This window comes from Stenotrophomonas sp. WZN-1 (assembly GCF_002192255.1).
Lineage (GTDB): Bacteria > Pseudomonadota > Gammaproteobacteria > Xanthomonadales > Xanthomonadaceae > Stenotrophomonas.
Window position 1 is genome coordinate 1287819 of sequence record NZ_CP021768.1, and the last position, 57671, is coordinate 1345489.

Annotated in this window: 42 protein-coding genes and 1 pseudogene (2 of these 43 cut by a window edge); 32 read left to right on the plus strand and 11 right to left on the minus strand. The window is 65.1% G+C overall.

Annotated features, from left to right (window positions below; genetic code table 11):
* Positions 1-549: the 5' portion of a GyrI-like domain-containing protein gene (locus tag CCR98_RS06045; protein ID WP_087921896.1), read on the minus strand. Its footprint begins 87 nt before the window's first position; the window shows 549 of its 636 coding nt (coding positions 1-549); it begins with the start codon at positions 547-549; its stop codon lies off the left edge, out of view.
* Positions 550-901: 352 nt separating this feature from the next.
* On the opposite strand from CCR98_RS06045, the gene cyoA reads away from it, so the two are divergent.
* From cyoA to cyoD, 4 genes are read left to right on the plus strand one after another with little or no spacing between them, the layout of a single operon-like run.
* Positions 902-1942, plus strand: coding sequence for a ubiquinol oxidase subunit II (gene cyoA / locus CCR98_RS06050; RefSeq protein WP_014036394.1), 1041 nt, complete (start codon positions 902-904; stop codon positions 1940-1942).
* Between the two features lie 2 nt (positions 1943-1944).
* The gene (gene cyoB, locus CCR98_RS06055) at positions 1945-3942 is read left to right on the plus strand and encodes a cytochrome o ubiquinol oxidase subunit I (RefSeq protein ID WP_087921897.1); all 1998 of its coding nucleotides are present in this window, start codon (positions 1945-1947) and stop codon (positions 3940-3942) included.
* On the plus strand, positions 3939-4577 hold the full coding sequence (gene cyoC / locus CCR98_RS06060; protein WP_005408583.1) for a cytochrome o ubiquinol oxidase subunit III: 639 nt from the start codon (positions 3939-3941) through the stop codon (positions 4575-4577). Before cyoB ends, cyoC begins: the two co-directional genes overlap by 4 nt.
* The gene (cyoD, locus tag CCR98_RS06065; RefSeq protein WP_065197973.1) at positions 4577-4918 is read left to right on the plus strand and encodes a cytochrome o ubiquinol oxidase subunit IV; all 342 of its coding nucleotides are present in this window, start codon (positions 4577-4579) and stop codon (positions 4916-4918) included. Before cyoC ends, cyoD begins: the two co-directional genes overlap by 1 nt.
* A gap of 144 nt (positions 4919-5062) precedes the next feature.
* On the opposite strand, the gene CCR98_RS06070 is transcribed toward cyoD, so the two are convergent.
* Complete coding sequence (locus CCR98_RS06070) at positions 5063-7120, minus strand: bifunctional diguanylate cyclase/phosphodiesterase (RefSeq protein ID WP_087921898.1); 2058 nt, start codon at positions 7118-7120, stop codon at positions 5063-5065.
* Between the two features lie 148 nt (positions 7121-7268).
* On the opposite strand from CCR98_RS06070, the gene radA reads away from it, so the two are divergent.
* The 4 genes from radA (at position 7269) to CCR98_RS06090 (ending at position 13573) form a co-directional block, all read left to right on the plus strand.
* Positions 7269-8645, plus strand: coding sequence for a DNA repair protein RadA (radA, locus tag CCR98_RS06075; RefSeq protein ID WP_046983278.1), 1377 nt, complete (start codon positions 7269-7271; stop codon positions 8643-8645).
* 144 nt (positions 8646-8789) lie between these two features.
* Positions 8790-10649, plus strand: coding sequence for an ATP-binding protein (locus CCR98_RS06080; RefSeq protein ID WP_087921899.1), 1860 nt, complete (start codon positions 8790-8792; stop codon positions 10647-10649).
* 48 nt (positions 10650-10697) lie between these two features.
* Positions 10698-13004, plus strand: a complete 2307-nt coding sequence (locus tag CCR98_RS06085; protein ID WP_087921900.1) for a tetratricopeptide repeat protein — start codon at positions 10698-10700, stop codon at positions 13002-13004.
* A 104-nt stretch (positions 13005-13108) separates the two neighbouring features.
* On the plus strand, positions 13109-13573 hold the full coding sequence (locus CCR98_RS06090; RefSeq protein ID WP_087921901.1) for a hypothetical protein: 465 nt from the start codon (positions 13109-13111) through the stop codon (positions 13571-13573).
* A gap of 91 nt (positions 13574-13664) precedes the next feature.
* Here CCR98_RS06090 and ccsA read toward each other — a convergent pair whose 3' ends face one another.
* Positions 13665-14459: a cytochrome c biogenesis protein CcsA gene (gene ccsA / locus CCR98_RS06095; RefSeq protein ID WP_087921902.1), complete on the minus strand. Its 795-nt coding sequence runs from the start codon at positions 14457-14459 to the stop codon at positions 13665-13667.
* Positions 14460-14581: 122 nt separating this feature from the next.
* Here ccsA and ffh point away from each other — a divergent pair, with 122 nt between their 5' ends.
* The 12 genes and pseudogenes from ffh (at position 14582) to CCR98_RS06150 (ending at position 22364) form a co-directional block, all read left to right on the plus strand.
* Positions 14582-15958 (plus strand): signal recognition particle protein, encoded by a 1377-nt coding sequence (ffh, locus tag CCR98_RS06100; RefSeq protein WP_005408591.1) that lies wholly within the window; start codon positions 14582-14584, stop codon positions 15956-15958.
* A gap of 91 nt (positions 15959-16049) precedes the next feature.
* The gene (locus CCR98_RS06105; protein ID WP_087921903.1) at positions 16050-17126 is read left to right on the plus strand and encodes a nitronate monooxygenase; all 1077 of its coding nucleotides are present in this window, start codon (positions 16050-16052) and stop codon (positions 17124-17126) included.
* A complete protein-coding gene (locus tag CCR98_RS06110) occupies positions 17123-17905 on the plus strand; it encodes an aminotransferase class IV family protein (RefSeq protein ID WP_087921904.1) in 783 nt (260 codons plus the stop codon). Before CCR98_RS06105 ends, CCR98_RS06110 begins: the two co-directional genes overlap by 4 nt.
* 181 nt (positions 17906-18086) lie before the next feature.
* Positions 18087-18299 (plus strand): annotated as a pseudogene (locus tag CCR98_RS21415) (suppressor of fused domain protein); the annotation flags it as partial.
* An 89-nt stretch (positions 18300-18388) separates the two neighbouring features.
* Positions 18389-18613: a suppressor of fused domain protein gene (locus CCR98_RS21270; protein WP_232463091.1), complete on the plus strand. Its 225-nt coding sequence runs from the start codon at positions 18389-18391 to the stop codon at positions 18611-18613.
* 187 nt (positions 18614-18800) lie between these two features.
* On the plus strand, positions 18801-19061 hold the full coding sequence (gene rpsP, locus CCR98_RS06120) for a 30S ribosomal protein S16 (RefSeq protein WP_005415733.1): 261 nt from the start codon (positions 18801-18803) through the stop codon (positions 19059-19061).
* 44 nt (positions 19062-19105) lie between these two features.
* A complete protein-coding gene (gene rimM / locus CCR98_RS06125) occupies positions 19106-19618 on the plus strand; it encodes a ribosome maturation factor RimM (protein WP_010483256.1) in 513 nt (170 codons plus the stop codon).
* Positions 19619-19626: 8 nt separating this feature from the next.
* Entirely contained in the window at positions 19627-20385 is a 759-nt protein-coding gene (gene trmD / locus CCR98_RS06130; RefSeq protein WP_087921905.1) for a tRNA (guanosine(37)-N1)-methyltransferase TrmD, read from the plus strand.
* Positions 20386-20538: 153 nt separating this feature from the next.
* Positions 20539-20940, plus strand: coding sequence for a 50S ribosomal protein L19 (gene rplS, locus CCR98_RS06135; RefSeq protein WP_005408597.1), 402 nt, complete (start codon positions 20539-20541; stop codon positions 20938-20940).
* A gap of 82 nt (positions 20941-21022) precedes the next feature.
* A complete protein-coding gene (locus tag CCR98_RS06140; protein ID WP_087921906.1) occupies positions 21023-21403 on the plus strand; it encodes a DUF6404 family protein in 381 nt (126 codons plus the stop codon).
* Positions 21404-21482: 79 nt separating this feature from the next.
* Complete coding sequence (locus CCR98_RS06145; protein WP_087921907.1) at positions 21483-21917, plus strand: DUF1801 domain-containing protein; 435 nt, start codon at positions 21483-21485, stop codon at positions 21915-21917.
* A gap of 39 nt (positions 21918-21956) precedes the next feature.
* Positions 21957-22364, plus strand: coding sequence for a DUF1801 domain-containing protein (locus tag CCR98_RS06150; protein WP_087924150.1), 408 nt, complete (start codon positions 21957-21959; stop codon positions 22362-22364).
* Positions 22365-22431: 67 nt separating this feature from the next.
* Here the strand turns inward: CCR98_RS06150 and CCR98_RS06155 are convergent, their stop codons facing one another.
* Positions 22432-23904 (minus strand): MATE family efflux transporter, encoded by a 1473-nt coding sequence (locus tag CCR98_RS06155; protein ID WP_087921908.1) that lies wholly within the window; start codon positions 23902-23904, stop codon positions 22432-22434.
* A gap of 62 nt (positions 23905-23966) precedes the next feature.
* Here CCR98_RS06155 and CCR98_RS06160 point away from each other — a divergent pair, with 62 nt between their 5' ends.
* Both CCR98_RS06160 and CCR98_RS06165 read left to right on the plus strand, forming a co-directional pair.
* Positions 23967-24206 (plus strand): hypothetical protein, encoded by a 240-nt coding sequence (locus CCR98_RS06160; RefSeq protein ID WP_087921909.1) that lies wholly within the window; start codon positions 23967-23969, stop codon positions 24204-24206.
* A 9-nt stretch (positions 24207-24215) separates the two neighbouring features.
* Entirely contained in the window at positions 24216-24623 is a 408-nt protein-coding gene (locus tag CCR98_RS06165) for an RNA-binding S4 domain-containing protein (protein WP_087921910.1), read from the plus strand.
* Positions 24624-24660: 37 nt separating this feature from the next.
* Here the strand turns inward: CCR98_RS06165 and CCR98_RS06170 are convergent, their stop codons facing one another.
* From CCR98_RS06170 to CCR98_RS06185, 4 genes are all read right to left on the minus strand, one after another.
* Positions 24661-25263 (minus strand): DUF937 domain-containing protein, encoded by a 603-nt coding sequence (locus tag CCR98_RS06170; RefSeq protein WP_005408604.1) that lies wholly within the window; start codon positions 25261-25263, stop codon positions 24661-24663.
* 108 nt (positions 25264-25371) lie between these two features.
* On the minus strand, positions 25372-26883 hold the full coding sequence (locus CCR98_RS06175) for a catalase (protein WP_198361079.1): 1512 nt from the start codon (positions 26881-26883) through the stop codon (positions 25372-25374).
* Between the two features lie 322 nt (positions 26884-27205).
* Positions 27206-29797, minus strand: a complete 2592-nt coding sequence (gene mutS, locus CCR98_RS06180) for a DNA mismatch repair protein MutS (protein ID WP_087921912.1) — start codon at positions 29795-29797, stop codon at positions 27206-27208.
* Between the two features lie 134 nt (positions 29798-29931).
* Positions 29932-30324 (minus strand): barstar family protein, encoded by a 393-nt coding sequence (locus tag CCR98_RS06185; protein WP_087921913.1) that lies wholly within the window; start codon positions 30322-30324, stop codon positions 29932-29934.
* 365 nt (positions 30325-30689) lie between these two features.
* On the opposite strand from CCR98_RS06185, the gene CCR98_RS06190 reads away from it, so the two are divergent.
* The 6 genes from CCR98_RS06190 (at position 30690) to CCR98_RS06215 (ending at position 50577) form a co-directional block, all read left to right on the plus strand.
* On the plus strand, positions 30690-32366 hold the full coding sequence (locus CCR98_RS06190) for a ShlB/FhaC/HecB family hemolysin secretion/activation protein (RefSeq protein ID WP_232463092.1): 1677 nt from the start codon (positions 30690-30692) through the stop codon (positions 32364-32366).
* Between the two features lie 21 nt (positions 32367-32387).
* Entirely contained in the window at positions 32388-43817 is an 11430-nt protein-coding gene (locus CCR98_RS06195) for a hemagglutinin repeat-containing protein (RefSeq protein ID WP_232463093.1), read from the plus strand.
* A 2-nt stretch (positions 43818-43819) separates the two neighbouring features.
* Positions 43820-44443 (plus strand): hypothetical protein, encoded by a 624-nt coding sequence (locus CCR98_RS06200; protein ID WP_157721502.1) that lies wholly within the window; start codon positions 43820-43822, stop codon positions 44441-44443.
* Between the two features lie 148 nt (positions 44444-44591).
* The gene (locus tag CCR98_RS06205) at positions 44592-48020 is read left to right on the plus strand and encodes a hemagglutinin repeat-containing protein (RefSeq protein ID WP_232463094.1); all 3429 of its coding nucleotides are present in this window, start codon (positions 44592-44594) and stop codon (positions 48018-48020) included.
* Complete coding sequence (locus CCR98_RS06210) at positions 48017-48301, plus strand: colicin immunity domain-containing protein (RefSeq protein ID WP_087921916.1); 285 nt, start codon at positions 48017-48019, stop codon at positions 48299-48301. Before CCR98_RS06205 ends, CCR98_RS06210 begins: the two co-directional genes overlap by 4 nt.
* Positions 48302-48441: 140 nt before the next feature.
* Positions 48442-50577 carry a toxin C-terminal domain-containing protein gene (locus tag CCR98_RS06215; RefSeq protein WP_087921917.1) on the plus strand — a complete coding sequence of 712 codons (2136 nt, stop codon included), beginning with the start codon at positions 48442-48444 and terminating at the stop codon, positions 50575-50577.
* A gap of 411 nt (positions 50578-50988) precedes the next feature.
* Here the strand turns inward: CCR98_RS06215 and CCR98_RS21020 are convergent, their stop codons facing one another.
* A complete protein-coding gene (locus tag CCR98_RS21020; protein ID WP_157721503.1) occupies positions 50989-51327 on the minus strand; it encodes a hypothetical protein in 339 nt (112 codons plus the stop codon).
* Between the two features lie 393 nt (positions 51328-51720).
* Here CCR98_RS21020 and CCR98_RS06230 point away from each other — a divergent pair, with 393 nt between their 5' ends.
* From CCR98_RS06230 to CCR98_RS06245, 4 genes are all read left to right on the plus strand, one after another.
* Positions 51721-52608 (plus strand): DUF2628 domain-containing protein, encoded by an 888-nt coding sequence (locus CCR98_RS06230; RefSeq protein ID WP_087921919.1) that lies wholly within the window; start codon positions 51721-51723, stop codon positions 52606-52608.
* Positions 52608-53000, plus strand: coding sequence for a hypothetical protein (locus CCR98_RS06235; protein WP_087921920.1), 393 nt, complete (start codon positions 52608-52610; stop codon positions 52998-53000). Before CCR98_RS06230 ends, CCR98_RS06235 begins: the two co-directional genes overlap by 1 nt.
* 210 nt (positions 53001-53210) lie before the next feature.
* The gene (locus CCR98_RS06240; protein WP_087921921.1) at positions 53211-55433 is read left to right on the plus strand and encodes a methyl-accepting chemotaxis protein; all 2223 of its coding nucleotides are present in this window, start codon (positions 53211-53213) and stop codon (positions 55431-55433) included.
* A 166-nt stretch (positions 55434-55599) separates the two neighbouring features.
* Positions 55600-55968, plus strand: a complete 369-nt coding sequence (locus tag CCR98_RS06245; RefSeq protein ID WP_005415760.1) for a glycine zipper 2TM domain-containing protein — start codon at positions 55600-55602, stop codon at positions 55966-55968.
* A 127-nt stretch (positions 55969-56095) separates the two neighbouring features.
* Here the strand turns inward: CCR98_RS06245 and CCR98_RS06250 are convergent, their stop codons facing one another.
* Together CCR98_RS06250 and CCR98_RS06255 are read right to left on the minus strand one after the other, a co-directional pair.
* Positions 56096-57223 carry an ABC transporter permease gene (locus CCR98_RS06250; protein WP_087921922.1) on the minus strand — a complete coding sequence of 376 codons (1128 nt, stop codon included), beginning with the start codon at positions 57221-57223 and terminating at the stop codon, positions 56096-56098.
* Positions 57220-57671, minus strand: partial view of an ABC transporter permease gene (locus CCR98_RS06255; RefSeq protein WP_087921923.1) — the 3' portion only. 736 nt of this gene lie beyond the right edge of the window; the window shows 452 of its 1188 coding nt (coding positions 737-1188); the start codon falls outside the window, past its right edge; the stop codon is at positions 57220-57222. The genes CCR98_RS06250 and CCR98_RS06255 overlap by 4 nt, the downstream gene beginning before the upstream one ends.

Genomic DNA, 57671 nt, shown 5'->3' on the forward strand with positions numbered 1-57671 from the left:
GTCACTCAGGTAGATCTCATGATGGGGGCCGGCAAAGGTGTATCCCAGTGCGGGCATCAGTTCGTCATGCAGATACGCCAGGATGGGGCCTTCGTCGTCGTAGGCGCCCACGTGCATGGTCTGCAGGCTGGGGCCCTCGGCAAGGAATTCATGACGAAGGCTGGGCGGAGCCTCTCCCAGCTTCGTACGCGCCTTGCTGATCGCGGCCTGCCACTGCGCAGGGCCAATGCCCTCAGGTGTGCGGATCATTACGGTCCAGGCCCACTCATCCTTCCGCCGCGCGACGAAGCTGGCCGGATCCTCGGCGCTCCACAATGCTTCCAGTGGCGGCACCACGTAGTCCTGGCCCATGGCCTTCAGCGCGAACTTCAATGCATAGCTCACCGAATACAGCCACTGCACGGCCTGCAGGTAGGCGGGGGCCGTGTTCGGGTCGCCGCGACCATCGACCATCACGTAGGGCAGGGGCGGCACATCGACCCGTACGAACCTGCCGGCGGGCGATTGATAGAGCGCCCGGTCGCGCTTCCTGAAGTCGATCTTGGCCACGGGCCTTCCTCCTGCGCCGAGCATCCCATGCCGGGCACCTGCCAGCACGCCTGAACAGGTTCAGATGACTTTGCCGAACGAGGGCGGACCGCCGGCCAGCACCGGATGCTAGGATGCCGCCCCCGGGCGTCCTGCCCGCCGCGCCTGCGCGGTGCGACAACGTGTCGCAGCCAGAATCGGGCCTTTCCTGCGCTCGATCATTGTCAATGCCTTTCTTAAATGGTGGGTGACGGCCTAAAATTGAAAGGCTGACTCGACCCCACCTCCCTGCCTGTCTTCCGGACCGGTGGGACCGGCTTTGGCCGGAACAGGCAGGACGGGGAACGGCATTCCCTCGCAATTGGATCGACCGATGATTCCGTTGAAAACCCTTGGGCGCTGGTTGCGCCCGGGCCTGCTGCTGTCGTTGCTGGTGATGCTCACCGGTTGCGATGCGGTGGCCATCCTCAGTCCGAAGGGCCAGATCGGCCAGGATGAGAAGACCCTGCTGATCACGGCCACCGTGCTCATGCTGCTGGTCGTCATCCCGGTCATCATCATGACCCTGACCTTCGCGTGGAAGTATCGCGCCTCCAACACCAAGGCCCGCTACGAGCCGAAGTGGTCCCACTCGACGGCGATCGAGGTGGTGGTGTGGTCCATTCCCTGCATGATCGTGCTGGTGCTGGCGGTCCTGACCTGGCGCTCGTCGCACGCACTGGACCCGTATCGTCCGCTGGATTCGGACGTCAAGCCGGTCACCATCGAGGCGATCTCGCTGGACTGGAAGTGGCTGTTCATCTATCCGGAAGAGAAGGTGGCGGTTGTCAACGAAATCAAGTTCCCGGTCAACACGCCGCTGAACTTCAAGATCACGTCCGATTCGGTGATGAATGCCTTCTTCATCCCGCACCTGGGCAGCATGATCTACTCGATGGCTGCGATGGAGACCAAGCTCCACCTGATCGCCAACGAGACCGGTGAATTCCCGGGCATGTCCTCGCACTACAGCGGCGCGGGCTTCGCCAAGATGCACTTCACCGCCTACTCGGTCACCGATGCCGAATACCGCCAGTGGCTGGACCAGGTCCGTGCCGGCGAGCAGACCCTGGACAAGGCTTCGTTCAAGGCGCTGGGTGAAGCACGCAACGCCGAGTGGTACCCGGTCACCTACTTCGGCAAGACCGAAGAAGGCCTGTTCGACTGGGTCCTCGCCAAGCACATGGGTGACAACAAGCATTACGGCATGAAGCACTCGCACGCTGGTGCCGCCGCTGCCGATGCCGCCAGCCATGAAGCGCACGAGGGCCATGCCCCCAGTGACGCGCATGATTCCAAGGAATCGGGTGAAAACCTGGATGCCAACGAACACGAACACGCGGGCCATGCCGGCCACGCAGGTTCGGGAGAATGAACATGTTGGGTAAACTCTCAATTGAGTCGATCCCCCACGATCCGATCGTGCTGACCACCCTGGTCGGCGCGGTGCTGGGTGGCCTGGGCGTCATGGCCCTGATCACCAAGTTCAAGCTGTGGGGCTATCTGTGGAAGGAGTGGTTCACCTCGGTGGATCACAAGAAGATCGGCGTGATGTACCTCATCGTCGCCTTCGTCATGCTGCTGCGCGGTTTCTCCGACGCCATCATGATGCGTACCCAGCAGGCCATCGCCGTCGGTGGCTCCGAGGGTTACCTGCCGCCGCACCACTACGACCAGATCTTCACCGCCCACGGCGTGATCATGATCTTCTTCGTGGCGATGCCGTTGATCACCGGCCTGATGAACCTGGCCGTGCCGCTGCAGATCGGTGCGCGCGACGTCGCGTTCCCGTTCGTCAACTCGCTCAGCTTCTGGCTGTTCGTGTCCGGTGCGGTGCTGATCATGCTGTCGCTGTGGATCGGTGAGTTCGCTGCCACCGGCTGGCTGGCATTCCCGCCACTGTCGGGCATCGAATACAGTCCAAGCGTCGGCATGGACTACTACATCTGGGGTCTACAGGTCGCAGGCCTGGGTACCACGTTGAGCGGTATCAACTTCTTCATCACCATCCTGAAGATGCGTACCCCCAGCATGAAGCTGATGCAGATGCCGGTGTTCACCTGGACCGCCCTGGTGACCAACGTGCTGATCGTCGCTGCCTTCCCGGTGCTGACCATCACCCTGGTGCTGCTGACCCTGGACCGTTACCTGGGTACGCACTTCTTCACCAATGACGGTGGCGGCAACGCCATGCTGTACATCAACCTGATCTGGATCTGGGGTCACCCGGAGGTGTACATCCTGGTCCTGCCGGCGTTCGGTGTGTTCTCCGAAGTCATCGCGACCTTCTCGCGCAAGGCGCTGTTCGGCTACAAGGGCATGGTCTACGCCACTGCCTGCATCGGCGTGCTGTCGTTCATCGTGTGGCTGCACCACTTCTTCACCATGGGTTCGGGTGCCAACGTCAATGCCTTCTTCGGCATCACGACGATGATCATCTCGATCCCGACCGGCGTGAAGATCTTCAACTGGCTGTTCACCATGTTCCGCGGCCGCGTGCACTTCACCACCCCGGTGCTGTGGACCATCGGCTTCATGGTCACCTTCGTCATCGGCGGCATGACCGGCGTGATGCTGGCGATCCCGGCCATCGACTTCGTGCTGCACAACAGCCTGTTCCTGATCGCCCACTTCCACAACGTCATCATCGGCGGCGTGGTGTTCGGCATGTTCGCCGGCATCACCTACTGGTGGCCGAAGATGTTCGGCTTCCGCCTCAATGAGTTCTGGGGCAAGTGCGCGTTCTGGTGCTGGTTCATCGGCTTCTACGTGACCTTCATGCCGATGTACGTGCTGGGCTTCATGGGCATGACCCGTCGCCTGCAGAGCACGGTCAACCCGGCCTATGAGCCGCTGCTGCTGATCGCAGCTGCGGGTGCCTTCATCGTCGGCGCCGGCATCCTGTGCCAGATCATCCAGGTGGCCGTGTCGATCCGCGACCGCAAGAAGACCGTCGACCTGACCGGCGACCCGTGGGATGCGCGTACGCTGGAGTGGGAAACCTCTTCGCCGCCGGCCTTCTACAACTTCGGCACCCTGCCGGAAGTCACCGAGCTGGACGATTTCTGGGAGCGCAAGCAGCGTGGTGAAGCCTGGCCGAAGCCGGCCAAGTACACCGACATCCACATGCCGCGCAATACCGGCACGGGCGTTGTCATCGGTGCCTTCAGCCTGGTGTTCGGCTTCGCGATGATCTGGCACATCTGGTGGCTGGCCATCGTCGGCTTCGTCGGCATGATCGCCACGTTCATCTACCGCACCTTCGACCAGGACGTGGACTACTGGGTCCCGGCCGCCGAGGTGGAACGCATCGAGAACGAACACCGCAAGCACCTGGAAGCCCAGGGCCTGGTGAAGTCGGAGCTGAAGGCATGAGCACCAATACCTCGACCCTGAGCCACGGGCACGCCGCGCACGCGGCGGCCCATGGCCATGACGACCACGAGCACCACGACACCGGCGGCAACACCGTCTTCGGTTTCTGGGTGTACCTGATGAGCGACTGCCTCATCTTCGCCTCGCTGTTCGCCACCTACGTGGTGCTGGCCGGCGGTACCGATGGTGGCCCCACCGCGAAGGACCTGTTCGAGCTGCCGTTCGTGGCGTGGGAAACCGCGCTGCTGCTGACCTCGTCGCTGACCTTCGGCCTGGGCATGATCGCCATGCACCGCAAGCAGATGGGCCAGATGTACCTGTGGCTGGGCATCACCTGGCTGCTGGGCTTTGGCTTCATGTGCATGGAAGTGTGGGAATTCCAGCACCTGATCCACCAGGGCTACGGCCCGGACCGCAGTGCCTTCCTGTCGGCGTTCTTCGCCTTGGTCGGCACCCACGGCCTGCACGTCAGCGCCGGCCTGCTGTGGCTGCTGGTGATGTTCGTGCAGCTGAAGAAGTACGGCCTGACCCCGACCAACAAGACCCGCATGGCGTGCCTGAGCCTGTTCTGGCACTTCCTGGACCTGATCTGGATCGGCGTGTTCTCCGTCGTCTACCTCAATGGAGCGCTGTAATGGCACATGACAACCATGCACACGATCACGGCACCGGTGGCGAAAGCCACGGCAGCGTGAAGTCGTACCTGATCGGCTTCGTGCTGGCGGTGGTGCTGACCGTCATCCCGTTCTGGATGGTGATGTCGGGTGACTTCTCCCGCACCGTCAACGGTGTGGTGATCGCGGTCACCGCGGTGCTGCAGATGCTGGTCCACCTGGTGTTCTTCCTGCACCTGGACCGCTCTTCGGAAAGCCGCTGGAACGTCAACGCTGCGGCCTTCACCGTTGTGGTGATCGGCATCATCGTGGTCGGTACCCTGTGGGTCATGCACAACATGAACGTGCACATGATGCACTGACGTCTTCGCGACGTTGCCACGCAGAATGGCCGCCCTCGGGCGGCCTTTTTGTTTGCAGTGCAGGGGGGGAGGGCGGCGAGGAACATCCACGCATGGCGTGGATCTTCTGGCGTGGTGGGTGCGGAGCTTGCTCCGCACACCGGCTCACCCCACCCGGCGCAGGAACTCCTCGGCATCCATCGGCCGGCCCAGGTGATAACCCTGCAACTGGTCGCAGCCCAGCTCGCTCAGGTATTCGCGCTGCGCCTGGGTCTCCACGCCTTCGGCCACCACCTGCAGCTGCAGGGTGCGGCCCAGCGCGATGATCGACGAGACGATGGCGGCGTCCTCGTCATTGCGTTCCAGGTCGTGCACGAACGCACGATCGATCTTCAGTTCGGTGGCCGGCATGCGCTTGAGGTACAGCAGGCTGGAATAGCCGGTGCCGAAATCATCGATGGCGATGTGCACGCCCATCGCGGTCAGGTCGTTGAGGATCGCCAGGCTGGCGTCGACGTCCTTCATCGCCGTGGTCTCGGTGATCTCCAGGGTCAGGCGTGCCGGTTCGATCCGGTGCCGCTGCAGCACCTCGCGCACGCTGTCCAGCAGCGCCGGCGAGGCGAACTGCAACGGCGACAGGTTCACCGCCATCGACCATTCCGTATGCCCGGCCTCGTGCCATGTACGCAGCTGCGCACAGGCGCGGTCCAGTACCCAGTCGCCGATCGGCAGGATCAGGCCGCTGCGCTCGGCGATGGGAATGAACACATCCGGCGCCAGCAGGCCCAGTTCCGGGTGCTGCCAGCGCAGCAGCGCCTCGGCGCCGGTAGCCGGTGCGCCAGCGGCCGGGAACTTCGGCTGGTAGTGCAGCAGCAGCTCGTCACGCGCGATCGCCTTGCGCAGGTCCTGCAGCAGGCGCAGCTGGCGGTTGGCGCTGAGCTGCATCGACGGGGTGAAGAAGGTATAGCCGTTCCGCCCGGTTTCCTTGGTGTGGTACATCGCCGCATCGGCGTGCGCCATCAGCTCGCGCTCGTTGCTGGCGTCATCCGGGTACAGGGCGATGCCCAGGCTGGCGCTGACCTGCAGTTCGGCCGCATCCAGCGTGAACGGTTCGCCGGCAGCGGCGATGATGCGCTCGGCCACCACCACCGCATCGTCGGGAATATCGATGGCCAGCACGATCACGAACTCGTCGCCGCCGAGACGGGCAAACGTATCCTGCGGCCGCAGCAGGCTGCCGATGCGCTGCGCCACCGCCACCAGCAGGCGGTCGCCGAGCTGGTGGCCATAGGCATCATTGACCGCCTTGAAACCGTCCAGGTCGCAGAACATCACCGCCACCGCATGGTTGCGGCGTCGCGCCTTCTCGATGGCCTGCTCGATGCGGTCCTGCAGGAGCATGCGGTTGGGCAGCTGGGTCAACGGGTCATGCAGTGCGGCCTGGATCAGCTTGTTGTTGGCGTGCGCCAGCGAGTCGGCCAGCAGCCCGGTGCGCACGCGCATCTGCCGGTCGAACAGCGAGGCCACCAGGGCGATGCCAAGCGTGGCCACGGTGGTGACGATCACCAGCACCGCCAGCCAGCGCGTGTCGATGCCACCACTGCCGACGGCGCCACAGATACTGCCCTCGGGGAAGCGCGCGGCGGCCATGCCGGTGTAATGCATGCCAACGATGGCCAGGCCCATTACCAGTGACGCGAGCGCGCGCAGGAGCAGGGTGTGGCGGTGCTCGGCGCGCAGGCGGAAAGCGATCCACAGGGCGGCACCGGCGGCACCGATGGCCACCGCGATGGAGGCGGCAAACCAGCCGGCGTGGTAGTCGATGCCCGGCTGCATGCGCATCGCCGCCATGCCCAGGTAATGCATGGTGGCGATGCCCAGGCCCATCAGCACGGCACCGGCCAGCAGCCGGCGCCAGGGCAGGCTGGGCCGCGACACCAGCCACAGCGCATAGGCCGAGGCGCCGATCGAGACCGCCAGCGAATACAGGGTGATGCCAAGGTCGTAACCCACCGGAATCGGCAGGTCGAAGGCGAGCATGCCGATGAAGTGCATCGACCAGATGCCCAGCCCCATGGCCGCCGCGCCCCCGGTCAGCCACCAGCGGGCCACCCGGCCCTCGGCCGTGGCCAGTCGCCCGGCCATGTCCAGCGCTGTGTACGAAGCAAGAATGGCCACCAGCAGGGAGATGATGACCAGGCTCTGACTGTAACTGCCAGTCATGTTGAATCCAGTGGGGAGGGAGGGGCGCCCGCAAGGCGCACGCCCGCGACCCCTATCGGCGCGGGTGGGCAGGACTTGAGCGGTCGCAGCACCTGCGACCCGGCTCGGCTATCCTGCCACGCCTGTTCCCGTTGCTGGAAATCATCCGATGGCAAAAGCCCGCACCGCCTACGTCTGCAATGAATGCGGCGCCGAATTCAGCAAGTGGCAGGGCCAATGCACCGAGTGCAACGCCTGGAACTCGCTGTCGGAAATCGTGCTGGAAAGCGCGGCGGCGGCCAAGGCGCCGGCCTCGCGCCGGGCCGGCTGGGCCGGCAAGATCGACCCGCCGAAGATCACCGCGCTGAAGGACGTGGAGCAGACCGAGCATCGCAGGGTCTCCACCGGCATCGGCGAGTTCGACCGGGTGCTGGGCGGTGGCCTGGTCGAGGGCGCGGTGGTGCTGGTCGGTGGCGATCCGGGCATCGGCAAGTCGACGCTGCTTCTGCAGGCGGTGGCGAAGATGGCCGCCGTGCTGCCGGTGCTGTACGTCACGGGCGAGGAGTCGCTGGCGCAGGTCGCCGGCCGCGCGCACCGGCTGGAGCTGCCGCTGGACGGGGTCAACGCGCTGGCCGAGACCGGGGTGGAGTCGATCCTGCAGCATGCATCCAAGGCCGGCCCGCGGCTGATCGTGGCCGACTCCGTGCAGACCCTGTGGACCGAGAGCCTGACCGCTGCGCCGGGATCGGTCAGCCAGGTGCGCGAGAGCGCGGCACGGCTGGTGCGGTTCGCCAAGGAGACCGGCACCGCCGTGTTCCTGGTCGGCCACGTGACCAAGGAGGGCGGCATCGCTGGTCCGCGCGTGCTCGAGCACATGGTTGACGCGGTGCTGTACTTCGAGGGCGAGAGCGGCAGCCGCTTCCGCCTGCTGCGCGCGTTCAAGAACCGCTTCGGTGCGGTCAACGAACTGGGCGTGTTCGCGATGGGCGACAAGGGCCTGAAGGAGGTCTCCAACCCATCGGCGATCTTCCTGTCCGGCGGCAGCACCCATCAACCGGGCAGCTGCGTGATGGTCACCCGCGAGGGCACCCGGCCGCTGCTGGTGGAAGTGCAGGCGCTGGTCGATGCGTCGCCGCTGTCGAACCCGCGCCGTGTCGCGGTCGGCCTGGAGCAGAACCGCCTGGCCATGCTGCTGGCGGTGCTGCATCGCCACGGGGGCGTGCTGGTTGGCGACCAGGACGTGTTCGTCAACGTGGTCGGTGGCATCCGCGTGCAGGAGACCGCCGCCGACCTGCCGGTGCTGCTGGCGGTACTGTCCTCGCTGCAGGATCGGCCGTTGGCGGAAAAGACCATTGCCTTCGGCGAGGTGGGCCTGTCCGGCGAGATCCGCCCGGTGCCCAATGGCGAAGACCGCCTGCGCGAGGCCGCCACCCATGGCTTCAAGCGCGCCATCGTGCCCAAGGCCAATGCGCCCAAGGGCGGTTCGGTGAAGGGCATGGAAGTGATCGCGGTGGAGCGCCTGTCCGAGGCGATCGACGCGGCGTGATCGCGCCGGGCATGGCCCGGCGTCACCACCGCGCACGTGGAATACGGCGGCCGACACGGCAACGGTCAGCCTCCCTGTGCTAGTTTTTCCCGCTCGACGAAGACGCCCGCTGGCGTCTTTCCGTGCCCAGGAGTAAACGATTACATGCAGGACACCGCGCTCACCGCCCCCAACGCCGAGATCCGTCGTGCCGGGGTCGATCTCAATGGACTGATGACGGTGCTGGGCAAGCACCTGTACTCCACCCCGATGGTGGCGCTGCGTGAGCTGGTGCAGAACGCGCACGACTCGATCATCCGCCGCCGCATCGAACAGCCCGGCGTCGAGGTGCCTTCGCGCATTTCGGTGCAGGTCGATGCCGCTGCCGGCGTGCTGCGCATCACCGATACCGGTGCCGGCCTGACCCGCCAGGAGATCCACGATTACCTGGCCACCGTCGGCGTCGGCTATACCCGTGGCCTGCGCCAGGGCGGCGAGGACGATGAAGGCCTGATCGGCATGTTCGGCCTCGGTTTCCTGTCGGCCTTCGTGCTGGCACGCCGGGTCAGCGTGCGCACCACCTCGTACCAGACGCCGGATCTGGGCCATCTGTACGTGTCCAGCAACGCCGAGCAGTACACCGTCAGCGAAGTGCCGGCACGCGCGGTCGGCACCGAGGTGGAACTGGAGCTGCATCCGGACTTCCTGCCGCTGGCCAACGAAGCTCGCCTGCAGGAGGTGCTGGGCCGCTACTGTGCGCTGCTGTCCGAGCCGATCTTCATCGGCGCTGCGGGCGAGGCGCTCAACCCCGAGCCGCCGCCGTGGCGCGGCCCGGGGGATGTGGCCGTGCATCCGGTGCAGGCGCGCCGCCAGGCGCTGCAGTTCGCCGCGCGTTTCGAGCATGATTTCGAGCCGATCGTCACCGTGCCGCTGCGTGCCGATGGCAACAGCGATGCCACCGGCCTGCTGTGGGTGCAGGACGGCGCCACCTATGGCACCAGCGACAACCGCAACCTGTCGGTGTTCGTGCGCGGCATGCTGCTGGACGACGACGCGCGCGACCTGCTGCCGCCGTGGGCCGGCTTCATCGGCGGGGTGATCGAATCCTCCCGGCTCACGCCTACCGCCAGTCGCGAAGACCTGCAGCGCGATGACCAGTACCGCGCCGTGCAGCATGCACTGCTGGAGGCGCTGATCGACGGCCTGGCCGACGTCGCGCGGCAGCAGCCAGAGGCGTGGCGACGCGTATTGAGCCGCCATAACGAGGCGCTGCTGGGCGCGGCGCTGTGCGATGACCGCCTGTTCGACCTGCTGCTGGAACACGTGCGCGTGCCGACTTCGCAGGGTGACCTGCCGGCCAGTGCGCTGCCCGCGCGCGGTGCCGTGCACGTGATCCTCGACAACGGCGGCGGTTTCGAGGAAATGCTGTTCCGCGCGATGGGCGTGCCGGTCGCGCATGGCCATCGCTATGCGGTGGTGCCGTTCCTGCGGCGCTGGGCCCAGGCCAAGGGCCTGCGCCTGGTCGAACTCGGCACCGAGCAGGGCAACCGCGCGCTGTTCCGCAGCGACGACAGCCTCGACGAGGTGCAGCTGGCATGGCTGCGCGAGCAGCTGGGTGATGGCGAGCAGCTGCTGCCGGCGCGCTTCAGCCCGGAGGCATTGCCGGTAGTGGTGGTGCCCGACCGCGAGGCCGAACTGAAGCAGCGCCTGGAGGACGACGAGAACGACAAGCGCGTTTCGATGGCGGCGCTGCGCCTGGCGCGGCAGTTCACCGCACGCATCGAATCGCGCGCACCCTCGCGGCTGTATCTCAACCTCGACAACCCGGCGGTGCAGGCGCTGTTGCGCGCACAGCGCGAGGGCCACCCGCAGGCCGAAGCGGCGGCACGCCTGCTGCGCTCGCTGAAGATCATCGTCGCTGCGCAGGGCCGTCCCCTGGCCCGGGCAGCGACCGCCACGCCAGGCCCGGATCTCAACGGCGCCTTTACCGATATCGCCGGTGCCCTGCAGCAGATGCTGCGCTGAGCACCGCACCCTCTCATCCAGCCTTCGCTAGACAGGAGCACTTACCCCATGGACATCTGGAACTGGGTCGAAAAACTGCAGGGAGACCTGCGCCAGGCCGGCCAGGCGCAGAACGCGCACCTGCTGAACCGCCTCGCCGACGAGGTCAGTGAGCTGCAGATCGACCGCGTCGATGCACTGCTGCCCGAAGCGCGTGCGCTGGGCAAGGCACTGGACAACCCCTGGGTCGACGTTTATGTCGGCCATTGGGCGCTGCGCAACCGCGTCGGCAACCGTGTTGAAGGCGAGAGCGCTCTTGGCGAAGCCGTTGCGCTGTTCGAGCGCGCACACCGCGAAGACACCCTGGAATGCCCGCAGTCGATCTGCGTGACCCAGGATCTGGCCGCCTGCTACGGCAACATCGATGGCCCGGGCTGGGTGCCCGAGCGCATCGAGGTGTGCGACGAGACCCTCGGCCGCATCGATCCCAGCTGGGCCTGCTTCCAGTGCCTGAGCTGCGAGAAAGCCGATGCGCTGCTCGACGACGGCCGCGGCCAGGAGGCGCTCGATTACCTGCAGGTGCAGTCCGATGCGATCGAGGCCTGCGGCAAGGAGGTGTTCGACAGCTTCCCGGAGATGCAGATCAAGATCCTGCTTGCCGTCGGCCGGGCCGAAGAGGCGCTGGTGCTGATCGAAAAGCGCGAGGCTGAAGTGGCGGCTTCCGGTGAGTACGAGCCGGCCAACTGCACGGTGCCACGCCGCCTGTCCAAGGCGTGGGCGCTGGCCCAGCTGGGCCGCGACGAAGAGGCGTTGCAGCAGCTGGTGCCGTGGCGCGAGCTGACCCCGAACTACTGGCGGCTGTGGGCGAACACCGCCGCAGCGCTGTGCCAGCGCGACCCTGCACGCAATACGTGGGACCTGGGCACGCGTTTCAACACGATCATCGAGCACTTCGCCCGGGTCGGTTCGCATCGCCTGCTGATCGAAGTCGCGGCGCTGAGCCTGGAGTTGGCACTGCAGCGGGGAGCGCGCTGGGTGGCGCTGCGCCAGCTGGAGCTGGCGCGCACCCATCTGGCGCAGCTGCGGCAGGACCGTGGCGCAGCTGCCCTGGTGGCCGGCCTGGCCGCACGCATCGACGCCTTGCCGGATGTCGCACCGCTGCCGGTGCCGGCCGCCGAACTGCTGGCATGGCTGGAGGCGCAGGGGGAGCAGAACCAGGCGCGCGACCCGGAGCGTGAGGCGCAGTGGCTGCTGCAGGCACAGGCGCAGCTGCCCGATGACGAGGCCTTGGCCGAGATGGCCGCCTCTGCGCTGAGCGCCTGTGGTGCACAGACCGAAGCGCGTGCATTGCTGTGGCGCTTCGTGCGCGCACACACGCAGGATGACGGTCCGGCCGCCTATACGTTGATGCGCTGGCTGGCCGAGCAGGGCGACGACGATGGCCTGCGCCAGTTGGCCGACCTCTATCGCGGCAGCGTGCCGGTGTTCGCGCACTGGTGCGACGTGCAGCGCGCACGCCGGGTGTCCGACTGGCCGGCGCTGGAGCAGGCCGCGCAGGCGCTGCTGGCAGCATCGCCCGGTTCGCACGGTGCGCGCGGCACGCTGGCGCGCATGTACATGGAAACCGGCCGCTTCAGCGAGGCGCAGGCCTGCTATGCGCAGCTGGCGGAGCTGCTGGAAGAGCCGAGCGCCGCGCATTGGGACCACATGAGTGCAGCCAGCGCGGCGCGTGACTGGGACGCGGTGCGTCGCTCGGCCGCAGCGATCGGCATGGAGCTGTCCAGCCAGGGCGGTGTGGTCGAGGAGCCGTGGGGCTGGGTGATCATCCGCAGCGAAGAGAACGGCGAACCGATGGAGTACTACGCCCGTCGCAGCGGCCCGGTCACCGCACGCATCGTTGAGAACGCGCCGTCCAACCGCGCCCAGCAGGTGGGTGACTGGGTGGTGTTCGATGCGGCGCTGGTGCATCCGGCCCCGGAGGAAGAAGAGGCGCGCGAGCATTTCATCCCGACCTATGCCCAGGTGCATGTCCTGGAGCGCGGCGGCTTCGCCCGCAGCTGGATGATCGATGGCGCGCACCCGGGCGAAGAGGCCTGGAATGCCTTCGTCGAGGTGGCCGAAGCACAGGGTTGGAAAGTGTGGTCGCACAGCCGCCCGGACTACACGGTCACCGATCCCGATGTGGAAGAGGGTACGCTGCCCGGCCTGCTGTTCACCGTCGCCCAGCCGCAGGACCATGCGCCGCTGGCGCTGCACCGCTTCCTGCAGCAGGAGACCGCGAAGTGGCCGCATCCGCATTGCTGGCTGCGATTGGCCGAAGCCTGTGACCAGGACCGCCAGCCGCATCTGGATGTGATCGAGCGTTACGGGTTGTAGGCTCGCCGCGCTGCGCGCTCGCCGGGCATGGCCCGGCGCTACCCCATCCGATTCTGGTAGCGCCGGGCCATGCCCGGCCCCCCCCCACACAAGTTATGGAATACATGCGAAAGACAGGGATGTTCGTGATCGCCGGGCTGCTGCTGGCCACCAACGCGCAGGCCGCACAGGCCTGCCAGGAACCCGTGGCTGTGGCCCGCGCCTTCTACCAGGCAACGACGGGCGATGGCGATCTGCTGGAGCCACCACCGGCGCTGGTCAGCCCTGCCTTCGGCAAGGCACTGCGCGGCGAGCGCGCCTGCCAACAGCGTGAAGAAGGCATCTGCACGATCGATTCCGATCCGTGGCTGGATGCGCAGGACGGCGACATCGAATCCCCGGTGCGCTACAGCTGGAAAGAGGCGTCGGCCACCGCCGGCCAGGTCGAGATGCGTTATTCGGTATGGAAGAAGGCCTACGTGACCCGCCTGCCGATGGTGCGCCAGGGGCAGGGTTGCTGGCAGGTCGATGACATCCTCACCAACAGCGGTCGCTCGCTGCGGAAGATTCTGGCCCAGCCGGTGCCCTGAACCGCCTGCGGCATCCAGGCAGGGTGCGGTCCTGTTGCCGGCCAGCGGCCGGCACTACCAGATTGGGTGCCGACCGTTGGTCGGCACGCTGCTATCGCGTATGCCCGAACACCAGTTCGATCACGAACTGGCTGCCGAAGAACGCCAGCAGCAGCAACAGCATCGCCGCCAGCGTCCAGTGCACCGCCTTCATGCCGCGCCAGCCGTAGCGCCGGCGGCCGATCAGCAGCACGCCGAAAACGATCCACGACAGCACGCTGAGCACGGTCTTGTGCACCAGCTTCTGCGCCAGCAGGTCGTCGACGAACAGCACCCCGGTGACCAGGGTCAGGGTCAGCAGCGCGAAGCCGACGGTGATCACCCGGAACAGCAGTGATTCCAGGTCGGCCAGCGGCGGCAGCGCGCGCAGCCACGGGCGGAACTCGCGGCGGCGCAGGGCGCGTTCCTGCAGCCAGAGCATGATTGCCAGCAGCGCGGCGATGCTCAGCGTGGCGTAGGCCAGCAGCGCCAGCCACGCGTGGCTGGCCAGGCGCCAGCCCAGTACCTTGCTCGGTTCGTGGCCGTAGCCGTGGTAGGCCAGCAGCAGGACCGCGGCCAGCGGGAACACCACCACGCCCAGCGCCGACATCCGCCCGCGCGCGCCGACCAGCGAGGTCAGCCAGGCCATGCCCAGGCCGACCAGCGACAACGCGGCGAAGAAGTGCATGTCCGGCCCGCCGTTGGTGCGCATCGCCACCATCACGTGGTAGCCACCATGCAGCAGCATCGCCGGCAGGGCGGGCCACAACCAGGTGGGGGAGCCGGTGCTTTCATCGCGGCCGAGCGCGCGCACCAGCAGGGAACTGGCGGCCAGGTAGAGCAGGACGGCGATGAGAACGATTGTCATCGTTGCAGTTTCGCATACCCCCGGGATGCTGGCGACGGCCCCGTGGTCGCAGTCCGGGCAGACAGCCGGACCCGTTATACTGTCTGCCTTATTGTCCCCCGCTTTCAGACAGGTTGCGCCGCATGTTCGAGTCCCTGACCCAGCGCCTTTCCGGCACCATCGAGCGCCTGCGTGGCCGCGGCCGCCTGACCGAGGAGAACATCCGCGAGGCGACCCGCGAAGTGCGCATCGCGCTGCTCGAAGCCGACGTTGCGCTGCCGGTGGTGCAGGCCCTGATCGAGCGCATCAAGGTGCGTGCGGTCGGCCAGGAAGTGCTGAAGTCGCTGACCCCGGGCCAGGCCCTGATCAAGGTCGTCCGCGATGAGCTGACCGCGGTGATGGGCGCCGAAGCCAGCGACCTGAACCTCAACGTGCCCGCCCCGGCCATCATCCTGATGGCGGGCCTGCAGGGCGCCGGCAAGACCACCACGGTGGGCAAGCTGGCAAAGCACCTGAAGGAAAAGCGCAAGAAGAAGGTGATGGTGGTCTCGGCCGACGTCTACCGTCCGGCCGCGATCGAGCAGCTGAAGACCCTGGCCGAGCAGGTCGGCGTGCTGTTCTTCCCGTCCAGCGCCGACCAGAAGCCGGAAGCCATCGTCCGCGCCGCCATCGACGATGCGCGCAAGTCGTTCGTCGACGTGCTGCTGGTCGATACCGCCGGCCGCCTGGCCATCGACGAAGCGATGATGGCCGAGATCAAGGCCCTGCACGCTGCGGTGAACCCGGCCGAAACCCTGTTCGTGGTCGACGCCATGACCGGCCAGGACGCGGCCAACACCGCCAAGGCCTTCGGTGATGCGCTGCCGCTGACCGGCGTGGTGCTGACCAAGACCGACGGTGACGCCCGCGGCGGTGCCGCGCTGAGCGTGCGCTACATCACCGGCAAGCCGATCAAGTTCGTCGGTGTCAGCGAAAAGCCGGAAGGCCTGGACGTGTTCCATCCGGACCGCATCGCCAGCCGCATCCTGGACATGGGCGACGTGCTGTCGCTGGTCGAGCAGGTCGAGCAGCAGGTCGACAAGGACAAGGCGGCCAAGCTGGCCGAGAAGGTCGCCAAGGGCAAGAAGTTCGACCTGAACGACATGCGTGACCAGCTCGAGCAGATGCAGAACATGGGCGGCATCGGCGGCCTGATGGACAAGCTGCCGGGCCTGGGCAACATCCCGGACCATCTGAAGCAGCAGGTCAGCCAGGGCAAGGAAGTGCCGCGCATGATCGCCATCATCAGCTCGATGACCAAGAAGGAACGGCGCAACCCGAACCTGCTCAACGGCTCGCGCCGCGCGCGCATCGCCAAGGGCTCGGGCGTGACCCCGGCCGACGTCAACAAGCTGATGAAGCAGTACATGCAGATGGAAAAGATGATGAGCAAGATGGCCGGCGGCGGCATGAAGGGCATGTTGCGCAGCATGAAGGGCATGATGGGCGCCATGGGCGGCCGCGGCATGCCGTTCCGTTGATGCAGCGGCGGGGCCGGCGCGCATTGCGATCCGGCCTCGGTCACAATGACTGGCGTATGCTGGGCGGCGACTTCTGCAACAGGTATGTCGCGTGAACGCATCGCCGATTCTTGAGCGCGCCGACACCTTCTGTCGGCGTTTTTCATTGCAGCTTCCGATCCTGCTGGCACCGATGGCCGGCGCCTGCCCCGTACCGTTGTCCGCCGCGCTGGCCAATGCCGGCAGCATGGGGGCGATGGGCGCCGTGCTGTCGTCGTCGGCCGATATCGGTCGCTGGATGGAGGACTTCCGTTCGACCTCCACTGGCCCGGCGCAGGTGAACCTGTGGGTGCCCGATCCCGCACCGACCCGTGATGTGGCCGCCGAGGCCGCCAGCCGCGCTTTCCTCGCGCAGTGGGGCCTGGACGTCCCAGCCAGCGCCGCCGATGCCACGCCCGCCGATTTCGAAGAACAGTTCGCCGCGCTGCTGGCGGCACGCCCGGCGGTGGCCTCGACCATCATGGGCGTGCTGCTGCCGCGCCACGTGCAGCAGTTGAAGGACGCCGGCATTTCCTGGATCGCCTGTGCGACGACCTTGTCCGAAGCGCGTGCGGCACAGGACGCCGGTGCCGATGCGGTGGTGGCACAGGGCGCCGAGGCCGGTGGCCACCGCGGCGCGTTCGATCCGGCGCTGGCCGAGCGCCAGCTGGTCGGCTTGTTCGCGCTGCTGCCGCGCCTGGCCGATCACCTGCAGATCCCGGTCATTGCCGCGGGCGGTATTGCCGACGGCCGTGGCATCGCTGCCGCACTCACCCTGGGCGCCAGCGCCGTGCAGATCGGCACCGCCTTCCTGCGCACGCCGGAAGCTGCGATTGCGTCGGCGTGGGCCGATGGGCTGGCCGCCAGCGAACCGGAAGATGCCTGGCCGACGCGTGCGTTCAGTGGCCGCCTCGGCCGCGGCCTGGCGACCCCGTATGTGCGCGCTGCTGCTGCCGAAGGCGCCCCCGCGCCGCGCCCGTACCCGGTGCAGCGTGGCCTGACCGCGCCGATGCGCAGGCAGGCCGTGCAGGAAAATCGCCTGGCGGCGATGCAGGCCTGGGCCGGGCAGTCAGCATGGATGGCGCCGGCACAGCCGGCCGCCGACGTGCTGCGCGGCATGTGGGAACAGGCGCAGGCACTGCTGCGATGAGGGTCACCTGCAATGGCCAGCCGGCGCAGGTGGAGGATCTGCTGCCGGCGCTGGTGAACTACGGCCACTTCACCTCGCTGCAGGTGCGGGGTGGTGCGGTGCAGGGACTGGACCTGCATCTGGCGCGGCTGTCGCAGTCCACGCGCGAACTGTTCGGCAGCGAGCTGGATGCCGCGCAGGTGCAGGGCTGGATGGCGCAGGCGCTGCAGCAGGCGGCGCTGTCCGATGCCTCGCTGCGGGTGACGGTGTACTCGCGTCGCTTCGACTTCCGCAATCCGCTGGCTGCGGTGCCCGTGGACGTGCTGGTGGCGGTGTCCGCGCCGGTGGCGCTGGACGCACCGAAGCGGGTGCGCAGCGTGGTGTGGCAGCGCGAGCTGCCGCAGATCAAGCATGTCGGCACCTTCGGCCTGTTCGCCGAGCGTCGCGCGGCGATGGCGGAAGGATTCGACGATGTGCTGTTCGCGACCGCCGATGGCGACGTGAGCGAAGGCAGCACCTGGAACCTGGCCATTCACGATGGTGAGCGGCTGCTCTGGCCGCAGGCACCGGCCCTGCGCGGTACCGCCGAAGCGCTGCTGAAGCAGCATTGGCCGGGGGCGCAGGCCACGCAGCCGTTGCGGCTGGCGGACCTGATCGGTATGAACGCCGCTTTTGCCTGCAACGCCAGCGGCCTGTGGGCGCTGGAGGCCATTGACGGGCATGTCCTGCCCGGCTCGCAGGCCTTGGCTGAACAGGGAAGGGCGGTGCTTGCGAGTGTGCCGTGGCAGCCGCTTTTCTGAACGAGGCGCGCGGCGGACGCTACCTTGAAGCGTCGCAGCCGGTAGCGCCGGGCCATGCCCGGCGGATGCTTCCGCAGCGAACAACACTCAGGGGTTCCAATCAGATATGGGCACGGTCACCGAGCAGCATCGCGCGGTAGCGATGCACGCAATCAAGATCATGGGTGGTGAGGGGCGGCCCATGGTCCAGGCCTTTCACGAAGATCATCGCCAGTGTTCGGTCGATATCCTCACGACGTTCAGCTCTCCGGAAACAGGGCTGAAGTCCATCTCGTCCATCGGCCTGTCGGATTTTGTGTTACGTCATGCGGAGGGGCAGGAACTGGAAACGCGCGTCGAGCTTTGTGCGTGTGCAGAACAGGACGCGCTGCATTGGGACAACGTTGTCGCCTCGACGGCTTTCGCGATCATGCGTGATCGTACGGCGGTGCGGCCTGGTAGCGTGATTCCGGACATCTGCAGGACTACTTCCCATCGACCCGGATGCCGCACATCTATCTGGTGCCGCCTTTCTTCTGGAATGACGCCAGGTTCCCGGGACTGCAGTTCCCGCCGGTGGCAATCGACTGGCTGCAGTGCATCGCCATCCACGAATCCGAACGACGACTTGTCGAGCGGATTGGCAGCGATGCATTTGATGACCGGCTGCAGCAGCAGGAGATGGACGTGCTGGACATGCATCGGAAGCCTGTCACCGGAGCACTCTGACGTTATTGCCTTCGGGACGTCGGCGGGGTCAGCTGGAGATTCATCACGTTGCTGAACGAAGACCGCCGGGCATGGCCCGGCGCTACCGTGAAGGCAGGCCACCCCTGGGGTTGGCTCGGCCGGGCTCTGCCGCTATAATCGCCCGCTTACCTCGCCATCCTGGCGACTGGGCAATAGGAAAAACACCATGGTCAAGATTCGACTGACCCGCGGCGGCGCCAAGAAGCGTCCGTTCTACCACATCATCGTCACCGACGTGCGCAGCGCGCGCGACGGCCGCAACATCGAGCGCGTTGGCTTCTACAACCCGGTCGCCCAGGGCGCCGAGAAGCGCATCGAGCTGGACCTGGCCCGCGTTGACCATTGGGTCAAGAACGGCGCCCAGCCGACCGACAAGGTCCGCAACCTGATCAAGGAAGCGACCAAGTCCCAGGCCGCTGCGGCCTGATCCTGACGGGCCACGCTTCGGCGTGGCCCTCTTGGTTGAAGCAGATGAAAGATATCGAGCGCCGCATCCTGCTGGGCAGGGTTGTCGGCGCTTTTGGTGTGCGCGGCGAGATCAAGCTCGAGTCCTGGACCGAGCCACGTTCCGCCATTTTCCGTTACCAGCCGTGGATCGTGCGCAGCCCGTCCGGCGTGGAAACCACGATTGAAGGTGTACGCGGCCGCGACAGCGGCAAGCACCTGGTCGCCCGTTTCCCCGGCGTCGAGGACCGCGATACCGTTGAAGCGATGCACGGCACCGAGATCTACGTGGCCCGCAGTGCACTGCCGCCGCCGAAGCCCGATGAGTATTACTGGGTGGACCTGGAAGGCCTGGACGTGAAGACCACCGAGGGCGTTGCCCTGGGCCAGGTCTCGCACCTGTTCAGCACCGGCGCCAACGACGTGGTGGTGGTCCGGGGTGACCGCGAGCGGATGATTCCGTTCGTGCAGCCGGACTTCGTCAAGTCGGTCGACTTCGAGGCCAACCTGGTCGTGGTCGACTGGGATCCCGAGTTCTGAGTGTGAGCATGCGTTTCGACGTCATCACCCTGTTCCCCGAGTTCCTCGCCCAGTCCGCTGGACTGGGCGTGGTCGGGCGCGCGCAGGAGAAGGGGTTGTTCAGCCTGCATGGCTGGAACCCCCGTGATTACGCCGAAGGCAACTACCGCCGGGTGGACGACCGTCCGTTCGGTGGTGGCCCTGGCATGGTGATGTTGATCGAGCCGTTGCAGGCCTGCCTGCAGGCGATCCGTGATGCCGATCCGACCCCGGCGCGGGTGATCCATCTCAGCCCGCAGGGGGCGCCGTTGACCCAGGCCAAGGTGCGGGAACTGGCGGCACTGCCGCGCATGGTCCTGCTCTGTGGCCGCTACGAGGGCATCGACGAGCGTTTCCTGGAGGCCAATGTCGACGAGGAGATTTCCCTCGGCGACTACGTGCTGTCCGGTGGCGAACTGGGCGCGGCGGTGATCATCGACGCCGTGGCCCGCCTGCAGGACGGTGCCCTGAACGACGCTGAATCGGCGGCGCAGGACAGCTTCGAGGGCGAACTCGGCCTGCTCGACTGCCCGCACTACAGCCAGCCGGCCCAGCACCCGCTGGGTGACGTGCCGGACGTGCTGCGCTCGGGCAACCACGCGGCCATCGCGGCTTGGCGCCGCCAGCAGTCGCTGGTCCGTACCGCCCAGCGGCGCCCGGACCTGCTGGATGAACAGGCGCTGGGCAAGGCCGACCGCAAGTTGCTGGAACAGGGCCGTCAGGCCCGGAAACACAAGGCCAGCCCCTAGCGCAGGGCTGGCGTTATCGGCTATCATGGCCAATTCCCGCCGGCCCGGTCGGCGCGCGCAGTACCCAAAACAAACGTGCAGCACAGTCCGGTGACTGCATGAGCCTACGTTGTCGATACGACACGCCCACCCGAACAAGAATCGGTGTAACCCATGAGCAAGCTGAACAAGTCCATCGTCGCGGAATTCGAATCCGCCCAGATCACCCGTGAACTGCCGAAGTTCAGCCAGGGCGACACCGTTGTCGTCAACGTGAAGGTGAAGGAAGGCAGCCGCGAGCGCGTGCAGGCCTACGAAGGCGTTGTCATCGCCACCAAGAACGCCGGCCTGAACTCCTCGTTCACCGTCCGCAAGATCTCGCACGGCTACGGCGTCGAGCGCGTGTTCCAGACCCACAGCGCCATCATCGACTCGGTCGAAGTGAAGCGTCGTGGTAAGGTCCGCGCCGGCAAGCTGTACTACCTGCGTGGCCTGGAAGGCAAGGCTGCCCGCATCAAGGAAGACCTGGCTGCCGCTGCTGCCGCCAAGGCTGCCCGTCTGGCCGAGAAGGCCTGATAAACAACTTCGGTTGTTGCCGCGACGGCCACCTTCGGGTGGCCGTTTGCGTTTCCGGCATCGCATCGGCCACGATCAGGCGATGAATGACATCAACCGGCACTATCCCGCCGTCATCCAGTCGGCGCTGCGCTTCCTGGACGGCAAGGGGCTGGCGCGCGTGCAGTCGGCGCCGCTGCTGCATCGTGTGCTGTGGCGCATGGGCATCGCGCTGCCACCGCCGATCCTGGCCGGCTTCGGCACCAATGCGCTGGTGCAGGGCCTGCTGTTCGGGCTGTTCTGGACTGCGCTGATGTGGCTGATGCTGTGGCAGGGCAGCGAGCGCCCGCTGGCGCTGTTGCTGGCGGCCGGGCTGTTGGCCGGTGCGCTGTTCGGCGTGGTGATGGCGGCGCTGATGCGCTCGCTGCGCCAGCACCGCAAGCTGCCGGACTGGCGGCAGTTCCGCGCGCGGCAGGCGGACTGAGCCGATGGCGCACTGCGCCGTGACCGGCAGGCACGCACCGCGCTAGGCTGCGGCTTCATCCCGTTGGACGTACCGTGCGATGCCTGCCAAGCGAACCGCACCTTCCACCGCGCCCACGCTGCTGTCCGGCGGCAACCCGCAGATCGCCAAGGGCGAGGGCGATGCCCCGGTGCAGGCCTATATCGCGGCGATGCCGGACTGGAAGCGGCCGATCGGAGTACAGCTGGATGCGCTGATCGCGCAGGCGGTGCCTGGCGTGCACAAGGCCGTGAAGTGGAATTCGCCGATGTATGCGGTGGCGCCGGGCGCAGGCTGGTTTCTCAGCTTCCATTGCTTCACCCGCTACATCAAGGTGGCGTTCTTCCGCGGCGCTGCGCTGAAGCCGGTGCCGCCCGAGCCGTCCAGAAGTGCCGATACGCGCTACCTGCACATTCCGCAGGATGGCGCGCTGGATGAAGCACAGTTCCTCGACTGGGTGCGCCAGGCTGCCGCCTTGCCCGGCGAGCAGATGTAAGCCCGACCTTCCGACTTCTTTCCCGACGAGAGCCCCATGATGGCCACGCATGCACCGAACCCTGCCGATGCCGGGACACCGGCGGCTCAACTGATTGATGCGCGCATTGCCGAGCTGGGTGACTGGCGTGGCGAAACGCTGGCACGCGTGCGTGCGTTGATCCATGAAGCATTGCCCGACGTGCAGGAAACCTGGAAGTGGCGCGGCACGCCTGTGTGGGAGCAAGACGGCATCCTGTGCACTGGCGAAACCTACAAGCAGGCGGTGAAGTTGACCTTTGCCCACGGTGCAGCGTTGGCGGACCCGAAGGGCCTGTTCAACGCCAGCCTGGAGGGCAATACGCGGCGCGCGATCGACATTCATGAAGGCGTGATGCCCAATGCGGCGGCGTTGAAGGCGCTGCTGCGCGAGGCCGCGACGTTCAACGCGGCGAAAAAGAAGCGCTGACCGTCTTCTGTAGCGGCGAGCCCATGCTCGGCTGACAGCCTGTGCGGACCAACGGTCCGCACCCACCTCAACGTGGCGGGGCTGGCTCCAGCGCTGCATCCGGGTCGGCCACTGGCGAGGGCGGGCAGGCCGGAATCTCCGAGGGCGTGGCCAGTTCTTCGGCGTGCGAGGGCTTTCCCATCATCTTCGCCTTGCGCCAGCCACCCCAGCGGTAATAGGCCAGCGACAGCAGCATCGACACCAGCGAGCTGACCGGGAAGCTCCACCAGATCGCATCGGCGCCCCAGTACGGCTGCAGCAGTTCGGCGAACGGCACGCGCACGCCCCACAGCGAGCCGGCCAGGATCAGCAGCGGCGGAATCACTGCGCCGGTCGAGCGCACCACGCCGGAGATCACGAAGCTGACGCCGAAGAACAGGAACGAGCCGATCACTACGTGGTTGAGGTGGCGGGCGATGTCCAGCGCCTGGCTGGCCGGTGGCAGGAACAGCGCCAGCAGCTGGCGATCGAACACCACCAGCGGCAGGATCAGTGCGCCGGTCAGCAGGAAGTTGAACAGCACGCCCTGGCGTGCGGTGCCGCGCACGCGGTCCCAGCGCTGCGCACCGACGTTCTGTGCGGCCATCGACGAGCACGCTGCGCCGATGGCCATCGCCGGCATCTGCAGGTAGTTCCACAGCTGCAGGGCAGCGCCGTACCCCGCACCGGTGTCGGTGCCGTACTGGTTGACCATGGTCATCAGCAGGATCACCGACAGCGAGATCAGCACCATCTGCAGGCCCATCGGCACGCCCTTGACCACCAGCGCCTTGAGGATGGTCATGTCGAGCTTGAACAGGCGCATGTCGGCGCGGCCCAGCCACAGGGTGTGGCGCTTGTGCCGCATGTACAGCAGCAGGCCGGCCAGCGACAGCGTCTGCGCGACCAGCGTGGCCCAGGCCGAGCCGGCGATACCCAGCGCGGGGAACGGCCCCATGCCGAAGATCAGGACCGGGTTCAGCACGATGTCCAGCGCCACCGACACCATCAGGAAACGGAACGGCGTGCGCGAGTCACCGGCACCGCGCAGTGCGGCGGTGAGGAAGGCGAATGCGTACAGCGTCGGCATCGCCAGGAAGATGATCTGCAGGTAGGCCTCGGCCAACGGCAGCGAGGCGGCCGGCGTGCCCATCGCCGCCAGCAGCGGATGGGCCATGAACCAGCCGGCGATGGCGATGATCACCGACAGGCCGATGAAGAAGGTGGCGCTGGTGCCGACCACGCGCCGCGCCTGCGCGATGTCACGCGCGCCGATGGCCTGTCCGATCAGGATGGTCGAGGCCATGCCGAAGCCGAACACCGAGCCGATCAGGAAGAACATGATGTTGTTGGCGTTCGCGGTGGCGGTCAGTGCCGCCTCGCCGAGGAAGCGCCCGACCCAGACCGCATTCACCGAACCGTTCAGCGACTGCGCGATGTTGCCCGCCAGGATCGGCAGGGAAAACAACAGGAGATTGCGCCCGATCGGGCCGGAGGTCAGGTCAAGCGGCGCTTTGGCCATGGAGTGGTGATCGAATCCCGGGAGGCGCACACTAGCACCAAGCCGGTTTGCGGGATGTGGCAATGCATCAACGACTGCAGGTGAAGTGGAGCATGGCGCTGGCCTTGATCGGCGCCGTACTGGCCGCATGTTCGACAGGTGACCGGCTGGGCGATACCCAGGTGCGGCCGACCGATCGCCCCGAGTGCCTGGTCGGCAGCCAGCGCCAGGATCTGTCTGCTGGCGTACCCACCCTGATCGGGGGCAGCGGTTGCCGCACCGACCCCGACAACCCGCGTCCCCTGAACAAGCGAACGGAGTAGTCCCTGCCGATGACCGAGCTTTCCCCGCTGTCGCCCAGTGTCCGCCTGGACATCTGGCTGTGGGCGGCCCGTTTCTTCAAGACCCGCAGCCTGGCCAAGCAGGCCATCGAGACCGGCAAGGTCAGCGTGGCTGGGCAGCGCCCGAAATCCTCGCGCGCGGTGCGCGTCGGCGAGCAGCTGCAGGTGGATCGCGGCGAGGAGCATTTCGAGATCCAGGTGTTGGGGCTGAGCGACCAGCGCGGGCCCGCACCGACGGCGCAGCAGCTGTATGCGGAGAGCGAGGCCTCGAAGGCCCGGCGCGCCGAGCTGCGTGCGCTGCGCATCGCAGCACGCGATGGTTTCCAGCCGCCGGAACACAAGCCGGACAAGCGCGCACGGCGCTTGATCCGCGCGCTGGGCGATATCGACGCGTTGTAGGAAACGGGGCGCCGGGCCCGGCCCGGCGCCGCCTGGCTCAGCGCTTGCCACCCAGCAGGCTGCCGCCGATCTTCAGCAGGTCGCCCACACCGAGCTGGCCGTCACCATCCTGGTCCAGCAGGCTGCCGAGCAGGCCACCGGCAAGACCGCCCTGTTGCTGCACCTGCTGCTTTTCCTGGCCGAGGGCCTGGCTGAGCGAGCCGGCGTCGGCCTGGCCGCCACCGAGGCGCTGGGCAAGGAAGGCCATCACGATCGGGGCAAGAATCTGCAGCAGCTGGCTGGTGCGGCCGCTGTCGAGCTGCGTGGCCTGGGCCAGGCCGGTTTCCACCTTCTGCTGGTTGCCGCCGAAGATGTGGCCGAGGATGCCGGCGCCGTCGCTGGCGGCACCACCGCCACCGCCACCCAGCACCGAGCCGAGCACGCTGCCCAGGTCCAGGCCGCTGTGGTTGTTCTGCAAGGCGCCGAGCAGCGCCTGCGCGCCCTGCGGCTGCGAGGCGTTGTTGCCCAGCGCGCCCATCAGCACCGGCAGCGCGGCACTGATCGCGCCGGACGCCTGGGTATCGCTGATGCCGAGCTGCTGCGATACCTGCTGCAGCGGAGCGCCCTGCAATTTGGCGAGAAGTTCGTCGGTCAGGCTCATCTGCGGAATCCTTGATTGAGGTTGGGCGTGCAGAAGGTACGACGCGGACCGTTAAAACGGCGACGCCGCCTCACGGGGAGGCGGCGTGCCGTTCATGGGGCAGGGCGATCAGAGCTCGATGTCTTCGGCGCCCGGGGTGGCGGTGGGGAAGTCCGCTTCCGGCTGCGCCGGCTTGAACGGATCCGACGGCTGGCTGGCCAGCGCCTTCAGCGCCGCGGCGACGCCGGCGCCGTAGGCCGGGTCGGCCTTGCTGCAGTTGTCGATGTGGCGCTGCTTGATGAAGTCCGGCGCATCGCCCAGGGCACGGGCGGTGTTGGCGAACAGGCGGTCCTTCTGTGCCTGGTTGTAGCTGCGGAACAGCGCACCGGGCTGGCTGAAGTAGTCGGCGTCGTCCTCGCGGAAGTTCCAGAAGTCGGCGTCGCCGCGGATCTTCATCGGCGGTTCGCGGTACTGCGGCTGCTCCTGCCACTGGCCGTAGCTGTTCGGCTCGTAGTGCGGCAGGCCGCCGTAGTTGCCGTCCACGCGCATCGCACCGTCGCGGTGGTTGCTGTGCACCGGGCAGCGCGCTGCGTTCACCGGAATCTGGTGGTGGTTCACGCCCAGGCGGTAGCGCTGCGCATCGGAATAGGCGAACAGGCGAGCCTGCAGCATCTTGTCCGGCGACGGGCCGATGCCCGGCACCAGGTTGCTCGGTGCGAACGCCGACTGCTCCACGTCCTGGTACCAGTTGACCGGGTTGCGGTTCAGTTCGAACTGGCCCACTTCGATCAGCGGGTAGTCGCTCTTCGGCCACACCTTGGTCAGGTCGAACGGATGCACGCGGTAGGTTTCCGCATCCAGCTCCGGCATGACCTGGATGAACAGCTTCCACTTCGGGAAGTCGCCCTTCTCGATCGCGGCGAACAGGTCGCGGCCGTGGCTTTCGCGGTCATGGCCGACCAGGATCTGCGCCTGCGCGTCGGTCAGCGATTCGATGCCCTGCTGGCTGACGAAGTGGAACTTCACCCAGAAACGTTCGCTGTCGGCGTTGGTGAAGCTGTAGGTGTGCGAGCCGAAACCGTGCATGTGGCGGAAGCTGCGCGGAATGCCGCGGTCGCTCATCACCACGGTCACCTGGAGCAGCGCTTCGGGCAGCAGCGTCCAGAAGTCCCAGTTGTTGCGCGCGCTGCGCAGGTTGGTGTGCGGGTCGCGCTTGACCGCCTTGTTGAGGTCGGCGAACTTGCGCGGGTCGCGCAGGAAGAACACCGGGGTGTTGTTGCCGACCAGGTCCCAGTTGCCTTCTTCGGTGTAGAACTTCAGTGCGAAACCGCGGATGTCGCGCTCGGCGTCGGCGGCGCCACGCTCGCCGGCCACCGTGGTGAAGCGGGCGAACATCTCGGTCTGCTTGCCGACCTTCTCGAACAGCTTGGCGCGGGTGTACCTGCTGATGTCGTGGGTGACGGTGAAGGTACCGAACGCGCCCGAGCCCTTGGCGTGCATGCGGCGCTCGGGAATGATCTCGCGATTGAGGTTGGCCAGCTTTTCCAGCAGCCAGACGTCTTCCATCAGCAGCGGGCCGCGCGGGCCGGCGGTCTTGCTGTTCTGGTTGTCCACCACCGGCGCGCCGAAGGCCGTGGTCATCGGCGTGACCGGATCGTCGCCGTGCTTCTGCTTCGGCGTGGTGCTCAGCTCGCGCTGCTGCTCGGCGCCTTCCGCAGGCGACGGCGCGGTGTGGTACGGGCATTTGGCACTGTTGTTATCGGACTGGCTCATGGCTGGCTCCTGCGGGTGAAGACGGGGTGGAACATCTTCACTCGACTTTAGCTAGGGCCAGATGAAATGAATAATCGAATGATCCATTCATGATGATAGATTCTGTCAATTGAAACTCAGAATCGGATTTGCAGAACCTTTCGATGGGCCTCCCGCAAGGTAGGCGGGAGGCCTTGGGCGTGCGCTGCGGTTACAGCAGCGCCTTCAACCGGTACAGGGCTTCCAGCGCCTGCTTCGGGGTCAGCTCGTCCGGGTCGATGGCGGCCAGCGCTTCCTGGGCCTTGTTCGACGGTGCTGCGAACAGCCCGAACTGCTGTGGCGCATCCAGCGCCTGCGGCGCCAGTTCGGCGGCATGGCTTTCACCGCCACGTTGCTCCAGCTCGGCCAGGCGACGACGCGCCTGCGCCACGGTGGCGCGCGGCAGGCCGGCCAGTGCGGCCACCTGCAGGCCGAAGCTGCGGTTGGCGGGGCCGTCCTTCACTGCGTGCATGAACACCAGCGCTTCGCCGTGCTCGACCGCATCCAGGTGCACGTTGGCGATGCCGCTGCGGCCGCCCTCGTGCTGCTCGTCGGCCAGCGCGGTCAGCTCGAAGTAATGGGTGGCGAACAGCGTGTAGCAGCGGTTCTGGTAGGCGAGATGGCGGGCCACCGCATCGGCCAGCGCCAGGCCATCGTAGGTGGAGGTGCCGCGTCCGATCTCGTCCATCAGCACCAGCGAATGCGCGGTGGCGTGGTGCAGGATGTAGCTGGTCTCGGCCATCTCGACCATGAAGGTCGACTGCCCACGGGCGAGGTCATCGCCGGCGCCGATGCGGGTGAGGATGCGGTCGATCGGCCCGATCAGCGCACGGCTGGCCGGCACGAAGCTGCCGATGTGGGCCAGCAGCACGATCAGCGCGTTCTGCCGCATGTAGGTTGATTTACCGCCCATGTTCGGGCCGGTGATGACCAGCATGCGACGGTCCGGATGCAGGTCCAGGTCGTTCGGTTCGAACGGCTGCTCGCGCACCGCCTCGACCACCGGATGGCGGCCCCGCTCGATCTTCAGGCACGGCTCGGCCTGCAGCTCCGGGCGCGCCCAGTCCAGCGCCTGCGCGCGTTCGGCGAAGGCCGCCAGCACATCCAGTTCGCTCAGTGCGGCGGCGCACTGCTTCAGCGGCTCCAGCTGCCCGCCAAGGGTATCCAGCAGCTGCTCGTACAGGTACTTCTCGCGCGACAGCGAGCGGTCGCGCGCGGACAGCACCTTGTCCTCGAACGCCTTCAGTTCTTCGGTGATGTAGCGCTCGGCATTGGTCAGCGTCTGGCGGCGGGTGTAGTGCACCGGTGCGCGGTCGGACTGGCCCTTGCTGATTTCGATGTAGTAACCGTGCACGCGGTTGTAGCCCACCTTCAGGGTGGGAATGCCGCTGCTCTCGCGCTCGCGCAGTTCCAGGTCGACCAGGAACTGGTCGGCATGGGTGGACAGGCGGCGCAGCTCGTCCAGCTCTTCATCGAAGCCGTCGGCCAGCACGCCGCCATCGCTCAGCTTCAGCGGCGGCATTTCGGCGATGGCGCTGGCCAGCAGCTGCGCGCACTCATCGTGTTCGCCCAGCGCGGCATGCAGGGCCTGCAGGCGCGGCGAATCCAGCGGCGCCAGCACGTCGCGCACCGCCGGCAGCAGGCCCAGGCCATCGCGCAGGGTGGAGAAATCGCGTGGTCGCGCCGAACGCAGCGCGACACGGGTGAGGATGCGTTCCAGGTCACCGAGGCGGCGGAACTGCTCGCGGATATCGGCGTCGCTGCCACGGTCGATCAGGGTTTCCACCGCATGGTGGCGTTGTACCAGCACCTCGCGCAGGCGCAACGGGCGGTGCAGCCAGCGCCGCAGCAGGCGCCCGCCCATCGGCGTCACCGTGCTGTCGAGCACGCCCAGCAGGGTATTGCGGGTATCGCCGTCGACGCGCGTATCCAGTTCCAGGTGGCGGCGGGTGGCCGCGTTCATCGCGATCGCTTCGCCTGCGGTTTCCATCGCGATCGAGGTCAGGTGCGGCAGGCGCTGCTTCTGGGTTTCCTCGACGTAGCCGAGCAGGGCACCGGCGGCAGCGGTCGCGCGCGGCTTGTCGTCGATGCCGAAGCCGCTCAGGTCATGCAGCTTGAAGAAGCTCAGCAGCTGGCGGCGGCCGCTGTCGGCGTCGAACAGCCACGGCGCACGGCGGCGCACGCCGGTGCGCTGGCGCAGGAACTCCGGCCAGTTCTCTTCGTCGGGCACCAGCAGCTCGGCCGGTTCCAGTCGGGCCAGCTCGGCTTCCAGCGCGTCGTCAGTCTCGACTTCGTTGACCAGGAAGCGGCCACCGGCCAGGTCGGCCCAGGCCAGGCCGTAGCCCTGCTTCGTGCGCGACAGGGCCATCAGCAGGGTGTCGCGGCGCTCGTCCAGCAACGCTTCGTCGGTGACGGTGCCGGGGGTGACGATGCGCACCACCTTGCGTTCGACCAGGCCCTTGGCCAGCGCCGGGTCACCGATCTGTTCGCAGATCGCCACCGATTCGCCCAGCGCCACCAGCCGTGCCAGATAGCCTTCATAGGCGTGCACCGGCACGCCGGCCATCGGAATCGGCGCGCCGCCGGAGCTGCCGCGCTGGGTCAGGGTGATGTCGAGCAGGCGCGCGGCCTTGCGCGCATCGTCGTAGAACAGCTCGTAGAAGTCGCCCATGCGGAAGAACAGCAGCAGGTCCGGATAGTCGGACTTGGCTGCGAAGAACTGCTTCATCAGCGGGGTGTGTTCGGCGGACTTGTCTTTGGACATGGGACTCGTGGATCTGGGCGTCCGGCCGCGCCGGAGGGCGGCGGCAGCGGAGCGGGTACTGGGCTGTCAATGGTAACTGCTGGGGCGCAGGGCTGCCGCCACCGATGGCAGACCGGTACGGCACAGCAGCGGGGTCAGGCCGGGATCAGGGTGATCTGCCGGTGGCCGCGGAAGATCTCCATGACGATCTCGAAGTAGGTCGGGGCTTCGCCCTGTTGCAGGGCCTGCAGCTGGCGGGCAATGGCCTGTGTATTGAAGCTGCCCGGTGTGTCCAGCTTGGCCTGCAGCCACTGGCGGGTGGTCTCCACGCCCAGGGCCGTGCGGCTGTGGGCGATGTCGCGCCAGATCAGCGTGGCCTGGGCCCGGCCGGCCAACGCGCCATAGCCGCCATGCAGCAGGTCGTCCAGCGCGTCCAGGCTGGGTCCGAGCTGCCATGTTTCGCCGGCCATGAACACGCGGTTGATCTCCGCGTACAGGCTGGTGATGTCATTGATGGCGGCGCCTTCAATCTGTAGGAGAACGGTCATGCGCCGACTGTAGCGTCAGCAGGCGAAAGCCGGCGTGCTGAACGACCAGGGTTCGCGCCATGGCCCGAGCGCGCATGCTTCCCGGGCGTTTGCGGTGTGATACCGCGCAGCCGACTGAATTTGCAATCTTCCCTATAGAAGTTCCTGTAGCGGCCGATACCCTTTGCGCCTTTCTGCGCTTCGCGCGGCGGCGTGCTCTCGCGTGTGCGACGGCAGACCCGAATCAAGCCGGCACGTCGATGCCTTGTCCTTTTCCGGACAGAGCGCCCGACGGCCTGCATCAATATCAGGAAAAGACTGTGCGGTCAGGGAAGAAGCAGGCACGACAGGTGTGCCGTGGTGGTGGGTGGGTGGTGTTGCTTGGCATGACCTTCAGTGTGGCCGCCCAGCAGGCCGGTGATCCAGCCGCGCAGGAACTGCTGCGGCAACAGGAACGCGAACGCGTGCTGCGCGAGCAGCAGGAGCAACGCCCTGACGTCCGCCTGGAGCGGGATGCGCCGAAGGACGGCGAGCACCTGCCGGCGCGGGAGCAGCCCTGCGTGCGCATTGACCGCATCGTGCTGGAAGGCGACGACAGCCAGCGCTTCGGCTGGGCACTGGCCGCGGCCGACCCGGTGGATGATCCGGCCACCGGCCGTTGCCTGGGGACCGAAGGCATCAACGTGGTGATGAAACGCGTGCAGAACGCGATCATCGCCCGTGGCTATGTCACCACGCGGGTGCTGTCGGCACCGCAGGACCTCAACCAGGGCACGCTGACGCTGTCGGTGGTGCCGGGCCGGTTCCGCGAGGCCGTGTTCTCCGATCTGCAGGGCCGGCCTCCGGCCATTGCCAATGCGCTGCCGATCCGCAGCGGCGGCCTGCTCAACCTGCGTGACATCGAGCAGGGGCTGGAGAACCTGCAGCGCGTGCCCACGGTCAGCGCCGACATCAAGATCGCGCCGGCCGGCGGTGAGGGTGCGGCGCCGGGCCAGAGCGACCTGCAGATCGACTGGAAGCAGCGCTCACCGGTACGCGCCAGCGTCACCCTGGACGATGCCGGCAGCCGCGGAACCGGCAAGCTGCAAGCCAACGCGACGCTGTCGCTGGACAATCCGCTGGGCCTGAACGAGCTGTTCTACGTCAGCGCCGGCCGTGGCGTGTTCAATGGCCGGGGAAAGGACACCAACAGCTGGACCGCGCACTACGACGTGCCCTACGGCTACTGGCTGTTCGGCGCCACCGCCAGCGCCTACGACTACAGCCAGAACGTGGTGGGCGCGTACGAAAGCTATGACTACAGCGGCCGCAGCGGCAACGCCGAGGCACGCGTGGATCGCCTGCTGCTGCGCAACGCCAAGACCAAGCTGGGCATCTACGGCCGCGGTTGGCAGCGCACGTCGAAGAACTACATCGACGATACCGAGATCGAGGTGCAGCGTCGCCGTACCTCGGGCTGGGAGCTCGGCCTGACCCACAAGCAGTTCATCGGCGCGGCCACGCTTGACGCCACGCTGGCATACCGGCGCGGCACCGGCGCCTTCCACGCCCTGCGCTCGCCGGAAGAGAGGGCGCAGCAGTGGGACCCGACGCTGCCGCTGGAAGGCACCTCGCGGATGAAGCTGATCACCGCCGACGCGCAGTTCAGTGTGCCGTTCCAGCTGGGCACGCAGCGCCTGCGCTACACCGCCGCATGGCGCGCGCAGTGGAACCGCACGCCGCTCTCGCCACAGGACCGCTTCGCCATCGGTGGCCGCTATACCGTGCGCGGCTTCGATGGCGAAAGCTCGCTCAGCGGCGAGCGTGGCTGGTCGCTGCGCAATGATCTGTCGCTGGGCATCGGCGGCGGCCAGGAGTTCTACGTCGCCGCCGACTACGGCCGCATCGGCGGGCCTTCGGCGCAATGGCAATCCGGCCGGGAACTGGCCGGCATGGCGTTGGGCCTGCGCGGCGGCTGGCAGCAGCTTTCCTGGGATGGCTTCGTGGGCTCGGCCCTGCACAAGCCCTCCAACTTCCCGACTGACTACACCACCTTCGGCTTCAGCCTGGCGTGGCGCTACTGATCTGGCACAAGGATTCGTGAAATGAACAGCATCTATCGCTTGGTTTTCAACCGCGCGCTGCGCGTGTGGCAGGTCGCTTCGGAACTGGTGAAAGGCGGTGGCGGCCTGGTCGGCCAGATCGCCGGCCGGCAGACTGCAGCCCTGTCGCCGCTCGGCTTCGCGCTGATGTGCGCGTTGGGGTGGGTCAGTCTGGCGCCCGTGGCTGCAGCGCAATCGGTTGGCCACATCGCGTCCGACCCCAATGCGCCCGGTCGTGAGCGTCCCACCGTGGTCACCGCGCCGAACGGTGTACCGATGGTCAACATCACCACGCCGTCGGCCGGTGGTGTTTCGCGCAACCGTTACTCGCAGTTCGATGTCGGCCGCGAGGGCGTGATCCTCAACAATGCGCGTGGCCAGGTGCAGACGCAGCTAGGCGGCTGGGTGCAGGGCAACCCGTGGCTGGCCACCGGCAGTGCACGGGTCATCCTCAATGAAGTGAATGGTCCGGCCAGCCGGCTCAACGGCTATGTGGAAGTGGCTGGGCAGCGTGCAGAAGTGATCATCGCCAATCCGGCCGGCATCCAGGTCAACGGTGGCGGGTTCCTCAATGCCAGCCGCGTCACGCTCACCACCGGCACCCCGGTGTTCAGCGGCAGCGGTTCGCTGGAAGGTTATCGGGTCAGTGGTGGGGCAATCGAGGTCAACGGCGATGGCCTTGATGCCAGCCGCGCCGACTACACCGACCTGATCACCCGATCGCTGAAGGTCAACGCCGGCATCTGGGCCAACCAGCTCCAGGCGACCCTCGGCAACAACGTGGTCAGCGCCGATCACAGCCAGGTCAACGCTGCGGCGGCCAGCGGCGAAGCGCCGACCTTCGCGCTGGACGTGGGCGCGCTGGGCGGCATGTTCGCCAACAAGATCTGGCTGGTTGGCAATGAACACGGCGTGGGCGTGCGCAATGCTGGCAGCATCGGTGCCCAGGCCGGCGAACTCGTGGTCACGGTGGACGGCCGGCTGGAGAACACCGGCGCGCTGCAGTCACTGCAGAACGTGCGCGTGCAGGCGAGCGGCGATCTGGCCAATGCTGGCACCATCGCCGCCACGCATGAAGCTGCGATCACCTCCGGCGGCACGCTGGACAACAGTGGCGGCAAGCTCAATGCACAGCGCCTGCAGCTGCAGGCACAGGCCCTGCGCAACCGTGGCGGTGCCATCGAGCAGACCGGCGTGCAGGCGTTGAGCCTCAACGCGGGCAGCGTGAGCAATCGCAGCGAAGGCCTGATCGGTGCGCTGGATGCGGTGGCGTCGGGCGGCTCCGGCGGTACCCCCAGTGGCACCTCGCCGGGAAGCGGCGGAACGCCAGGTACCGGTGCGCCCGGTACGGGTACTCCGGGTACACCGGGTACCGGCACTGGCGGCGGTAAGCCGGTGACGCCGGCTGTTCCGTTGGCAGCCGGTGTGCTGGACATCGCCGGCACGCTCGATAACGACGGCGGCAGCATCAGCAACGGCGGTCGTGTTTCGCTGGTTGCGGGCAATGGTCTGGACAACAGCGGAGGCCGCCTTGGTGTGGCCTCGCTGCGCGCCACGGGCGATCTGAACAACGCTGGCGGCACACTGCAGGTGCACGGTGACGCTGCGCTGCAGCTGGGCACGCTGTCCAACCAGAAGGGCGCGCTGAGTGTGGCCGGAGCGCTGCAGCTGCAGACACTGTCGCTGGACAACCGGGCAGGCGAGCTGCGCCATGCCGGCAGTGCCGAGTCGGCATGGACAGTGCAAGGCGCGTTCAACAACGAGGGCGGCCTGCTGGCGACCAATGCCGAGCGCTTGACGCTGGGGGCAGGTCGGGTCTTCAACGCTGGTGGCCGCATCGAGCATGCCGGTAACGGCGGCCTGTTGCTGACCACGGGCGACTGGGCCGGTGCCGGCGGTCGCCTGAGCACGCTCGGTCGCCTGGACTGGACGGTGGGCAACGCGGACGTGCGCAATGGCACGCTCAGCGCAGCGCTGTTCCAGATCGCCGCCGGCACGCTGGACAACCGCGGCGGCAGCCTGCTGTCGCTGGGCAACCAGGGCAGCATGCTGCGCGCCGGTACGCTGGACAACAGTGCCGGTGGCACCGTGGCCGGCAATGGCGAGCTGCACCTGACAGCGACCACGCTGGACAACAGCAAGGGCTTGCTGCAGCAGGCCGGCAACGGCGCGTTGCGTGTACACGCCGATACGCTGCGTGGCAGCGAAGGCCGCCTGCTCAGCAACGGTGACCTGTCGCTGACCGGTGGCCAGCTCGATGTGAGTGGAGGCACCACCTCGGCGCAGAGCGTGCGGATCCAGGCCGACGGCCTGCGTAACGCCGGTGGCCAGATCGTGTCGCTGAGCAATTCCGAGTTGGCGCTGGAGGTAGGTGGCACCTTCGACAACCAGGGCGGGCAGGTGCTTGGCAATGCGGGCCTGAGCATCGATGCGGGCCGCATCGACAACCAGAAGGGCACGCTGCAGTCGGCCGGTAGCCAGGGCGCGACACTGACCGTGCGCGACGAACTGGACAACAGCGCTGGTGCGATCTCTGGCAACGGCCAGTTGCAGCTGCACGTCGGCAGCTTGCTCAACCAGGGCGGCAAGGTGCTTGCGGCGGGTAACAGCCTGTTGCAGGTGCAGGCCCGCGAATTGCTGGACAACAGCAACGGTGGCCGACTGGCCGGCACGGGCGACGTGCTGCTGCAGGCGGCGCGGCTGGACAACCGTAGCGGTGCAATCGAGCACGCAGGTAGCGGCTCGCTGCAGATCCGTGCCGACGCGCTGCAGGGCGCGGCGGGCCGGATTCTCAGCCAGTCGGCGCTGATGCTTGAGGGGGGCGAGCTGGTACTGGGTGCCGGCAGCACCACCCAGGCCGAGCGCATCGCGATCAATGCCGAACGCCTGGACAACGCCGGCGGCAACCTCAGCGCCACCGGCAGCGATGCACTGCAGTTGCACGTGGCACAGACCGTGGACAACAGCGGCGGCACGATCGCAGGCAACGGCGCCCTGGATGTGCAGGCCGGTGAACTGCTCAACCGCAAGGGTACGCTGAGTGCTGCCGGTGCAGCCGACAGCACGGTGCAGGTCGACGGTACGCTGGACAACCATGAAGGCACTATCGCCAGCAATGCCAACCGGCTGACCCTCACTGCCGCACAGCTGGATAATAGCGCCGGTGCCATCCGCCAGGCCGGCAACCAGGGCCTGGATATCACCACGGCCCGCCTGGATGGCAGCAAGGGCACGCTGGTCTCTGCGGCTACGCTGACCCTGCGCGCGGATGAGATGGACCATCGCGACGCAACGCTGGGGGCGGATCGCTTCGACCTCGAGGCCGGAACGCTGGACAACGCCGGCGGCCGCATCATCGCCAGTGGCGAGGATGCCAGCCGCATCCATGCCACCACGCTGGGCAATGCCGGCGGTACGCTGGCCAGCAATGGTGACCTGACGCTGCAGGCGCAGACGCTGGACAACAGCGCAGGCAAGATCCAGCACGCCGGCAGCGGCCAGTTGCAGGTGCTCGCACAGACCCTGCTGGGGTCGGGTGGCAGCGTGCTCAGCAATGGCACGTTGGTACTGGAGGGCAAAACGCTTGACCTGTCGAAGGCGACCACCTCGGCGCGACGCATCGACGTCACTGCCGATAGCCTGATCACCGCCGGCGGTACGCTCACTGCCACCGGTGAAAAAGCACTGCGCCTGCGGGTGCAGGGACTGCTGGACAATCGCGGCGGCTCGCTGGCCAGCAATGGCGTGCTCGACGTTTCCGCGCGGCAGCTGATCAATGCGCAGGGCACCCTGCAGGGCGCCGGCAGCGGCCGTTCCACCCTGGCCATCGGCCAGGCACTGGACAACCAGAGCGGGCGCATCCTGCTGGGTGGCGCGGGCACGCTCAATGCCGCCAGCCTCGACAACCTCGGCGGTACCGTCCACGCCGGTGGCAGCGAGCTGGTACTGGGCATCGACGGTCGCCTCGACAATGGCAGCCAGGGGCTGCTGTCCAGCGCTGGTGCGATGACGCTGGACGCCGCGAGCCTCGACAACCGGCACGGCACGGTGGTGGCAGGCAAGGACCTGCTGCTGACCACGGTTGCAGGCGTGGACAACAGCGATGGCGCGATGCAGGCCGGCGAGCTGCTGCAGCTGCAGGCCAATGGCCTTGACAACCAGCGCGGCACGCTGCTGGGTGGCCAGCTGACCGTCGATACCCGCGGCCAGCGGCTGGACAACAGCGCAGGTACGCTGGGTACGCAGAAGGGTGCGCTGACCGTGCACAGCGGTGCGCTGGACAACCAGGGTGGCCGGGTGCAGTCGGCCGCCGATCTGCTGATCGATACCACAGGGCAAGCCATCGACAACCGCAGCACGGCCAGCAGTGGCGGCCTGTTGGCGGCGGGCAAGCTGCAGCTGGAAGGAGGCGCGCTGGACAACCGTGGTGGCACGCTGAGCGCGCAGGGCGATGCGCGGCTGCTGCTGGCCAGTGCCGACAACAGCGCCGGCGGTACGCTTGCCAGCGCGGCAGGCCTGTCGCTGCAGGCGACGACGCTGGCCAACGGCGCCGGGCGCGTGCAGGCCGGGCGCAATCTCGACCTGACCCTGAGCGGGCACCTGGACAACACTGCCGGTGCGATCGCCGCCGGCCAGTTGCTGACCCTCACCGCAGCCAGCGTGGACAACCGCAATACCCGCGGTGGCGATGGCACCCGCGGCCTGCAGGCAGGCCAGCTGCAGTTCGGAACGCAGTGGCTGGACAACAGCCAGGGACAGATCGTCACCGATGGCGGCGCGCGGTTGCAGGTCAACGGCCAGCTGCAGAACAACGGGGGTGTCATCACCACCGGCGGCAACCTCGACAGCAGCGCCGACAGTGTCGCCAACAGTGGCGGCCTGTTGCGGGCCGATGGCAGCCAGACCCTGGTGGCGCGCGCGCTCAGCGAGGACGGCCAGGTGCATGCCCAGCGCGACCTGAGCCTGACGCTGCAGCAGGGCCTGAGCAACCGCGGTGAGTGGGTGGCCAACGGCACGCTGGCCCTGCATCTGTCCGGCGACCTGGACAACCAGGGCGTACTGCGTGGCGGCAACCTCGATCTCAACGCGCAGAACATCACCAACGCCGCCAACGGCGAGATCTCCAGCGAAGGCATCACCCATCTCAATGCACGCGGCCAGCTGACCAACCGCGGCCTGATCGACGGCAAGGTGACCCACCTCGAAGCCGACGTGCTGGACAACCTCGGCACCGGCCGCATCTATGGCGACCACGTGGCGATCTCGGCCGGCGTGCTGAAGAACCATGCAGAGGATGCCAACGGCGCTACCCGCGTCGGCACCGTGGCCGCACGCGAGCGGCTGGACCTGGGTCTGCGCGAACTGCACAACACTGGCAAGGGCCTGATCTACAGCGGCGGTGATGCGGCCATTGGTGGAGCGCTGGGGGCCGACCGGATCGCCAGCGGCATTGCCGGGCGGATCGACAACATCAGCTCGGTCATCGATGTGACCGGCACCCTGTCCATCGATGCGCAGGTGGTCAACAACATCCGCGAGAACGTGGTCATCACACAGGCCACGACCGTGAATGCCCCGGTGCGCATGGACCGGCCCGCATGGTGGCGCAATGGCAAGAACGCTACCGAGAACATCCGCAGTACCAGCCATTACTCCGCGCACGAGGTGTACTACCTCAACCCGGCCGACATCCTGGAGGACACACCGCACATCACGCCGGACGGCTTCACCGTTCACCGTGCAGTGGTGCGGCTGACCGCGCAGACCAGCGCGTACTTCTTCGGGCGTGGTGGACTGTATGCCGCGCTGGGAGAGCGATCGCGCCTGAACGTGCAGGATGGCACGGTGGTGATGTACTACGTCGGCCGCCAGGACAACCAGGTCAATCCGGACCAGGTTGCCGGTGGTGCCGACGATCCGTTTGCCGAGCTGAGCACCCTGCATCCCGATTCGCCGGCATTCCGCTACGTCGATGACAAACTCACCTACTCCTCGGCGTATGGCACCTGCACGACCAATTGCGTGCAGTTGTGGACCTTCAAGGACTACGATCCCGACCGCATTCTGACCAGCCCACAGTTTGCGGGCGGCAGTTCAACCAGTGCCAACGAGCAGTATCGCCTGGCCACGCGCACCGTGACCGAAGATGTGTTGCAGCCGGGCGTCGGTGCCGATGCGGTCATCCGGTCCGGGGGCGCGATGCGCATCCGCACCGATGACCTGCGCAATCACTACGGCAGCATCGCCGCCGGCGGCGATCTGGACATTGTCGGCCTGAGCGGCGCGGCGAAGGTGGACAACCTGGCGGCCACGCTGTATCGCACGCATCAGTTCTCCAACGTCAGCCATACCTTCGGCGGTGACGTAATGACCTGGAGCACCCCGGCCATTTCCGAGGTGACCGGTAAAATTGGCGGCAGCATTGTCAGCGGCGGCTCGTTGAGCATCGACGTCGGTGACCTGAGCAACCTCAACCAGGGGCGAAACGCGCCGAACGTGCAGAACGGTTCGGCCATGGCCAACCTCAACGTGCAGGGTCCCAAGACCCTGCCGGATGGGCCGGGCCACGGCGGTGCACAGGGGCCGGGCCAGTCCACCGGCACCGGTGCCGACCGCGCGCTGGCGCAGGCGGCCGATGCCGCCGGCACCCAGCATGGCGGCAACGTCGGCGGCGTGGCCGGCAACAGCGGCACCTTTGGGCCACGCGTGGTCGCGGCCAGTGGTGGATCGCCGGACCGCATCGCGATGGGCGCACCGGACACGCGCGCGCCGAGCGCCAGCCTGTTCAACGTCAATCCCAACAGTGGCCACTACCTGGTCGAGACCGATCCGCGCTTCACCGACCACAGGACGTGGCTGAGCTCGGACCACCTGCTGGGCCAGATGGGTTACTCGCCCGATACCGTGCACAAGCGCCTGGGGGATGGCTACTACGAGCAGAAACTGGTGCGCGAGCAGATCGGCCAGCTGACCGGTCGCCGCTTCCTCGACGGCTACGCCAGCGACGAGGCGCAGTACCGCGCGCTGCTGGAGGCCGGTGCCACGGTCGCCAGCGAATGGGGCCTGCGCCCCGGCGTGGCGCTGACCGAAGCACAGATGGCACAGCTGACCAGTGACATCGTCTGGCTGGTCGAGCAGACCGTCACCCTGGCCGATGGCAGCACCACCACCGCGCTGGTGCCGCAGGTCTACCTGCGCCTGCGCCCGGGCGACCTCGACGGCAACGGTGCATTGCTGGCCGGTGCCAATGTCGATATCAATCTGGGCAATGGCCTGGTCAACACCGGCAACATCGCCGGCCGCAAGCTGGTGACCATCGATGCAGGCAACATCGAGCATCTGGGCGGCAGCATTTCCGGCCAGTACGTCGGGCTGTCGTCGGACAAGGACATCCGCGTTGTCGGTGCCGCCGTGACGGCTACCGATGCGCTGTCGGTCAAGGCGGCGGGCAATGTCACGGTGGCCTCCACGGTGGAGACACAGCGGGGCGGTGGCACCTACCAGTACGAGACCAACCGCATCGATCGGGTCGCCGGCCTGTATGTAACCAACCCCAGTGGCGACGGCATGTTGTCGGTGGTGGCTGGCGGTGACATCAGCCTGCAGGCCGCACAGCTCCGCAACGCCGGCGCCGATGGCCTTACCCAGCTGGCGGCAGGCGGCAATCTGGATGTTGGCGCGATTGCGCTGGAAGAACGCCGCGACGCCACCTTCGACGAGCGCAACCAACAGCGCAGCAGCAAGACAACGAACGCTGCCACGTCGGTACAGGGTGGTGGCGATGTAGTGCTGGCTGCTGGCAAGGACATCAATCTGGCGGCCGCGCAGATCACGGCGGGGGGAGCACTGGCGCTGCAGGCCGGTGGTGACATCAACAGCCAGTCGCTGGTGGACAGCGAGAACCGCGATTTCGCCAATGCGGGCAAGCGCAGCTCGCTGCAGGTCAGTCAGAGTGATGAAACAGTCCGTGGAAGCCAGTTGCAGGCGAGGGATGACATCGCGTTCTCCGCTGGTCGCGATGTGACGTTGATTGCGGCGGGCGTGCGAAGCGACCAAGGCGCGATCAGCATTGGCGCAGAGCGCGATGTCAATCTCCTCGCAGCACAGGAATCACATACGTGGGAGAAGGGCGCTCAGAGCAAGAAACGGGGGCTCACCTCCAGCACCCGAACCGCAACGCATGACGCCACGCAGGACGTCCTGGCAATGGGCACCACGCTCTCGGGAGAGAAAGTAATCATTGGAGCCGGCCGGGACATTACTGTTGAGGGGGCCAAGGTAGCGGCGACCGCCGACGTTCTGATGGCAGCCAAGGGCAATCTCAGCATTCTGGCTGCCGAATCAACTCATTCCGAACAACACAGCAGCGACCGCAAGAAATCTGGCCTTCTGGGAGGCATGAACGGCAGCTTCGGCGTGACGTTTGGAAGCCGTAGCAACGGAAACAGCAACTCGTTGACTGAAACGCTCGCCGAAGGAAGTCTCATTGGCAGCGCGCTAGGGAGCGTGACGCTCTCTGCCGGGCAGACCTTGCACCTGGGGGGATCGGATGTGCTGTCCAAGACGGGCATCACGATGATTGGCAAGGACGTGCTCATTGATGCTGCCGAGCAACAAACGACATACACCGACAATAGCTACTTCCGCCAGTCTGGCCTGAATGTCGCGCTGGGCGGTGCCAGCGTTGATACCGTGCAAAGCGCGAGGGCGGTCTATGCGACCGCCAAGAGAGCAGATGAAGTCGAAGATGATCGCCTGAAAGCACTTTATGCGTACAAAGCTGCTCAAGGAGCGATAGCCGTCGCCGAAGCGGTTGGCCAGCAATCGGGCAACGGCGAGGGCGGTGCCGGCTTGAATGTCAGAGTGACGGTTGGCAGCCAGCGGTCCCGCTCTGAGAGCGTGATGGAGCAGACAACGCACCGGGGCAGCCTGCTGAAGAGCGAGGGCGACGTTGTTGTTGCTGCGACCGGCGGCGACCTGACGATCGTCGGCAGCCAGATTTCCGGCCGCAATGTCGATCTGGCTGCAGCCAATGACCTGATCATCCGTAGCAGTGAAGATCGCTACTCTCAGGAGAGCCGAAACCAGTCGCTGGGCGGGGAGGTGGGCGTTGCCATCAGTGGCAGCAGTGGTGGAGGTGCCGCCATCGGTGTCTACGTGGGCGCGAACGCTGCGCGCGGCAAGGCGGACGGCGAGGGCACCCTCCACAACGAGAGCATCATCCAGGCCGGCGACAGGCTGACCTTCACCAGTGGCGGCAATACCACCTTGCAAGGCGCACAGCTCCTGGCCGACCAAGTGGTCGGACGTGTAACCGGCGATTTGACGTTGCGCAGCGAGCAGGACACAGACCGCTACAAGACCGAACAGCTGGCTGCGAAGGGCGAGGCGACCATCGGCTACGGCTTTGAGGGCAGCGCCAGCGGCAGTGCCAGCATGATCGACAGTGACTATCGCAGTGTTCGCGAGCAGACAGGAATCGCGGCGGGTAGCGGTGGATTCCAGCTGCAGGTGGGGGGCAATACCCACCTCGCTGGTGCTGTGATCGGCAGTACTGCCGATCCGTCCAAGAATCAGCTATCTACGGGCAGCCTGTCGTTCGAGGAGCTGAAGAATCGTGCCGAGTTCCTTTCTGCGTCCGTCAGTGGCGGTACAAGCGGCGGTGGCAATCTTTCGGATGGCTTCTCGTTCGATCCGTCACTGGTGCCCGGTCTGCCGACAGGGGACAGCAAGAGTTCCACAACTCGCAGTGGCTTGGCAGATGGCACAGTCGAGATCCGCAACGGTGACGATTCCGTACTAGCAGGTTTGCAGCGTGGCGTGACGGGCTTGGACAACGCCAATGGCTTTGCGCCGATCTTTGACGACAGAAAGGTGCAGGAGAGGCAGGAACTGACCCAGATGCTGGGTGCCATCGGCTTTGAAGTGATCGGCAACCTGGCCGCAAACAAGACTGCCCAGGCAAATGCAGACCTGGAAGTGGCCCGTGCCAATGGCGATGCCGAGGCCGAGGTCGATGCGCTTCGGCGGATTGAGCAGTGGGGTGAGGGCGGACGCAACAAAGTGTTGTTGCATGGCCTGACCGGCGCAGCGGTGGTGGCATTGAGCGGTGGAGATATTGGTGGCGCTGCAGCTGGCGCAGCCGGTTCCGAACTGGCCAAGGACGCGATGATCAGGTTCCTTACGGGGCAGGGAATGGATCCGCGCAGTGCTGAGTTCAACAGTTTGATTGAGTTGGCCAGTGCTGCACTGGGGGGCGTGATAGGTGGCAGTGATGGTGCAGCGGTCGCGTTGCTGGGAGATCGGTTCAATCGTCAGTTGCATCCTGATGAAGTGGTGTGGATCAACACTCACGCGGCAATATTTGCCGAACAGGAAGGAATAAGTGAAGACGAAGCTCGCCGTAGGCTGATAGTTGAGGGGGCCTCACGCGTTGATGCAAGAGTCAACAAATTGATTGGTGAGGAGAACGTGGATGACGCAGCCACAGCGTTCCTTAGCACCATGGGGGGGAAGTACGGGTTCGGCGCGACGGAGATCGAGTACAACAATTTCAATCTCTATGGGAACGAGCTACTCAAGGACGACGCGCTGTACCGGCAGGTCTTTAACTCCTTGCTCGCTGCTGGTGTCTCCAGAGATGATCTGAACTACACCTTTTTTGATCTGAATAATCTGAGAGGTACGGTTGGGCGCGGTCGTGACGGCCAAATGATGCTTGAAAGTTTCAGTGGTGATGTTGGGGCTGCAGGCAGCCTGATTGCCAGCCTATCGCGGGGAGATGGCAACGGTGCTGCAATTACCGCCGCAACATTCTTGATTCCGGTACGTATGCCTGGAGGGAAGATCGTTAGCGAAGTGGGCGTGGAGATCGCAGGGTCTGTCACGAGGGAGGCTGGGCGCCGATCGGATGAGATTTTTGCGGCTGCCGACACGGCCCTGAAACGGGGCGCCGCAGCGTCGGAGGTTCCTGCTCGATCGCTGGAGCAGCTGCTTCCCAATGGAAAAGTTCCCAGTGTTAGAAATGGAGAATTCAATCGTTGGTTCGATCAGCTTTCTTCTGCGGAATTGGAAGTCCTTTGGGAGAATAAGGGCGTTCGAGACGCTATAGAATCCCGCATACGCCAACCTGGCGGGCTGCACGAATGGTGCATGGTCTGTAGAGCCCCTGATTTCAAAAAATGGGGTGTTTCGATGGAGGAGATCAAGAGGTTCAGAACCAAAACAGAGGAGCTGAAATGGACCAATCCTGCTGATGGAAAGCTGGGTGGTCATGGTGGTAACGGTTCTGGAGCCTTCCATAATGAGCTGGGGCGGATAATTGACGAAAGTAGGTCGCTCGAAGAATTCAATTCGAGTATTATAATTCTGAGGGATCGGTGGAAGATTGATCCTAGCCTGCTTCCGCCGCTTCCAAAATCTGGAGGGATGTAGATGTGAGTACGCTTTTGTCTGATTGGTGCGCGTTTTGTGAAGGGTTTGCCGTGTTCGATAAGTCTCATTTTTTGGGTTTGTTGAAAGAGCATTCGAGCGATTATGAGCTTCGAAAGATATTTGGTTATTTTTCGTCCTCGGCAGACTTGCATGAGCGCGCGGTTAAGGTTATTTCTTCCGGTAGATTGGACGGTTCGTTGTACCTGCTTCCACGTTTCTCCACGACCAAGGAGGAAATTGTTAGGCTTGGGAGTGAGTGGTTAAAAGGTCAGGAGGAAATCTGTAGGAGGATCGGTGAGGTCGAAATTGAAGAAATTTGCAGGCGTGCGGAGGTAGTTTTTGTTGCCGGGGGTCATCTGGATTCCGTGCTTCGCATGGATATTCCTCAATATTGGCTGTTTGACGGAATTGGTGACTCTGTCAGGGGGAGTAGAATATCTGAATCCGACCAGGTGTATGCGCTGCTCGAGGCGCTTTATGGCTTGGCTGCCGATTATTATCTGGCGTGGTACATCGGTAGTTCTCTGTTTGAATTGGATGTGGATTTTGATCCCTATTTTGAGTTCTGGCGCGTGGGGGGGCGGTGCGCACTGACTGAGTCAGAGTTTCTGGTTTCTAATCAGTAAGTGGTGGTGCATGTGTTCATCTTTTGGTGCACGCTCGCAGCCCAAGAGTGTGCTAATGGGCGCCTGCGGCATAACCCAGGCATAAGGTCTGACCAACCGTGCCGAATGGGTCGCTAATAGCGGCTCGATCCTCAGCCAGGGCACGCAGATGTCGGCCGAGGGCAACGCTGTGCTGCTGGCCACCAAGGACATCGTGTTCGACGTGGCCCACAACACCGAGCGCAGCGACAGCAGCAGCCGCGGCAAGGGCTGGGGCTTTGCCAACAACACCAGCGGCCTGCCGTTCGGTACCAACAACTCGCAGAGCCAGGGCAGCGGCAGCAGTGACACCATCACCGGCACGCAGTTGTCGGTCGGCGGCGGCGTGCGCATGGCCACCACCGAGGGCAACATCAGCCTGACCGCAGCCAACATCGCCGCCGAGAAGGACGTCAGCATCCGTGCGGCCGGTGATCTGCTGGTCCGCAGCGGGCAGGATACGGTCAGCAACGCCAATACGTCGGACAGCAAGGCGATCGGCACGGTACAGATATCGGATACAGAGAAGTTCTCCGGCTGGCATCGCGAGCAGCACCAGGACGACAGCGCGCAGGTGTCACAGGTGGCCAGCAGCATCGGCAGTCTGGGTGGCAGCGTGAACCTGACCGCCGGTGGCAAGTACACGCAGACGGCCAGCAACGTGGTGGCCGCCAAGGACGTGAACATCACCGCTGCCGAGATCGAGCTGCTGACCGCCGACGAAAGTGGTCACTACTCGCAGAGCGACAAGGACCTGAAGATCGGCGTGTTCGCGCGGGTGAAGTCGCCGTTGATCGACCTGATCAACAACGTGGACGCGGCCCGTCAGTCCGATGATCGCCTGCAGAAGATGCAGGGCATGGCGGCGGGCGCCAACGCGTACCAGGCAGCCAGTGCGATCTCGGCACTGTCCGGCCGTGGCGGCAGTGGCGAACTGTTCCGAGCTGAAGCAGGCATCGGCTTCAAGACCGCCAACAGCAGTGCCGATGGCAGCAGCATGGTGTCGCGTGGTTCCACCATCCAGGGCGGCGGCAACGTCAACCTCACCAGCACCCAGGGCGACATCCATGTGGTGCAGGGCAACCTCAGCGCGGGCAACACCCTCAGCCTGGATTCGGCCGGAGATATCCTGCTGGAAGCTGGCAAGGCGCATGTGGCCGACCGCAGCAAGAGCAGCAATGCCGGCGCCGAGGTGGGCGTAGGCGTCTCTGTAGGCGCGCAGACCGGCGTGTACGTGTACGCCGAAGCGAGTGTTGGCAGCAGCAAGGCCAATGCCGAGAGCAGCACCTGGCAGAACACCACGCTGACCGGCAAGAACATCTCGATGAAGGCAGAGGGCGATACCACGCTACGTGGCGCCACAGCGACCGCTGATCGCATCGACGTCAAGACCGGCGGCACGCTGACGATCGAGTCGCTGCAGGACATCGCCGAGAGCATGTCGAAGAACAGCCAGGTGGGCGGTCGCGTGCAGGTGTCGTTGGGTACCGCGTGGAATGCTGACGGGTATGCCAGTGCAGGCAAGGCCAGCGGCAGCTATCAGGGTGTTGGCCAGCAGAGCGGCCTGTTTGCCGGCAATGGCGGGTACCACGTCGATGCCGGCCACGTGAACCTGGTGGGTGGTGCGATTGCCAGCACCCATGCGGGCAACAGTGAACTGACTGCGGACTCGCTGACGTTCACCGACCTGCAGAACCACATGGACTACACGGCCAGTTCGGGCAGCATCAGTGGTGGTGCGGGCGGGCAGATGGATGGCTGGACGCCCAAGCCGGGAACGGCCGCGCCCCGAGGTGGTCCAGGCCTGCCGATGATGGAAAAGGGCAGCGACAGCAGCTCCACGTTTGCTACCTTGACCGAGGGCAACATCACCATCGGTGGCAAGCAGACGTCGGCGGCCGAGCTGGGCATCAACACCGATGCCAGTGGAGCGCATCGTGCGCTGGATGCACTGCCGGATGCGAGCAAGCTGCTGGCGGATCAGCAGGCGATGGCGGCTGCGGCGGGGACGGTGATGGCCACCAGCCAGCAGATTGCCTGGGACGTTCAAGCCTATCAGAGCAAGAAGGCAACCCAGGCGTACTACGATGGCCTGTCAACCGATGATAAAAAGGCGTTCAACGCGCTTAGCGCAGCGCAACGCGATAAGGTGCTGACCGCAAACAGCCAGGCCTATAACGATGCGAAGAAGTGGGGTGATGGCGGTGAGTACAGCCGTGCCCTGAGCGCGGTGACGACGGCTGTGGTCGGGGGCGTAGCCGGCCAGGGCGTCGGTCAGGTCGCCTCCAATGCACTGGCGCCCTATGCCGCTTACTTCATCGGCAGCAAGCTGGACCCGAACCATGGCAGCGATCCCAATGCGACTCTGCAATTGCTGTCGCATGCGGTGTTGGGTGCGCTGCTGGCGGAAGCCAATGGTGGCAGCGCGGGAACCGGAGCGGCGTCTGCGGCCGGCGGCGAGCTGGCCGCGAAGGTACTGACCAATACATTGACCGGCGGAGACCCCTCCAAGCTGAGCCAGGAACAGAAGGAGATGGTGCTGGCGTTGTCGCAGGCGGTGGGTGCACTGGCGAGTGGGCTGCCGGGGCAGGAGCTGGCTGGGATCGCGTTGAACGCGGGGATTGCCAAGAACTCGGTTGAGAACAACTTCCTTGCAGAGGACCAGGCTCGTGTAATGAAGCAGCAGCTCGACGAGTGCGGCAGCGACACGTCATGCCAGAAGACGGTGCGCGATGTTGCCAAGCAATTGTCGGAGCGAATGGACTATGAGCTGCTCTCGGTTTGTACAGCAAATTCGGCGAGTCCTGCATGTCAGGCGTTTGTCAATGCGGCCGTCTCCTACAAGTACGGCTCGTGGCCCGGAGAGCTTGGCCTGTTCGATGATCTCGGCCGCAGTAGCGAGGCACTTTCCTCGTTCGCCCACTCCTTGAATGGACGTGCCTATCGTGAGCTGATTTTTGAGAATGGGGGGCTCCAGCCGGTCTACATCCTGCCTCAGGAACACACTGTAGCTGCACTGGCGGAGTGGACCGGGAATCTTGACAGGACGATCGATCAGTACGGCCTCTTCTCGAAGGAATCGTCGGCTGAGCTGGGGCTGGGGCTTGCGAAGGTTCTGTTCCGGAAATATGGCGCTGTCACCATTATCGGAGGGAACGGAGGCTTCGGCGCTGGAAGTTCAGCACCCAGTGGTACCCAGGTTGGCATCGCGCCTACTTCGCCTGAAGCTCCTCGTGGCCACTTGAACGATCTGACATCGATTGAAAATAAGCAGTTGGATAAAAAATTCAAACATGCGGAAGATTTTGGACTGGTGACAAGCAAGAAGAATCCGCAGACAATTGCACAGTATGAATCCGCAATTCGGAACCACATGGCAGCGCCAGAGACAGGGCTCCGTGGCACTTATGGATTTGTTCCGGGTTCGAAAGTTTATTTCAATAGTTCAACAAATAATGCTGTGGTGCTGGATTCTTCAGGTAAATTCGTGACTGGCTTTAAGCTGGATCCAAAAAGTTCGCAGTATGAAAATCTCTTCAAAAATGGTGTCCTTCGATGAGTTTATTATTGTTTAAGTTTTCTGAAAGGTTCGTCGGTGGCTGGATTTCTGCGCAGTCATTTTCGGATGCATATGTTCAATTGTGGAAAATTGAAAGGGACTGTGATCTCCTGCGGAAGGGCTTCCCGGGTTTGGATGAGTGCCTGTCAACAATATTTTGTCTCGCTGATATGTATGAGCCAGATGAGGCGGCACGAGAGAGCTATGAGTTCGGGGACGAGGATCTTTTGCGCGAGGTCTCGAATGTTTTGGCTGCCTTTGATAAATCAGTTTTTGATTAAGATTGGCGTCGCAAACTGCGACTCTTGGTCACGCGCGGCGCCACCATCCAGGGTGGCGGCAACGTCAACCTGACCAGCATCTAGGGCGACATCCACGTGGTGCAGGGCAATCTGAGCGCGGGTAGCACGCTCGGTCTGGCTTGGCTGGCGACATTCTGCTGGAAGCCGGCAAGGCGCACGTGGCCGACCGTAGCAAGAGCAGCAATGCCGGCGCCGAGGTCATCGCCGAGAGCATGTCCAAGAACAGCCAGGTGGGTGGCCGCGTGCAGGTGTCATTCGGTACCGCGTGGAATCCCGACGGTTACGCCAGTGCAGGCAAGTCCAGCGGCAGCTATCAGGGTGTTGGCCAGCAGAGCGGCCTGTTTGCCGGCAATGGCGGGTACCACGTCGATGCCGGCCACGTGAATCTGGTGGGCGGCGCGATTACCAGCACCAATGCGGGCAACAGTGAACTGACTGCGGATTCGCTGACGTTCACCGACCTGCAGAACCACATGGACTACGCAGCCAGCTCCGGCAGCATCAGTGGTGGTGCGGGCGGGGAGATGGATGGCTGGACGCCCAAGCCGGGAACTGCCGCACCCCGAGGTGGTCCGGGCCTGCCGATGATGGAAAAGGGCAGCGACAGCAGCTCCACCCTTGCCACCTTGACCGAGGGCAACATCACAATCGGTGGCAAGCAGACGTCGGCGGCTGAGCTGGGCATCAACACCGATGCCAGTGGAGCGCACCGTGCGCTGGATGCATTGCCGGATGCCAGCAAGCTGCTGGCGGACCAGCAGGCGATGGCGGCCGCGGCGGGGACGGTGATGGCCACCAGCCAGCAGATCGCCTGGGATATTGGCAGTGCAGATGCGAAGAAGATCACGGATAAATATCGGGAGCCGATGAGTCCCGAAGAGAGACGGGCGTTGGATGCGCTTCCTTCGGGCGAGCAGTTCAAGCGCCTCGTGGCGTTCGATGCATCCTACCCGGATGCGCTGGTGACCCAGCAGAAGTGGGCCCCTGATGGCGTCTATGGGCGCGCGCTCGGCGCAGTGACCAGCGCGTTGGTCGGTGGCGTTGAAGGGCAGGGGCTGGGTCAGCTGGGTTCCAACGCGCTGGCGGCGTATGCAGCTGAACTGATCGGCAAGACGTTTGACCCGAACAAGCAGAGTGCTGTGCCTAGCGAGGCCATGCAGATGCTGTCGCACGCGCTGCTGGGCGCGCTGTTGGCAGAGGCCAATGGTGGCAAGGCGGGAAGTGGGGCGTTGGCGGCCGGTGGTGGTGAGTTGGCAGCCAAGGTCCTGACGGACACGTTGTTTGGCGGCAACCCGGCGAATCTCAGCCCGCAGCAAAGGGAGGCGGTTCTGGGGCTTTCACAGGCGGTGGGAGCGCTGGCGGCTGGGCTGTCGGGACAGGATCTGGCTGGGATCGCGTTGAATGCGGGGATTGCCAAGAATTCGGTTGAGAACAACTTCCTTACAGAGGACCAGGCTCGTGTACTGAAGCAGCAGCTCGACGAGTGCGGCGGCGACACGTCATGCCAGAAGACGGTGCGCGACGTTGCCAAGCAATTGTCGGAGAGAATGGATTACGAGCTGCTCTCGGTGTGCACTGCGAACTCAGCGAGCCCGGCGTGTCAGGCGTTTGTCAATGCGGCCGTTTCGTACAAGTTTGGCTTGTGGCCTGGAGAGCTTGGGCTGTTCGATGATCTCGGCCGCAGTAGCGAGGCGCATTCTTCGTTTGCCCACTCCATGAATGGATGTGCCTATCGTGAGCTGATATTTGAGAACGGGGGGATCCAGCCGGTCTATATCCTGCCCCAGGAACACACTGTAGCTGCACTGGCGGAGTGGACCGGGAATCTCGATAGGACGATCGATCAGTACGGCCTCTTCTCGAAGGAATCGTCAGCTGAGCTGGGGCTTGGACTTGCGAAGGTACTGCTTCGAAAATGTGGCGCTGTTACCATAATCGAAGGGAGCGGAGGCTTCGGGAAGGGGGCGAAGGCGGGCAGTTCCGAAGCACTGCCGCGAGCGACGTCTGGGCCAGTCTATGCAACGAATAAGGAGGCGACTGCCGCTGCCACGGCTTTGGGCTTTAGGCGTGTAAAGGAGACTGCTCACGATGGTGAGCTTGTCTTTACTAATGGAAAGATATTTATTTCAAGGGATGTGGGTGGCCATAGTGGTGGTGCTTGGAAGGCAGCGACATCGGTGAAGGCGCTAGGTAGCCGAGATACCCGGCTTGGTACGTTTGATTCCAGTTTGAAAAGGATAGGGGGGGGACTTTGAGTGGGTCTTCTTGGGTAGTTCGTGGTAAGACAATCAAGGATTTAATTGAGGAGCTTATGACTTTTGAGGATCAAGGCATGTATGTAGAGATTTCAGTTGATGGTGGTGATACCGTTCGGCCGATAAGCTTGGTTGGGAAGGATGGAGGGAAGTGCGTGCTGTTCTATTTCGGTGATGACGCTTAGTGCTAGGTATTTCCTCAGTCTGTCTTTCTGGGCTGATTCTTGAGTGTCATTGCCTCTGGCTGGGCTCAGGTGCGATAATGAAGTTTCGCGGGCGGCATCCGGGGGTGCAATTGAATATATTTACCGGGGAATGAGTGTGAGAGGATGGGGTTACCTGGATTATTTGAATTCCATAAGGGTCGATGTTGCTGAGGGCTTGGAGGTGCTTGGGTATGATGTGTTTCAGTCATTGTATTTTGCGTATAGCTCTCTCGAGCTTAAGCTTCAGCATGATCCCGATGAGGTTGTTTTTGCGTTGACTGCCGTTCTTGTGGTCATTATGGAGCGGGGGGTTCTGCCAGAATATAAAGATACGGATGAGTTCGTAGTTGGATTTATGGGTTGCTGTGCGGGGGGGGGGGTTGGGGCTGGCGCTGCGTTGCTGCAGGGTGATGATCGGGATCTCTTTAATGGCGATGTCGAGAGGGTGGTCGCCGCATTTGGGGGTATGGGGATTTGTCGGAAGTGATGAGTGAATTCCTTTCGGTTTTTGATTGGAGGCTATTTGAGATTTGAGGATGCGCACGCGGTGATGTTGGAGTGGATTGGGGGGGGGCTTACCGTCGGTTTCGATGCATTTGATGCTCGATTTATGACCGTCGTCTACATCGCGACTGCTGCATATGCTGGTGGCATTACTGCAGCGCGAGTGGCTGGAAAAATGCGTTTTATATCAATCGTTACGAACCGCAAAACGGTCCGCTGGACCTTCCGGGGCTACAGAGGCAGTTCCTGCCGCTCGAGGATGAGCCGAAGCAGATCGTGACTGCAATCTGCGTTGTGGCTTGAGGGTGTTTCTGGTCGTTGCATTGAGTTCGTGAAGAGCCGCGCTTGAATGCAGGTAGCGGCACCTCAATGGCCGGGATGCTACGCGGGAATCGGTCTTGAGTGATTTCGTGTCGAGTTTGGATAGAAGATAATGAGAGCAAGGATTGAACCCACCTTCGGTGGCGCCGACGGTGAAGCAGTACAGCGCACAGATGCAGCCTCCGATGGGCTGAGCGAAAAGGATGCACTGGCGATCGTGGTAGGAGACAGGTTCTCCGCCTATCTCCACTACTGGAGGCTGTACGAAGCAAGCGGCAGGGCGCCAAGGCGATGGAACTGGCCGGCATTCCTGTTCTCGTCACTCTGGTTCTTCTTCCGGCGCATGCATGCGTGGGGCGCGATCTGGTTCATCCTTTCGCCGTTGATGATGACCACCTTCGCGCTGCTGGGGCTGCCATGGTTGTCCTTGCTCTCTTTCGTGGTGTTTCGCGTACTTGCAGGAATCCTGGCGAATCCGCTGTACCTGGCGCACTGTCGAAGGATTGTCCGCAAGGTTGATGCCGAGCATCGCGGGGCACATCGTCGGCACCTTGAACTGCAGAAGGCTGGCGGCGTCAGCTACACCGCTCTGGTGATCGCCTTGGCGGTAACGGCCTCACAGAACACCCTGATCAATCTGATCGTCCGTTCGCTATCAGAGCCAACGCCCACGCAGTCTGCTGTGTACGTGGCGGCGAACCCGCCGGATCTGCCGGACCCGCAGATAGAGGAAGCAGAGCGGGTGGCGTACCAGGAGCAAATGAGTGCGATCGCAATGACGGCGTGGCCAGCGGGCGTTCCAACGGAGGGCAATGCCTGCATTGTCGAACTGCGTTTGGCGCCCCCGGGGCGCGTTCTGGAGGCCACTGTTCTGGAACCCTGCACGTTGAACGACGCCCAACGCGAGATGATGCTGGGTGAAATCAGGCGCACGGACTTCACGATCGAGGGGAAGATGCGGTTCTTCAACAGGCATACCCTTATCGACTTGCACAAGTAATGAGCATTTCGCTGTTTCTCGAAGTCGAAACCGGTGCCGATCTGGGTGACGTACTGCACGCCCTGGATTCGATCCAGGCCGAGTACTCCGACGGTACTGACGGTCTGCATGGGTATCTTGCAGTGTCCAACACCGGCTTCGGGTTCGGCATCGTCGACCCGCCGGAGGCGCTCGTAGCGGAAGGGATTGAAGCCGAGTGGCAGGTGGGCCTGCTCGGCTCGTTTCATTTCCGCGCGAGCGGGTTTGAAAGCGCCTGGGAGGAAATCTGCCGCTTCACAAAGCGCTACGCCGCGACGTGCGGGTACCGGTTTGTGCTTTCGTTCCAGTTCGAGAGCGTCTATGCGGCAAGACTCGGGAAGGATCTGGTCTTCCCGGGGCCTGCTGCACCGTAATGCCGGATAGCGGGGGGGCAGGCCCCGGCCTGATCCCATTCGCGCTACCCGTGGCGATATACCTTATGGATATAACGCCTTCGTGGGTCGTCTGATTTCACACCTGTCTGCACAGTTCCAGAGTTTTGGATCGATATAATAATATCGGCCCATAAAGTTTCCCCTGCCTGCGCCGCCATCGATCGTACGGCCATGATCAAGGGAATTGAGATGCTCGCCTTACGCAACCTCCGAGTGGGATCCCGGCTGGGTGCCGGGTTTGGACTGCTGCTGCTGTTCATCGTGGCCATCGTCGGCCTGGTGCTGTACGGGAATCACCTGAAGTCCGCCCAGTTCGAGAAAGTGGTGGACGTCAACATGGTGAAGATGCGGCTGTTGAACGACATGCTGGATACCAACAACGCAGTGTTGATGCACCGCCGGCTGATGGTGATCAAGCGTGGCGAGGATTTCGACAAGGATTATCAGAAGGCGCAGGAGCTGTCGCGGACCTACGACGGCATCTGGGCCAAATACATCAAGATTCCACGTGACGCCACCGGCGATACCCTGGTTGCGAAGATCGACGCGGCACGCAAGGCGACCGACGCCTCCACCCAGCATCTGCACGAGCGCATGAAGGCGGGTGATTTCGACGGCGCGGCCAAGGAACTGCTCGCCGAGCATGGGCTGGCAACCGCATGGAACGAGGCGATCTCGACCCTGCTGCGGCACCAGGAAACCCTGACCGAACGCAGCCGTGAGGAATACCGCGCCACGGAAGCGTGGACCGGAACCCTGTCCATGGCCTTCGGTGTGCTCAGCCTGATTCTCGGCGCACTGGCCGCGTGGGCGATCACCCGCAGCCTGACCCGCCCCTTGGCGGGCGCGGTGAAGCTGGCCGATGGCATCGCCAACGGTCGCTTGGACAACAGCATCGACGCCTCCGGCAATGACGAGGTGACCCAGCTGCTCAGGTCGATGCAGCGCATGCAGGCGCAGCTGCAGTCGGTGATGGCGGCGCAGGGTGAGCTGGCGCGCCAGCACGATGCGGGCAGCCTCAGCTACCGCATGGACGAGAGTGCCTTCCCCGGCGACTACGGGCGCATGGTGCACGAGACCAATGCGCTGGTCGGCTCGCACGTGCAGGTGCAGAACCGGTTGATCGAGGTGATGAAGCACTACGCCCGTGGCGACCTGTCGGTGGACATGGATCCGCTGCCAGGCGAGAAGGCGGCGATCACCCAGGCCATGGACGAGACCAAGACCAGCCTGTCGGCGATCAACAGCGAGATCCGCCGGCTGGCGACGGCAGCGGCGGCGGGCGATTTCAGCCTGCGCGGCGATGAAGACCGCTTCGCCTATGATTTCCGCGACATGGTGGCCGGGCTCAATCGCCTGATGCAGACCACCGACGAGAACCTGGTGCAGGTGTCGACTCTGCTGCAGGCGATATCGCGCGGCGACCTCACCGTGCGCATGCAGGGTGACTTCCACGGCGTGTTCGCCCGCATGCGCGATGACTGCAATGCCACCGTCGACCAGCTCAAGCAGATTGTCGGTCGCATCCAGTCCAGCGCGTCCAGCATCAACCTGGCGGCAGGCGAGATCGCCTCGGGCAACACCGATCTGTCGCGGCGTACCGAACAGCAGGCGGCGAACCTGGAAGAAACGGCTGCGTCGATGGAGGAGCTTACCTCTACCGTGAAGCAGAACGCCGAGCATGCCCGCCAGGCCAACCAGCTTGCCATTGGCGCGCATGGTGTCGCCTCGCAGGGCGGCGAGGTGGTCGGACAGGTGGTCACCACGATGTCGGCCATCGAAGCCTCGTCGAAGAAGATCGCCGAGATCATCAGCGTCATCGACGGCATCGCCTTCCAGACCAACATCCTGGCCTTGAACGCGGCGGTGGAAGCCGCGCGTGCCGGCGAACAGGGCAGGGGCTTTGCGGTGGTGGCCAGTGAGGTGCGCACGCTGGCACAGCGCTCGGCCGGTGCGGCCAAGGAGATCAAGGGCCTGATCGAGGATTCGGTCGGCAAGGTCGCCGATGGATCGGCGCTGGTCCGCCAGGCCGGCACCACGATGGGTGAGATCGTGGCCTCGGTGCAGCGCGTTACCGACATCATGGCTGACATCTCCGCCGCTTCGCAGGAGCAGAGCTCGGGCATCGAACAGGTGAACCAGGCGGTGGTACAGATGGACGAGACCACGCAGCAGAATGCGGCGCTGGTGGAAGAGGCCAGTGCGGCGGCACGCTCGATGGAAGAGCAGGCCAACCTGCTGGCCGAGGCGGTTTCGGTGTTCCGCACGGGTGCGGCGACGGCAGCGGCGGTGGTCCGCCCTGCATTGGCAGCGGTGGCTGCGACTGTCACCCCGGTGCGTCGGCCCGCTGCGCTCTCACCCCGCATCGAGCCTACACTGGCGGCCAACGCCGGTGGCTGGGAAGAGTTCTAGCAAGGCAGCACGCCGGTAGGGAGACGGCGCCCATCACGATGGCTGATCGTGATGGGCGCGGATCTTCTTCCTGAACGCGCGATGGCCGATGAGGCGGCGGACACGCGCATTTCACTTCCGGTTGCCAACCGCGGGAGGAGACTTGTGCCATACCGGAACTCAGGAGATGGCCATGAAGACCTCGACCCGATTGCTTGTACTGGGCACCCTGCTGGCGGCTTCGTCGGTGGCCGGCGCGCAGACCTATGGGCCGCGCGATGAGGGACGCAAGTTCAACGATGGCAGCCGCGTGGTCTGCAAGAACGTGGAAGTGCAGCGCAACTCGCGTGATCCGAACCGCATTGCCGGTACTGCGACCGGCGCGGTGATCGGCGGCCTGCTGGGCAACCAGGTGGGCGGCGGCAATGGCAAGAAGCTCGCTACCGTGGCCGGTGCTGTTGCCGGTGGTGCGGCGGGCCGCCAGATCCAGGGCAACAGCCAGCAGAAGAACGGCGACCGCGTGGTCGAGCGCCGCTGCGAACGTGTCTATCGCTGATCGATCGCCGGCAGCCCCGTTTTCCCCTTCCACATCGCAGTACTCGAACGCCGGCCCTGCGCCGGCGTTCGTCGTTGCAGGAAAAGGGGACGGAGGGGATTAAGTCGCAATCCCCCCAACCGGCCGCTTACGACTTAATCCCCTCCGTCCCTTTTTTTGCGAGGAGGCGCCAGGTGGCGAGGCTGCCGTAGAGCAGCAGCAGGGCGGTGAGGGTGATCAGTTCATGGCTGACTTCCGCCAGGCTGGCGTCCATCTGGTTCAGGCGCACCATCAGGTTGATGCCCGAGGTGGTGGGTAGCAGCTGCGCCAGCCAGACCAGCGGTTGTGGCGTCATCACTGCCGGCCACGACAGGTTGGCCAGGAAGAACAGCGGGATCGAGGTGGCGATGATGTACTGGAAGGCGCGTTCGCGGGTGCGGAAAAAGCTGCCGACGAACAGGCCGAAGGCCACGGTGGCGGCGATGAACAAGGTGCCGCCCAGCAGCTGGCCCATCGGATTGCCGCCGCGCGGATAGTCTTGCACCCAGGCGGTGAATCCGGCGTAGTAGAACAGGCCGAACAGGCCGATCAGGCCGAAACCCATCGCCATGCCGGCCAGGGTCGGCAGGTCGAAGCGCAGGCGCCGGCCGAGCGCGAGGCGGCGGCCGCCGAGCAGGACGCCGATGCCCATCAGCAGCGTCTGGTGCACGATCAGCTCGGCCACGCCGGGCACGATGGCGCTGCCATAGCCTTCCTGCGTGTTGTACAGCGGGCGCTGCACCAGGGTGACCGGCGGTGCCTGCGGCGCGCCCATGAAGGCGGCCTGGCCGACCACGGCGTCGCGCCCGAATGCGCCCAGTGCATCGGCCACGCTGCCCAGCACCCAGCTGGCACGGCCCAGGTAGGCGCCGTTGCCGAGCAGCACCAGCTTGGCCGGGTGGCCGCGCAGGATGTCGCGCTCCAGGTTGGCCGGGATCAGCACGATGCCTTCGGCGTGGCCAGCTTCCAGCTGCCGCCGGGCACTGTCGATGTCTGCCGGTTGCCCGACCACGCGCGCAACACGGAGTGCATCGAGCTTGCGCAGCAGCTCGCGGCTGGTCGCGCTGTGGTCTTCATCCACCACCAGCACCGGCAGGTTGCCGGCCACCTGGTGGCGGTACGCGGCCGGGTAGAAGAACGAGTACAGGATCACCGCGCCGACCATCACCACGATCGCATAGCGGTCGCACAGCACCGCCATCAGGGTCTGCCGCAGGCTGCGCCAGAGTGCGCTCATGCGTCGGCCTCTGCGGGATGTGCGGCGGCAGGCGTGCGTGCAAGGGCGATCAGGCGCAGGCCGCCGATGCCACCGGCCACCACCGACATCAACAAGAGGGTGGCCAACGGCCACACTGAAACCTGCAGCGGCGAACCGATGAACTGCTGCTGGGTCTGCAGCTTGATGTAGGCGCTGAGTGGCAGCAGCTGGTGCCAGATGCGGGTGAACAGGGGGCCGTCCAGCACCGGGAAGGTGGCGCTGGAGAACGCCAGTGCGGTGCCGATGCTGAGGCCGACCGCGGACAGCGCGGTGCCCATGTCGCGGGTGACGCCGACGAAGAACAGCGCGTAGGCGGCCGTGGCCAGGTAGAACAGCGGCTGTGCGAGCAGCAGCAGGAGCACGCTGCCGGCCACACCATCGCCGCGCAGCCAGGCCAGGTAACCGATGCCGAGCGCGCCATACAGTG

Excerpts from the sequence above, each read along its gene's own strand:
- cyoA (WP_014036394.1), top strand. The coding sequence starts at position 902 with ATGATTCCGTTGAAAACCCTTGGGCGCTGGTTGCGCCCGGGCCTGCTG.
- cyoB (WP_087921897.1), top strand. The coding sequence starts at position 1,945 with ATGTTGGGTAAACTCTCAATTGAGTCGATCCCCCACGATCCGATCGTG.
- cyoC (WP_005408583.1), top strand. The coding sequence starts at position 3,939 with ATGAGCACCAATACCTCGACCCTGAGCCACGGGCACGCCGCGCACGCG.
- cyoD (WP_065197973.1), top strand. The coding sequence starts at position 4,577 with ATGGCACATGACAACCATGCACACGATCACGGCACCGGTGGCGAAAGC.
- CCR98_RS06070 (WP_087921898.1), bottom strand. The coding sequence starts at position 7,120 with ATGACTGGCAGTTACAGTCAGAGCCTGGTCATCATCTCCCTGCTGGTG.
- radA (WP_046983278.1), top strand. The coding sequence starts at position 7,269 with ATGGCAAAAGCCCGCACCGCCTACGTCTGCAATGAATGCGGCGCCGAA.
- CCR98_RS06080 (WP_087921899.1), top strand. The coding sequence starts at position 8,790 with ATGCAGGACACCGCGCTCACCGCCCCCAACGCCGAGATCCGTCGTGCC.
- CCR98_RS06085 (WP_087921900.1), top strand. The coding sequence starts at position 10,698 with ATGGACATCTGGAACTGGGTCGAAAAACTGCAGGGAGACCTGCGCCAG.
- CCR98_RS06090 (WP_087921901.1), top strand. The coding sequence starts at position 13,109 with ATGCGAAAGACAGGGATGTTCGTGATCGCCGGGCTGCTGCTGGCCACC.
- ccsA (WP_087921902.1), bottom strand. The coding sequence starts at position 14,459 with ATGACAATCGTTCTCATCGCCGTCCTGCTCTACCTGGCCGCCAGTTCC.
- ffh (WP_005408591.1), top strand. The coding sequence starts at position 14,582 with ATGTTCGAGTCCCTGACCCAGCGCCTTTCCGGCACCATCGAGCGCCTG.
- CCR98_RS06110 (WP_087921904.1), top strand. The coding sequence starts at position 17,123 with ATGAGGGTCACCTGCAATGGCCAGCCGGCGCAGGTGGAGGATCTGCTG.
- CCR98_RS21270 (WP_232463091.1), top strand. The coding sequence starts at position 18,389 with ATGCCGCACATCTATCTGGTGCCGCCTTTCTTCTGGAATGACGCCAGG.
- rpsP (WP_005415733.1), top strand. The coding sequence starts at position 18,801 with ATGGTCAAGATTCGACTGACCCGCGGCGGCGCCAAGAAGCGTCCGTTC.
- rimM (WP_010483256.1), top strand. The coding sequence starts at position 19,106 with ATGAAAGATATCGAGCGCCGCATCCTGCTGGGCAGGGTTGTCGGCGCT.
- trmD (WP_087921905.1), top strand. The coding sequence starts at position 19,627 with ATGCGTTTCGACGTCATCACCCTGTTCCCCGAGTTCCTCGCCCAGTCC.
- rplS (WP_005408597.1), top strand. The coding sequence starts at position 20,539 with ATGAGCAAGCTGAACAAGTCCATCGTCGCGGAATTCGAATCCGCCCAG.
- CCR98_RS06140 (WP_087921906.1), top strand. The coding sequence starts at position 21,023 with ATGAATGACATCAACCGGCACTATCCCGCCGTCATCCAGTCGGCGCTG.
- CCR98_RS06145 (WP_087921907.1), top strand. The coding sequence starts at position 21,483 with ATGCCTGCCAAGCGAACCGCACCTTCCACCGCGCCCACGCTGCTGTCC.
- CCR98_RS06150 (WP_087924150.1), top strand. The coding sequence starts at position 21,957 with ATGGCCACGCATGCACCGAACCCTGCCGATGCCGGGACACCGGCGGCT.
- CCR98_RS06155 (WP_087921908.1), bottom strand. The coding sequence starts at position 23,904 with ATGGCCAAAGCGCCGCTTGACCTGACCTCCGGCCCGATCGGGCGCAAT.
- CCR98_RS06160 (WP_087921909.1), top strand. The coding sequence starts at position 23,967 with ATGCATCAACGACTGCAGGTGAAGTGGAGCATGGCGCTGGCCTTGATC.
- CCR98_RS06165 (WP_087921910.1), top strand. The coding sequence starts at position 24,216 with ATGACCGAGCTTTCCCCGCTGTCGCCCAGTGTCCGCCTGGACATCTGG.
- CCR98_RS06170 (WP_005408604.1), bottom strand. The coding sequence starts at position 25,263 with ATGAGCCTGACCGACGAACTTCTCGCCAAATTGCAGGGCGCTCCGCTG.
- CCR98_RS06175 (WP_198361079.1), bottom strand. The coding sequence starts at position 26,883 with ATGACCACGGCCTTCGGCGCGCCGGTGGTGGACAACCAGAACAGCAAG.
- mutS (WP_087921912.1), bottom strand. The coding sequence starts at position 29,797 with ATGTCCAAAGACAAGTCCGCCGAACACACCCCGCTGATGAAGCAGTTC.
- CCR98_RS06185 (WP_087921913.1), bottom strand. The coding sequence starts at position 30,324 with ATGACCGTTCTCCTACAGATTGAAGGCGCCGCCATCAATGACATCACC.
- CCR98_RS06190 (WP_232463092.1), top strand. The coding sequence starts at position 30,690 with ATGACCTTCAGTGTGGCCGCCCAGCAGGCCGGTGATCCAGCCGCGCAG.
- CCR98_RS06195 (WP_232463093.1), top strand. The coding sequence starts at position 32,388 with ATGAACAGCATCTATCGCTTGGTTTTCAACCGCGCGCTGCGCGTGTGG.
- CCR98_RS06205 (WP_232463094.1), top strand. The coding sequence starts at position 44,592 with ATGTCGGCCGAGGGCAACGCTGTGCTGCTGGCCACCAAGGACATCGTG.
- CCR98_RS06210 (WP_087921916.1), top strand. The coding sequence starts at position 48,017 with ATGAGTTTATTATTGTTTAAGTTTTCTGAAAGGTTCGTCGGTGGCTGG.
- CCR98_RS06230 (WP_087921919.1), top strand. The coding sequence starts at position 51,721 with ATGAGAGCAAGGATTGAACCCACCTTCGGTGGCGCCGACGGTGAAGCA.
- CCR98_RS06235 (WP_087921920.1), top strand. The coding sequence starts at position 52,608 with ATGAGCATTTCGCTGTTTCTCGAAGTCGAAACCGGTGCCGATCTGGGT.
- CCR98_RS06240 (WP_087921921.1), top strand. The coding sequence starts at position 53,211 with ATGCTCGCCTTACGCAACCTCCGAGTGGGATCCCGGCTGGGTGCCGGG.
- CCR98_RS06245 (WP_005415760.1), top strand. The coding sequence starts at position 55,600 with ATGGCCATGAAGACCTCGACCCGATTGCTTGTACTGGGCACCCTGCTG.
- CCR98_RS06250 (WP_087921922.1), bottom strand. The coding sequence starts at position 57,223 with ATGAGCGCACTCTGGCGCAGCCTGCGGCAGACCCTGATGGCGGTGCTG.